This is a genomic window from Lentilactobacillus sp. Marseille-Q4993, assembly GCF_951230165.1.
Lineage (GTDB): Bacteria > Bacillota > Bacilli > Lactobacillales > Lactobacillaceae > Lentilactobacillus.
Genome location: NZ_CATNVB010000019.1, coordinates 1 through 44,425 on the forward strand (window position 1 = coordinate 1; position 44,425 = coordinate 44,425).

General features: G+C 42.7%; 38 protein-coding genes. 7 read left to right on the forward strand and 31 right to left on the reverse strand.

Annotation, left to right across the window (positions count from 1 at the left end):
• The 9 genes from QOW94_RS06985 to QOW94_RS07025 all read right to left on the reverse strand — a co-directional run.
• Positions 1 to 3,436 (reverse strand): hypothetical protein (locus QOW94_RS06985; protein WP_502867255.1); only part of this gene is annotated, 3,436 nt, incomplete at its 3' end.
• On the reverse strand, positions 3,423 to 4,976 hold the full coding sequence (locus tag QOW94_RS06990) for a KxYKxGKxW signal peptide domain-containing protein (protein WP_283679611.1): 1,554 nt from the start codon (positions 4,974 to 4,976) through the stop codon (positions 3,423 to 3,425). The genes QOW94_RS06985 and QOW94_RS06990, both read right to left, overlap by 14 nt.
• A 311-nt stretch (positions 4,977 to 5,287) precedes the next feature.
• Positions 5,288 to 6,229 (reverse strand): LacI family DNA-binding transcriptional regulator, encoded by a 942-nt coding sequence (locus QOW94_RS06995; RefSeq protein ID WP_283679612.1) that lies wholly within the window; start codon positions 6,227 to 6,229, stop codon positions 5,288 to 5,290.
• A gap of 92 nt (positions 6,230 to 6,321) precedes the next feature.
• Positions 6,322 to 7,776, reverse strand: a complete 1,455-nt coding sequence (gene gtfA / locus QOW94_RS07000) for a sucrose phosphorylase (RefSeq protein ID WP_283679613.1) — start codon at positions 7,774 to 7,776, stop codon at positions 6,322 to 6,324.
• 2 nt (positions 7,777 to 7,778) lie between these two features.
• Positions 7,779 to 9,008 (reverse strand): MFS transporter, encoded by a 1,230-nt coding sequence (locus tag QOW94_RS07005; RefSeq protein ID WP_283679614.1) that lies wholly within the window; start codon positions 9,006 to 9,008, stop codon positions 7,779 to 7,781.
• A gap of 175 nt (positions 9,009 to 9,183) precedes the next feature.
• A complete protein-coding gene (locus QOW94_RS07010; protein ID WP_283679615.1) occupies positions 9,184 to 10,437 on the reverse strand; it encodes a Fic family protein in 1,254 nt (417 codons plus the stop codon).
• Between the two features lie 300 nt (positions 10,438 to 10,737).
• A complete protein-coding gene (gene gap / locus QOW94_RS07015; RefSeq protein ID WP_283679616.1) occupies positions 10,738 to 11,748 on the reverse strand; it encodes a type I glyceraldehyde-3-phosphate dehydrogenase in 1,011 nt (336 codons plus the stop codon).
• 44 nt (positions 11,749 to 11,792) lie between these two features.
• A complete protein-coding gene (locus QOW94_RS07020) occupies positions 11,793 to 12,158 on the reverse strand; it encodes a nuclear transport factor 2 family protein (protein WP_283679617.1) in 366 nt (121 codons plus the stop codon).
• Complete coding sequence (locus QOW94_RS07025; protein ID WP_283679618.1) at positions 12,145 to 13,146, reverse strand: acetamidase/formamidase family protein; 1,002 nt, start codon at positions 13,144 to 13,146, stop codon at positions 12,145 to 12,147. Before QOW94_RS07025 ends, QOW94_RS07020 begins: the two co-directional genes overlap by 14 nt.
• A 191-nt stretch (positions 13,147 to 13,337) precedes the next feature.
• On the opposite strand from QOW94_RS07025, the gene QOW94_RS07030 reads away from it, so the two are divergent.
• Positions 13,338 to 14,234: a DMT family transporter gene (locus QOW94_RS07030; protein WP_283679619.1), complete on the forward strand. Its 897-nt coding sequence runs from the start codon at positions 13,338 to 13,340 to the stop codon at positions 14,232 to 14,234.
• Between the two features lie 1,135 nt (positions 14,235 to 15,369).
• On the opposite strand, the gene QOW94_RS07035 is transcribed toward QOW94_RS07030, so the two are convergent.
• From QOW94_RS07035 to pyrF, 3 genes are read right to left on the reverse strand one after another with little or no spacing between them, the layout of a single operon-like run.
• Positions 15,370 to 16,314, reverse strand: coding sequence for a dihydroorotate oxidase (locus QOW94_RS07035; RefSeq protein ID WP_283679620.1), 945 nt, complete (start codon positions 16,312 to 16,314; stop codon positions 15,370 to 15,372).
• Entirely contained in the window at positions 16,304 to 16,951 is a 648-nt protein-coding gene (gene pyrE / locus QOW94_RS07040) for an orotate phosphoribosyltransferase (RefSeq protein ID WP_283679621.1), read from the reverse strand. Before pyrE ends, QOW94_RS07035 begins: the two co-directional genes overlap by 11 nt.
• Positions 16,938 to 17,660: an orotidine-5'-phosphate decarboxylase gene (pyrF, locus tag QOW94_RS07045; protein WP_283679622.1), complete on the reverse strand. Its 723-nt coding sequence runs from the start codon at positions 17,658 to 17,660 to the stop codon at positions 16,938 to 16,940. Before pyrF ends, pyrE begins: the two co-directional genes overlap by 14 nt.
• 353 nt (positions 17,661 to 18,013) lie before the next feature.
• Here pyrF and QOW94_RS07050 point away from each other — a divergent pair, with 353 nt between their 5' ends.
• Positions 18,014 to 19,246, forward strand: coding sequence for an MFS transporter (locus QOW94_RS07050; RefSeq protein ID WP_283679623.1), 1,233 nt, complete (start codon positions 18,014 to 18,016; stop codon positions 19,244 to 19,246).
• 45 nt (positions 19,247 to 19,291) lie between these two features.
• Here QOW94_RS07050 and QOW94_RS07055 read toward each other — a convergent pair whose 3' ends face one another.
• Entirely contained in the window at positions 19,292 to 20,842 is a 1,551-nt protein-coding gene (locus tag QOW94_RS07055; RefSeq protein ID WP_283679624.1) for an ABC transporter ATP-binding protein, read from the reverse strand.
• A gap of 228 nt (positions 20,843 to 21,070) precedes the next feature.
• A complete protein-coding gene (locus tag QOW94_RS07060; RefSeq protein ID WP_283679625.1) occupies positions 21,071 to 21,727 on the reverse strand; it encodes a FecR family protein in 657 nt (218 codons plus the stop codon).
• Positions 21,728 to 21,950: 223 nt separating this feature from the next.
• On the opposite strand from QOW94_RS07060, the gene QOW94_RS07065 reads away from it, so the two are divergent.
• Both QOW94_RS07065 and QOW94_RS07070 read left to right on the forward strand, forming a co-directional pair.
• On the forward strand, positions 21,951 to 22,916 hold the full coding sequence (locus QOW94_RS07065) for an aldo/keto reductase family protein (protein WP_283679626.1): 966 nt from the start codon (positions 21,951 to 21,953) through the stop codon (positions 22,914 to 22,916).
• A gap of 276 nt (positions 22,917 to 23,192) precedes the next feature.
• Complete coding sequence (locus QOW94_RS07070; protein WP_283679628.1) at positions 23,193 to 24,380, forward strand: MFS transporter; 1,188 nt, start codon at positions 23,193 to 23,195, stop codon at positions 24,378 to 24,380.
• A gap of 23 nt (positions 24,381 to 24,403) precedes the next feature.
• Here QOW94_RS07070 and QOW94_RS07075 read toward each other — a convergent pair whose 3' ends face one another.
• The 16 genes from QOW94_RS07075 to QOW94_RS07150 all read right to left on the reverse strand — a co-directional run bounded on the left by QOW94_RS07075 (position 24,404) and on the right by QOW94_RS07150 (position 41,186).
• Positions 24,404 to 25,639 carry a TIGR00341 family protein gene (locus QOW94_RS07075; protein ID WP_283679630.1) on the reverse strand — a complete coding sequence of 412 codons (1,236 nt, stop codon included), beginning with the start codon at positions 25,637 to 25,639 and terminating at the stop codon, positions 24,404 to 24,406.
• A 72-nt stretch (positions 25,640 to 25,711) separates the two neighbouring features.
• Complete coding sequence (locus QOW94_RS07080; protein ID WP_502867256.1) at positions 25,712 to 26,422, reverse strand: sulfite exporter TauE/SafE family protein; 711 nt, start codon at positions 26,420 to 26,422, stop codon at positions 25,712 to 25,714.
• A gap of 153 nt (positions 26,423 to 26,575) precedes the next feature.
• Complete coding sequence (gene purD / locus QOW94_RS07085; RefSeq protein WP_283679632.1) at positions 26,576 to 27,805, reverse strand: phosphoribosylamine--glycine ligase; 1,230 nt, start codon at positions 27,803 to 27,805, stop codon at positions 26,576 to 26,578.
• Between the two features lie 13 nt (positions 27,806 to 27,818).
• On the reverse strand, positions 27,819 to 29,348 hold the full coding sequence (gene purH / locus QOW94_RS07090; RefSeq protein WP_283679633.1) for a bifunctional phosphoribosylaminoimidazolecarboxamide formyltransferase/IMP cyclohydrolase: 1,530 nt from the start codon (positions 29,346 to 29,348) through the stop codon (positions 27,819 to 27,821).
• Positions 29,348 to 29,929: a phosphoribosylglycinamide formyltransferase gene (gene purN, locus QOW94_RS07095; RefSeq protein WP_283679634.1), complete on the reverse strand. Its 582-nt coding sequence runs from the start codon at positions 29,927 to 29,929 to the stop codon at positions 29,348 to 29,350. The genes purH and purN overlap by 1 nt, the downstream gene beginning before the upstream one ends.
• Positions 29,930 to 30,937, reverse strand: coding sequence for a phosphoribosylformylglycinamidine cyclo-ligase (gene purM, locus QOW94_RS07100; protein ID WP_283679636.1), 1,008 nt, complete (start codon positions 30,935 to 30,937; stop codon positions 29,930 to 29,932).
• A 4-nt stretch (positions 30,938 to 30,941) separates the two neighbouring features.
• The gene (gene purF / locus QOW94_RS07105; protein WP_283679638.1) at positions 30,942 to 32,381 is read right to left on the reverse strand and encodes an amidophosphoribosyltransferase; all 1,440 of its coding nucleotides are present in this window, start codon (positions 32,379 to 32,381) and stop codon (positions 30,942 to 30,944) included.
• Positions 32,366 to 34,585, reverse strand: coding sequence for a phosphoribosylformylglycinamidine synthase subunit PurL (gene purL, locus QOW94_RS07110; protein WP_283679639.1), 2,220 nt, complete (start codon positions 34,583 to 34,585; stop codon positions 32,366 to 32,368). The genes purF and purL overlap by 16 nt, the downstream gene beginning before the upstream one ends.
• Complete coding sequence (gene purQ / locus QOW94_RS07115; protein ID WP_283679640.1) at positions 34,578 to 35,261, reverse strand: phosphoribosylformylglycinamidine synthase subunit PurQ; 684 nt, start codon at positions 35,259 to 35,261, stop codon at positions 34,578 to 34,580. Before purQ ends, purL begins: the two co-directional genes overlap by 8 nt.
• Positions 35,258 to 35,509 (reverse strand): phosphoribosylformylglycinamidine synthase subunit PurS, encoded by a 252-nt coding sequence (gene purS / locus QOW94_RS07120; protein WP_283679641.1) that lies wholly within the window; start codon positions 35,507 to 35,509, stop codon positions 35,258 to 35,260. The genes purQ and purS overlap by 4 nt, the downstream gene beginning before the upstream one ends.
• Positions 35,510 to 35,511: 2 nt before the next feature.
• Complete coding sequence (gene purC / locus QOW94_RS07125) at positions 35,512 to 36,240, reverse strand: phosphoribosylaminoimidazolesuccinocarboxamide synthase (protein ID WP_283679643.1); 729 nt, start codon at positions 36,238 to 36,240, stop codon at positions 35,512 to 35,514.
• Between the two features lie 11 nt (positions 36,241 to 36,251).
• Positions 36,252 to 37,385: a 5-(carboxyamino)imidazole ribonucleotide synthase gene (gene purK / locus QOW94_RS07130; RefSeq protein ID WP_283679645.1), complete on the reverse strand. Its 1,134-nt coding sequence runs from the start codon at positions 37,383 to 37,385 to the stop codon at positions 36,252 to 36,254.
• Positions 37,366 to 37,854: a 5-(carboxyamino)imidazole ribonucleotide mutase gene (gene purE / locus QOW94_RS07135; protein ID WP_283679647.1), complete on the reverse strand. Its 489-nt coding sequence runs from the start codon at positions 37,852 to 37,854 to the stop codon at positions 37,366 to 37,368. Before purE ends, purK begins: the two co-directional genes overlap by 20 nt.
• 604 nt (positions 37,855 to 38,458) lie before the next feature.
• Positions 38,459 to 39,001, reverse strand: coding sequence for a ferritin-like domain-containing protein (locus QOW94_RS07140; RefSeq protein WP_283679648.1), 543 nt, complete (start codon positions 38,999 to 39,001; stop codon positions 38,459 to 38,461).
• Between the two features lie 12 nt (positions 39,002 to 39,013).
• A complete protein-coding gene (locus tag QOW94_RS07145; protein ID WP_283679649.1) occupies positions 39,014 to 39,238 on the reverse strand; it encodes a heavy-metal-associated domain-containing protein in 225 nt (74 codons plus the stop codon).
• Positions 39,239 to 39,275: 37 nt separating this feature from the next.
• Entirely contained in the window at positions 39,276 to 41,186 is a 1,911-nt protein-coding gene (locus tag QOW94_RS07150; protein ID WP_283679651.1) for a heavy metal translocating P-type ATPase, read from the reverse strand.
• A gap of 147 nt (positions 41,187 to 41,333) precedes the next feature.
• Between QOW94_RS07150 and QOW94_RS07155 the strand changes: the two genes are divergently transcribed.
• The 3 genes from QOW94_RS07155 to QOW94_RS07165 all read left to right on the forward strand — a co-directional run bounded on the left by QOW94_RS07155 (position 41,334) and on the right by QOW94_RS07165 (position 44,150).
• Entirely contained in the window at positions 41,334 to 41,972 is a 639-nt protein-coding gene (locus tag QOW94_RS07155) for an SDR family oxidoreductase (protein WP_283679653.1), read from the forward strand.
• A 280-nt stretch (positions 41,973 to 42,252) separates the two neighbouring features.
• Positions 42,253 to 43,584: an ammonium transporter gene (locus tag QOW94_RS07160; protein ID WP_283679655.1), complete on the forward strand. Its 1,332-nt coding sequence runs from the start codon at positions 42,253 to 42,255 to the stop codon at positions 43,582 to 43,584.
• Positions 43,585 to 43,652: 68 nt separating this feature from the next.
• Entirely contained in the window at positions 43,653 to 44,150 is a 498-nt protein-coding gene (locus QOW94_RS07165) for an 8-oxo-dGTP diphosphatase (RefSeq protein ID WP_283679657.1), read from the forward strand.
• A gap of 86 nt (positions 44,151 to 44,236) precedes the next feature.
• Here the strand turns inward: QOW94_RS07165 and QOW94_RS07170 are convergent.
• Positions 44,237 to 44,425 (reverse strand): IS3 family transposase (locus tag QOW94_RS07170; RefSeq protein WP_283679658.1); only part of this gene is annotated, 189 nt, incomplete at its 5' end.

Here is a 44,425-nt window from a genome sequence, read left to right on the forward strand (position 1 = left end):
CACTAGTGGCGGCTTCGTTTGCTTTAGCAGCATCCGACTTAGCATTCGTGACTGCAGCTGCTTGATCCTTCTTATTGTTGTAATCAGCTTGAGCTTGGCTTGCAGCTTGCTTACCAGCTTCAGCACTAGCTTGAGCCTTAGTAGCATCACCATGTGCATCAGCAGCAGCGCTTGCAGCATCGTGAGCTACTTTAGCAGCGGAGGTAGCATCTGTTGCATTCTTTGCATCTGATGCATCCTTTGCTGCCTTTGTTGCATCACTGGCAGCTGAAGTTGCTTTACCAGCAGCTGTGGCGGCATCACTAGCAGCACTGGCGGCTGAGGTGGCGGCTGAGGTGGCGGCTGAAGCAGCACTGGCAAGGTCGATGTCCTTTGGATCCTTGGCAGCATCACTATTCAACTTATCAGCAGTTCCTGCGGCACTCTTAGCGGCATCAGCGGCACTAGCTGCAGCATTTGCGGCACTCTTAGCGGCATCGTTTGCCTTTGCGGCATCCGAGTTAGCATTCTTAACTGCATCGATTACATCTTGCTTAGCATGATAATCAGCGTTAATTGTATTTACATTGTTATTAGCAGAAACAGCATTATCTCTACCAGCTGCAGCACTCTTCGCTGCATTATTTGCAGCAGCAGCATTATCAGCAGCGGTCTTCGCATCTTGAGCGGCATTCGATGGGTTCTTTACTGCATCTGATGCAGCAGCTGATGCTTTGTCAGCTGCTGCCTTTGCATCACTCGCTGCACTGGCTGCTGAGTTTGCTGCAGAAGTTGCCTTATCTGCCTCTACTTGAGCAGCGGCAACGGCACTCGCAGCATTCGAATTTGTCTTATCTTTTGCTGCTTCCTTCAAGTCATTTAATGTGCTTGTAGCATTATCAGCAGCAGTCTTCGCGTCGTGAGCAGCATTCGATGCATCCTTATATGCTGAATTTGCTTTATCTGCTGAAACAGCAGCATCACTTGCACTGTTCTTATTATTGAAATCATTTAGCAAACCATTTGCAGTATCAGCAGCTTTTTGAGCTTCACCTGCATGGCTGGTTGCATTTGTTAAAGCTGTATTCGCATCTGTCTTTGCATTTTGAGCTTTCTTGAGATTGTCAATTGACGTTTCAGGCTTAGCCTTTGCATCACTATTGGCATCTGCGGCTGTTTTAGCTGCATCTGATGCATCTTTGTAAGCATCACTAGTGCTTACTCTCTCGGTTTCAGCTGTTTTAGCAGCATCTGAAGCGCTCTTATATGCAGCAAGTGCTCCTGGCTTTTCAGCATCTGCAGCATCTGATAGTGCGTCCCGTGCCGACGCAGCACTTGCAGCAGCAGTACTTGCAGCAGCATATTGATCCGATGCTTTATTGGCAAGATCTTCGGCTGAACTTGCTGCAGCACTTATGTCGGGTGCGGCCTTTGCAGCTGCCTTTTCTTGAGCCTTAGCAGCATCAGAAACAGCATCATTCGCATAACCCGTAGTATCAGTCAAAGCTTTTTGAGCTTTTCCTAAAGCATCCGAAGCTGCACTTGTCTTATCTTGAGCAACAACCGCATCCGAAGCATAGTTATCTTTTGAATCCGATGCAGCACTTGTTGCCTTACCGGCATCACTTGCAGCTGTACTTGCTTCTTTTGCTGCAGCAACTGCACTAGCATACGCATTGCTTGCATTTGTTCTATCAGTACCGGTAGCAGTTACGTCAGAATTTGCATCCGCACCCACATAGTTTTGGGCCTTGACTGCTGTATCATATGCATCACTAGCTCGTTTGTACTGATCGCTAGCTTGATCCGCTGCATCACTAGCTGCCTTATATGAACTTGTAGCTAAAGCAGCATCTGAATTCAACGCATTTACGATGGCGGTGTGAGTATTAGCAGCATACCCATCTTTGAAAGCAGTACCGGAAGGCTGACCATTCGTAACAGGTTGTGATAATGTGGCACTATTTCGATTGTTATAATCAGAAGCTGTTGTATCGTTAGTTGCTGTGTAGGTGACATCTCCGACCTTAGTAGTAACACCAGCTGAATCTGGTAATGTACCCTGCTTTCTGAACGTGTCCGACTTAGTCTGCTCAGTAGCAGCTTTTTCACCGGCAGCGTATGCAGCGTTCAGTAAATCAACTTCATTATTATAAGAATTTACATATGCTTGTTGTAAAGTACCTGAATCTGAAGAACCAGTTGTGATAACACCAACTAACTTCTTAAGTCCACTATATGGATCAGAATCATTTGGGTTAGCTTTAACATTTAAATTGTTTGAGCCAGCTAATATCGAATCCTTACCACCTACAACACCTACTTTAAAGTTATCAGGCTTTTTCGCTAACTTTCCACCGTTCCCTTTTGCTGCTGCATCGTGGGCATCATCATCAGCGTCTGCTTGAGCTTGGATACCAACTGGAGAAGATTGTAGGTAGTTCATGACAACTTGATAGTCGTTAGCAGCAACTGTAAATGGGTTAGTGGCTTCAGTGTTTAGAGACTTAGTATCAGTGTTATAAACGGTTCCTGGTTCAGCAGAGCTACCTTGGTTAACAAAGTTAACTTTTTTCTTTGAATAATCACCTGTAGGATCTTTCAAATAATCACTAAGTGCCGCCTGAATTGCAGTGATTTCAGTGGTATAAAGACTAAGAATGGTATTCTTTGCACCAGTTGCGTCAGCCGTGTAGTCGAGGAATGCAGATCCATCTTTATGGCCATCCTCTGTTAATTGAGCATACTGAGTATCATTAAGATTACCATCGGTGTGTAATACATCAATTATAGCTTTGGCATCGGTTTTTTGCTTACCAGCAACAGCATCGGCAATTGCCATTTTAACGATTGGTTGGCCAATTTGGTATCCATAGTAATAACCAACAGCTTCAACAAAGTTACTTGTATACTTAGCATCTTGTTTTTTATTAATAAAGTCTTGAATTGAATTGTAAGATTTATTTGGATCTTGACCAACACCAACAGTAGCTAATCTAGCACCAAAGCCTGTAGTACTATCAAATTTTCCTCCGTTTAACGCAAGGCCAAACGCTTCATCCATTCCTTGCTGGAAGTTGAATGCAATTTCATTTCTAATACCATTGGCAATTGAAGTATATACGTCATTAATGATACTTGATGTCGCAGTACCTGTTAGTCCAAAAAGTCCAATTAATTTCTTTAAAGAGGCGTTTAACCCAAGGGCATCATTAATATTTGCTGGCAAAGTTATTGAGCCACTTTGAAGTCCACCAATTGATCTGGCATCAGACAAAGCCTGTTTCATAATTCCGTTTTGAATCTGGTTAAGAGCGTAACTAATAAGAGTATTGACAGACGAAATGGAGCTCGTGGCATTATCCTTTAAACCAGTAAATGAAAATTGTCCTTCAACACCTAAATCTGAAGCCCATTTGCTAGAAGGATAGGCAAAGATCTTACTATTTTTCCCCAATCACAGAATTGCCAAGTTGACTGCCAAACCAGTTAGAAACTAAATCACCAACAGTGCCTAAATCTCCCCATATATTACTTGTGTTAGCTAAGTCACTTGGATCATAAGCGATAGTATTAATTAATGCCTTTGCATTATCCGGAACTCTTACCATATTTGCTACTTGATTTAGATATTCATCGATATGGCTTGCATATCCGTTCAAATATGCAACGTATCCCGCATTGTACTCAGCATTTTTTTCAGCGGTAATTGTCTGCGCTGTCAACTTATTTCTGTTAGCGGTAGCAATTCCTGAACTTCTAGTCCATCCACCAACTTTGATTCCATTTTCTGGAAATAACGTGAGTTGATAAATTTTGTTGTTACCTGAGCTTGAAGAATAAATAGCCCCTTGCGCCCAAAGTGGTCCATGGCTATCAGTACCATTATCCAAAGTATCGTTGTTGTTTTGATATAATTCCAAAATTTTAGCAATTGTAGTAATATCAGTTGCAACTTTAGAAACGTCAGCATAAGCATCGTTCAACCCGGCTTTATAGAAATCACTACCTGTATTAAATTGTCCACTTAATACAGAAGCCGCTTTAGTAGTCGATACTAGAACCTGTTGATTAACAGCATTCGTTGTTGCAGTAGTTGGTGTGTCCACCTTCAACAACTGCGATGCATTCAAAAACACGTTAGTAGCATCCGAATTATCCTGAGCTGCAGCACTTGCTACGGCTTGACTTGTCTGGACATACTTAACAGAATCACTTGGTGCGGCTGAAGCGTCACTTGTTGATTGTGAGCTTGCAGCACTTTCTACCAACGGGTTGTTGTCAGTTGCACTTTGTGATCCTGCTTTTGTCTTGTTATCAGCATTTTGAGTTAAAGAATCTGATGACAAGTCAGTTTTGTCTGTCTTGAGATCATTTGTTTTACTATCAGAATTCTTTGTAGCATCTGAGTATGAACTAGATTGGGCGTTACTTTCAGATTTACTACTAGAATTCGTATCAGTACTTGATGAATTGGTGGTTGAAGAACTAGTCTTTGAATCACCGTTTGTACTGTTGCCATTGGTAGTTGATGACACACTTGAGCCTTGTCCATTAGAACTTGAACCAGTGGTGGTTGAACTACCTTGGTTATTACTTACAGAATTAGTCGATGAACTTGAAGTAGTGGTCGACGAACCCTGATTTGAACTGCTAGTCGTAGGTGCCTGTTTAGGCGTTGTAGTAGTTGTAGTAGACGATTGAGTTTGCTGTGCTTGTGGCGCACTAGCTTGAGAACTAGGCGTACTAGTCATCGAGCTACTATCCTCCGGCTTTGATACAGAAACCAATTGTGATGATCTAAGTACGTTATCTCCGAGTTGAGACTGTGTGTCGGCCTTTACGGTCGAGCCTGAGCCCATGAGAAATGCTCCAACAGAGAGCATAAACATGCTGGCAAACACCCATTGCTTACCAGACTTGTACATTTTATAGTGCAAATCAGATTTGTTTGATTTACCCCATAAATTGTTACGGGAAACATTTTTTCCTTTCATTGGCGAAGCCCCCAAATATTTTCTAGATTCAAAAATTCCGTAACACATATGACCGATACACATGTGATACGCCCAAGGTGAAAATTACACTCTTTGCAAGTGTTCGAAAGAATTATAATACACAATTTAAAATAAATCACTAATTACGTCAAACTTTATTCACAATTTCTTCATATTTCTTCAATTGCATGGCTTATGCCATCTTCAGCGTTAATTTATGTATAAATATAATCAACCCCATAACAAATAGATTATTTCAACTAATTGATTTATCCCATTACAAAAGGCCTCGCATTTAGCAAGGCCTCTTGTTATTCACCCTCCACAAACTTCACCGGCAACGGCTCGGTTTCCGAAAGGGTTTCATTATTCATTTGGGCCAACAGCGTTTCAATCAACCGGTCAGCAATTGCCGAAATCGGTTGAACAATTGTTGGTAGGCGTGGCGATAACCGCCGCATTAGCTCACTGCCATCATAACCAGTGATCAAAAAGTCATCGTATGGTTTGCGTCCCGCCGCAAGAACGGTTTCCGCTATTTCGGTAGCTGCCATATCGTTACTGGCAATTACAGCATCAAAGTCACCTGGAAATAGGGACTGAATAGTTTCTCTATGCAAATCCACCGGAGTGTAATCAATTCCAGCCGCGGTGAAAACATCCACCGCTCCTTGCACTCTCATTAGGGTTGGTGACGTTGATGTATCTTCGTCGACCATAACGGCAACCCGTTTCATCCCCCGTTTGACCATAAACTCCGCAGCTAACTTACCACCAGCGTAGTTATCGGCCGACACGATGGGAATATTATCGGCCAGGTAGCGATCAAACGACACAATGGGAGCAGTAATTCGCTGGTACTCGTCAATGCCGAGATTATGAGAACTGGAAATAATTCCGTCAACTTGGTTTGCCTGCAGCATCCCCAGATACTCATGCTCAATCGTCTCGTTCTCAGCGGATGAAGCGATAATCGTTTTATAGCCCTTCTCAAACAGCTTCAACTGAATTGCGTTAACCAGCTCGGCAAAGAACGGATTGGTCAAATTGGGAATAATCAGGCCAACGAATTTCGATGACTTCCCCTGCATCGCCCGGGCAAGCGCATTCGGATGGTAGTTAAGTTCGGCCATCGCATCATGAACCTTTTTAATTGTTTTGTCGCTAAGTGAACCGTAGTTATTGATCACCCGGGAAACGGTGGTAACGGAAACTCCCGCCAGCTTAGCCACATCTTGAAGTTTAACAGCCATACGCGCACCTCAAAGTTCTTTTTCTACTATTATATATGCAACAGGCCGACGAACAAAATTGAATTTGCCATCGGCCTACTGATTATCTGGTTTTAGTTTGCAAAGAATTGCTTACCATTTTCTGAAACGGTGAACTTCTTAGTAGCAGCATCTGCCTCAAGCACAGCCACGTTCTTGCCATCCTTATCCTTCCGGGTAACGGTAATGGTAGTTTCCGTTGGGGTTGCCACTTCGATTGAACCGTCAAGGTCAAACGCAGCAAACTCATTACGCCATGCCAACAGCTTCAATAAGTTTGCAACTACTGGCCGTTTTACTTCTTCAGCTACTTCTTCCTTTGAATAGTAGTGACGATTGATGTTCCGACCTTCCTTGGTGCTTTCTAGCAAGTCGATATCATTAGCGCCGGCTAACAAACCAACGTAGTAAATTTGCGGAATTCCGGGAGCGAAAATTTGAATTGCCCGACTCAACAAGTAAGCATCATCATCGTTACCAAGGGCTGAATAGTAAGTTGAGTTGATTTGGTAAATATCAAGGTTGTTGTAGGCAGCTGAAGAATAAGTCTTCTTCACGTTAGCGCCAACCTTGTACAATTCGTCTGAAGCGTAGTCGATTTCTTCATCAGTCAAGATATCGCGAGCATCCACGACTCCGATTCCATCATGGGTATCAAGGGTGGTAAATTGCTTCATTGGGGTCATTTGTAACCACTTGGCAAGGCGGTTGGTCTTACCTGAGTACATGGTGTAAAGCGTGGTCATTGGTAAGGCAAAGTCGTAAGTATAGTAACCATGATCAGAAATCTTCTTTGGAATTGAGTAGTGTTCGTGGATTTCTGGAAGAATTTCCGCATTCATTGGGGCTAAAATTTCGCGAACTTCGTTTAATAAGTCCCAAATCTCTGGTTCCACGAAGAAATCATTAGTATCGATCTTCTTGATAGCGTAAGCAAAGGCATCCAACCGGATTAAGTCTGCGCCGTGGTCAACCATTCCCTTGAGCGTATCGCGAACAAATTGCATTGCGACCTGTGACTTCACGTTGATGTCGATTTGTTCCTCACCAAACGTGTTCCAGAGGTGTTCTTTACTTCCATCGTCGAATTCAATCTCTTGGATTGGAGCCCGGTCTTTTCGTTTGTAAATCAAGTCAACATCTTCTTGGGTTGGGCGGCCATCACCGGCAGCTTCCCAGAACTTTTCCCACCGAATGAAGAAGTCGTTATACTTAGAATCATCGTGGTTCTTCTTGAAGTCTTGGTACATAACCGAATCACGAGAAATGTGGTTAATCATGAAATCAAACATCATGTAGTAGTCCTCGCCAAGCGCCTCAACATCGTTCCAGTCACCAAAGGCTGAGTCGACAGTGGTGTAATCTGAAGGGGCAAACCCACGGTCACCGGCTGATGGGAAGAATGGAAGTAAATGAACACCACCGATGGCGTCACCAACGTTTTCCTTTAATACTTGGTGGAGTTCCTTGATGTTTTTACCCATTGAGTCTGAGTACGTAATTAACATTGCTTTGTTTTTAATTGGCATAATTATTTTTCCTCACTTGTTTTTTGTTTTGATGAAGCTGCTTTTTGGGAGAAGAAGATTCCAACTGCAATCAGCAGGAGAATCGCACCGTATACGGGGAATGGTACGGCTAGGGATAAACCTTCACTTGGTTTACCAAACACACTGTTGATCAACGCTGCCATACTTGGTGACAAGAACGAGCCGAGATTGAAGCCAATCAAGACCAGCGAAGTTACCAGCGATTGTTGCTTGAGGGGGGCAAACTTGGGTAGCAGATTGAAGATGAACGGTGATACTAACTGGAGGGGGAATCCGATTAATAGCAAACCAACAACCATAACGGTGAAGTTAGTACCAGCGAAGCCAAACATGAAGCTTGAAATCGCCATCAGAACTAATCCAATGTACACTGTGGCGAAACCGAATGCCTTTTGGAACCAACCATAAGTCATTCCGCCAAGGGTTGCCCCTACCAGCATTAGTGACAAGAACATTGAAGCACCGCTGTAGCCATTGCCATTGATTGCGACGGCTAAACTAGAGAACCGGTTTTCCATTCCAACGAAGTCGACAACCAGGAAGAAGGCAAACGCAACGAGGAGCCAGACCGCTGGGTTGATTTTTGAGGGGTAGTTGTCAGTAGCAATTGGTGCATCATCCACATCGGCTGTTTCTTCAACGACCTCCTCTTCATTATCATCCGGAACCCTTAATGAGAAGAACGCTAAAGCTGCAAAGGCCAAGGCGTAAACCAAGAATGGTGTGTGCCAGCCAAACATTAAGAGTGAACCAGCGACTAGCAAGGTACCAGCCTGTCCGAGTTGTTCAGCAGCTGCCCGCCACCCTAACATCTGGGACCTTGTGTTACCGTCGTACCAGATTGAGATCAGGGCAATGGCTTGGGAGTTATAGATACCAAGTCCGACACCAAGAATTAATCGGGAAGCTAAGATAACCCAGTAATTACTGATAAAAAACGGAATTATTCCGGCAATACCAACAATCGTAAGACCGATTTGAATCATTCGTTTATCAGACAATTTGAACGCCTGAGAAATAATTGGGGAGAGAATTACGAAGATCGTAACGGCAAACGATGGAACGGTGGCCAAATATTCAACTTGGGTTTGACTAACACCAAGGGCAGCTTTCAATTGGGGGAGAGCGCCTTGGATGGCATACGCACTGGTCAGTAATAGGGAGACTGACAGGAATGCGGCTTTAGTCAATAAACTGTTTCTACTTTTCATATCGACACCTATGCGGGGAGCATATCCTTTCCTAAAGACAAACACATTCTAAATTGTTAAACGTTTATCAATTCGATTGATGTAAATATAACACCGCTTACATTAATTGTCAAACGTTTAACAATTATAAATAAAAAAGGCTGAACCCCTTGGTGGTTAAGAGGTTCAGCCTATGTTATTCAACTAATCCTTGTTCAATAACATGTTGTAAAGGCCGTCCCTTAACCTTAATTAAGTCGCCAGTCTTTTCCATTTCTTTAATTATCTCTTTAATTTTATTTTTCTTATAAGTGCTAGCATCCTCATTGTTCATAAATTCGATCAAATCATTATCAATGATGCCAGTTTCAACAGACTCAGAAAAAATATATGACTGAGCAAAGATATACATTACGCTTCGTTGAATTTTATCCTCATAACGAATTGTCATTTTGTTATTCACAAAATTAAGTCTCTCAATAAGCTTTGACATATCCTCAATAACCTCTGACTGTCCCTGTTCGATTATTTCCAGGAGCTTTGATACAAACAGAGTTACATCAGCTCTATTTTCAGCAGCATCAGCCTGCTTAAATGCCTTGTAGTAGCTTGAACGTTCAGAATGAATAGATCCTGAAATTGACAAACCGGTAAACGTATCAAGTTTGCTTGCTAAATAAGACGCTAATAGATACCTACCAGTTCGTCCATTACCATCATAAAAAGGGTGAATATTTTCGAACATGAAATGAGTAACAACAGCTTTCAAAATATCCATTACTATATGATCATTCATAAATGAAATAAGCGAAACCAATTTCTCCTGAATTTCATTCTCATTAACAGGCGGGGTATGAACCTTGTTTGTTTCATTCCCTATATAAACTAACCTATTCCTAAACGTTTTTCCATCTGGTAGCTTATCCTTTGCAATCTCACCCTTTAACAACTCATCATAAACTTTCCGTATATCATTCAGTGACTTTATCTGATAAGTTTTACCCAAAATGGTATTACTGTACATTCTAACCGTGGATGATAGGCGGGTATCGGCATCATGGTTCGAGGACATTTCACTGATCACAGTTCCGATTTCTCGCTTAGTTGTTTTTACTCCCTCGATTTCATTAGTAAAATAAATTTCCCTGGTCAGTAACTTTCTTATGTAGCTATTCTTTGCTACCCCTGGAAGATTATTTGCAATTTCTGTAATTCTCTTTGAATTTCTAGTTATTGTATTTAATAGTGCGTTTATTTTAACCGTCTGAACAAAAAACAGGGGGTATTGAGACGTCTGCTTGTATTCATCGATATCAAGAATAGGAAACAGATTTGTAACAACCGTCGAAAAACCTTTGAGCCTTCTCTGATATTCATTATCAACTTCTTCATGACTCCTGGAAGGACCACTTCCATTATACTTATAGGTTTTTAAATCTTGATAATCCATAACTATCACCCCTTACTTCAAAAGTATAATGGATAATAAATTGAAAAACAAACGAAAAACCGGTTTTTGTTGCTCAATCTAACTTTGATTATTAAAAAAACGGCCTTTTTTCAATAATCAGAGCAAAATCCAGTTCTATTTATTTAAAAAACGGCTAGAATTAAAATAACATCTAATTTTTACTGTATGAATTTGCGAAATAAAGGAAAAATAGAGCAATAAAAAATACAGTAATAACTTTAAAAAATAAAATTATCACTGCATACTTTTTAGATAGCTAATTCTACTGAATAACTATTTTTACTTTTCACCATAAACCTTAGCCGTTCTCACCATGTTAGACACAAAGCCATACTCGTTATCGAACCAAGTTGCGGTTTTGATCACTTGGAAGTCACCATTCGTAGTCACTTCCGTCAGAGTTGGGTCAAAGACACCACCGTGGGTATCACCAATAATATCTGATGAAACGATTTCGTCTTCATTCCAACCAAATGATGGATTGGCCTTTGTATAAGGTTTAATTGCTTCATTAACTTGATCTGCCGTTACACCCTTTTGTTTGAAAACGGAAACCAATTCGCAAACTGAGCCATCAACAACGGCTACCCGCTGAGCATGACCCTTTAAATGGCCATCAAGCTCTGGAATTACCAATCCAATTGCGTTGGCAGCCCCGGTTGAGTGCGGAATCGTATTAGCAGAGGCGGTCCGGTTAGGGCGTGCTTTCTTACCCTTCGGACCATCTAGAATCATTTGGGAACTAGTAAATGCGTGAATAACGGTCATTGTTCCAACTTCAACGCCAAATTCCTTGTTAAGGAAGTAGGCCATTGGAGCAAGAGCGTTAGTCGTGCATGAACCAGCCGAGATGATTTGGTCATTGGCATCGATTGAATCGTGGTTAACGTTGTAGACAATCGTTTTCATTGGTCCTGCTGGAGCGGAAATCAGAACCTTTTTCACACCCGCATCAAGATGGGCTTGCGATTTTTCTTTGGAAGTATAGAAGCCAGTACATTCTAACACCAACTCCACACCTTCATTTTTTGCCCACGGAATTTGAGATGCATCCCTTTCCGCATACACCGGAATCTTCTTGCCGTTAACCACCAATTCAGTATCGGTTGAATCAACTTCACCCTTGAAGGTGCCGTGAGTTGAATCATATTTAAATAGGTAAGCCAGCATCGAAGGTGTTGTCAGGTCATTGATTGCCACGACTTCTAATTCCGGATCGTTAACCTCTAAAATTCGGCGTAAAACTAACCGACCAATGCGACCAAATCCATTAATTCCAAGTTTAACCATTAGTAAAATCCCCCTGTGTTTGTCTGTAAAATACGTCGATTTCGCTACATGATCTCTCTACTAGTAAATTGCCAGCGCTCACCCCCTTTAATGAGTTTGTGGCTCACTTGAAACACCTGAAAAGAGTTACTGTGCCGATTGATTAAAACGAGGACTGACCGAGCAGTTGCCTCATCGCCGCTAATTTCATCCACCAACGGATTGGCACAGATGTGAACCGTTCCCTTGGGTTCGTTTTGCCAAGTAGCGTTGATAAACGCCCGCAGGTTTTCGGAATCATCTGAATGACCTACCTCTCCGTAAATCGTCGCATCGTCAGTAAACAGCTCTAAATAACGGTCCACATTCCGGTCCGTAGCCGCACTATCGGCATCAATCATCAATTTAACAATTTGTTCATAGTTCCCCATCGTCTTTCCCCCGAATAAACTCTAAAACTGCTTCCCGTATCTGATTACCTAGTGACTGCTTAGCAATTACCGCTTGCATCACCTTTGGTGGTTTTGTATTGTAGTTGGTTGCCAACTGGCGCGAATACTGCCCAATGTTGAAGTCTACCGCAACGGAAGTAAATGAGTATGCCTCCTCTTCGGTCAGATCACTTGCTTCCCCCAGCATTTGAACGACCCGTTTTGTAGCGATTTCGATTGCTTCGTCCAGCGTGTCACCAGTCCCAAACAGAACCAATTCAGTTTCCGTTTCAATAACCGGAAACCTAACCCCGGAATGGTGACGAAGTGTGTATAAAACATCTAACCGTTTGGCAGCTGTCTCAATTGCCGTCTGGTCAACCACCCCGTTACCCTGTTTGGCATGAATATCTCCCAGCCAAACCCGACCACCTTCCTTGGCGACTGGTAAATAAACCGTAGCCCCGGTGGTGAGGTAGTTACTATTGAGGTTCCCCCCATAGTCACCGACTAGAATCCCACTGATCTTATCAGTACCACTTGGTTCAGTAGCAATCACCCCAACTAACGGCTTGAGCTGATAACGAATTCCCTTTACAAAATCCGCTACCTGATTACCTTCCGCAAACTTGAAATAGTGAATATAAGGCTTATCAAAATAGTCAGGAATCGCGCCTTCTTGAGGTGGAAATGAATTCCAACCCCAGTCAATGAGGTCGAGATTTAGAATCTTCATTGCCAACACATCCCCAGGTTTAGCACCCTTGATTTCGACTGGACCGACTAATGAGTATGGACCATTCGGATATTCCTTTCTGATTTGGCTCCGCTCGTTCGCGTCCATTTCATAAGAGGTCCGATTTGCCCAGTGCGTCCACATGTCAACGTAGGTTAGGACTTCGCCGGAATTGATTGTCGTTGCTGCCGGGGCAGTTGAATCCATGTAGCCGACCCGGACTGTATCATCGTTTGATTTTAAGACTGTCACTTCGAACCCCCCATTCGATATCTAGTCAACTTAATCTGAATATGACAGAATTATACTATGAAAAACCAAGTAAGTCGCAGATAAGAACTCGCCCTTGAAATAGCAACGTTTCAAGCAAGACAGCGGTTTCAAAAAATCGTGATTCTGGCGTGATATAATGGTTATTGTTATTTTTAGAAAGAGATGATCGAATGAAAAAACTCGCCCCAATATTTGTCGCCATTGGTGCAATTAGTTACGGAATCCCCAGGTCACTGTTCAAAATGGCTCACCACGGTGGCGTTACGGATGGTCTGTTACTATGTATGACGTTTACCATCGCCTTCATTGGCTTTAGTATAGTTAGATTTACCATGTCGGCTCCTAATCGTAGGGTTACCAATCGCAAACTAAAATGGTTGGTGATTGCCTCCGGAACGTCAATGGGCTTCACCAACACATTTTATATTCTATCTTTGAATTACGTTCCCGTCGCAATTGCCGCGGTGATGATGATGCAGTCAGTCTGGCTATCAATCGTCATTTCATGTCTGTTCAATCGCAAACTGCCAACCATCACTCAAGCAGTGAGTGTCGTTACGATTCTAATTGGAACTATTCTGGCTACGGGACTGTTTCCACTCCACCAATCCGTGTCCTGGCAAGGAATGGCGTTGAGTTTTCTGTCGGCGTTAGCCTATGCACTAACAATCCAATTTACTGGTAACATCGGTTCGACACTTCATCCGATGACAAAGGCGCAGTTGATGAGCGGTGGTGCTTTGATTGTTGTCCTATTGATCTGGGTACCAACGCTGTTTCCAATTCACAATTTAGCGATGGGCATAAGTTGGGGAGCAATCACGTCGTTCTTTGCGATGCTCTTACCACTGACCTGCTTTTCAATCTTTATGCCAAAATTGGCGATGGGGATTGGACCAATTATTTCATCGCTGGAGTTGCCGTCATCGGTGGTGTTTGCGTTTGCCTTGTTGGGTGAAACGGTGACGGGGAGCCAGGTGATGGGGGTTGGCCTGATTATTGTGGCGGTAATTGTTACCAATGTGCTACCGATGAGGATGGGTAGAAGGTATGGTGGTATGTCATAAAGGATTGATGAGAATATTCATTTGCGACACAATACGTAATCATCTTTTAAGCATTAGTATTAGCTTAGTGAGTCCATTCATTTGCAACACAATACGTAATCATCTTTTAAGCATACTATTGGAACGCCGTGGACATCGGTTTGAACTTCTCAAAGACAGAGAATTTCAAACTCGAGTCTTATTGTAGGGAGTAAACTCCCAACAATAACGACACGGCTGAATAGTATGCTTTTTTGATGATTACTCTGGCCACGTTTGTTCTTACATATATGTATAGTCCAGGATTAAAAATTGATACGTAAACCAACAGTCAATATAAGATAATGACTATCAGCCATGAAATGTAGTAGTAGCATGACTGATCCACCAAAAAAAGCAAAACTCAAACCCAATAATCACAAAAAGATAACACCTATCAGCCATGAAATTATTGTTAGTGGTTTACCACTTACAATAAGGCTAGTATTTGAAACTCTTTCATAGAGGTTCAAATCTATGCCCATGGCGTTCCATAGGTGTTATCAAAAAAGTGATTATTTGGTTGCTAATTTTGGATTCTTAACAATCTCAAACCTTTGTCCACCACGTTCTAATAGCATGTCAAAGAGTGATTACACTACTTACTCATAGGTGTTATCAAAAAGTGAGTATTGATCTGGCTAAACGCATTTTTTATAAGGCAATCAATAGCATGTTAAAAAATGATTATTAGTTTGCATTAATTTATTTTTATTAGATAATTCTATTTTAAGTCACCCTTAAGCTAACCTCCCTATACTACAGTTATTCAATAAGCAAAGGAGGCGCCACCACAATGAAAAGCCAACCACAATTCATTACAGAAAGGATGACCGCCACACCACTAAACAACTAATAACTGGCAATCAATTTCATTAACCAAACAACTCCTAATAATCTAACTACATCTATAAAAATTATAATTAGTAAAAAATGGATCAGCTTCTGTGAGGGCTGGTCCATTTTTAAAACTCTTTTCTCGCTTTTTCTTCATCATATTCGTCGGCATTTGATTCATGACCAAGATTCTTCATTTCTTCCTCAATGGTTGACTTACGAAATACAAAAAAAGATCCAGATTTCACCCTTCGAAATCCAAATCTCTCTTTTCTACCTATTATAGAGTCTTTAGTTTGCCTCTGAATTCATCCAGTGACTTGTAACCCTTTTGGTCCATAATTTCTTCAAGTTCGCGACTGATTCGTTCGAAAATGGCTGGGCCTTCTGGGCCAAACGCAGTTCCGATTTGAACAAGGTCAGCACCACAGAGAACGTGTTCGAATACGTCCATTCCGCTCTTGATACCACCAGTACCGATAATGCCGATTTCTGGGTTCAAACGAAGGCGGAAAGCCCGAACGTTTGCAAGTGCAGTTGGCTTTACGTATTCTCCACCGATTCCACCGAAACCACCCTTAGGCTTGATGATAACTGCTTCGGTCTCTGGATCGATAACCAAGCCGTTTCCGATTGAGTTGATTGAGTTAACGTAAGCAAGTGGGAACTTGTTCAATACGGCTGCAATTTGGTCAAATTGAGTAAGGTCAAAGTAAGGTGGCAACTTGATACCAAGGCGTTTGTTATAGAAACTAAATGCTTCAGTAAGTACTTGGTCAACGGCGTCAAAGTCGTAACCAACTTGAGGCTTACCCTTAACGTTAGGGCATGAGAGGTTAAGTTCTACCAAGCCATCGAAGTCACTGGCTTGCAAACGGTGGAGCATTTCAATGTTTTCATCGATAGAAGTACCGGCGATTGACATGATGATGTTGTTATTGCCAGCTTCTTGTTGTTTCATAACGTAATCTAAATAGTAATCAAAGCCGTGGTTTGGCAAGCCCATTGAGTTAATGCTTCCAAGGGGAAGGCCTTGCATCCGGGGACTTTCGTTTCCTTCACGAGGTTCGATTGTTGCACTCTTGGTGATGGCACCACCAGCAGATGAAACCATGATCTTGTTAAGGTCAACGACTGATGAACAACGAACACCCGCTGCGTTCATCATTAAGTTATCAAAGTGAATTCCAGCTAATTCTGATTGTAAAGATACTTTAGTTTGCATTTGCTTCCTCCTGTTTTGTCCAATCCCAAGGTGCTTTGTGCCAAGTTGATAAGTAATCGAATTGTTCTTTGGTAAACTGACCTTCATCGTAACCCTGTTTGATAACGTCTGAGTAGGTAAGTAGCGGATGAAGTTGCGTACCGGCTTCCTCAAAGTTCTTAGTTGAATCTGGGAACTCATAAGTGTAGATTGAGGCAACCCCATCAACCGTGTAACCAGCGTTGCGAACCGCGTCCACAGCCTTCAAAACACTACCACCGGTTGAAATCAAATCATCGATCAGGACTACGTGGTCCGTGCCCTTAATGCGACCTTCAATTTGCTTTCCAGCCCCGTGATCCTTTGGCTTTGAGCGAACGTAGATGAGCGGCAATCCTAGTTTTTGAGCAACCCATGATGCGTGGGGAATTCCGGCAGTGGCAACCCCACCGATAACCGTTGCGTCTGGGTAGTTAGCCTTGATGACTTCTGCTAATCCCTCGGCAATCATCTCCCGCAGGTCTGGAATTGAAATTGTCAGTCTGTAATCGGTGTAGATTGGAGCCAAGATTCCGCTGGCGTATCTAAATGGTTTGTTAAGGTTGATGCTGATGATTTTGTTATCGATCAATGATTGAATAATCTTATCTTTTTGCATTGTTCCACTCCTCTGACATTGTGTGATAGGCGGCTACTGGGTCGTCTGCTTTGATGATTGGCCGGCCGACTACTAGTGCGGTACTTCCAAACTGCGCCGCTTCAGCAGGGGTTGCGGTTCGCGATTGGTCATCCTTTGGATAGCCAGAAGGTCTAATTCCTGGAGTTACATACCAGAAGTCATCCCCAACTTGTTCGCGTAATGCCTTAACCTCAAGTGGCGACGTGATAACGCCGTCTGCGTTTGACCGCTTAGCTAGTTTGGCAAGGGCGACCACTTGGTCAACCATATCAAGCCGACTGTTCTGCTCATTTTTCAAAACTTCTTCGGTGATTGAAGTCAATTCCGTAACGGCAAGCAACTTAGGGGTTTGCACTCCGGCTTCTTCGCTACCTTCAATCAAGCCTTGTTTGGCAGCCTTTATCATCTCTGAACCACCGAGGGCGTGAACTGTAACAAACGTTACACCGAGGCGGCCGATTTGGCGCATCCCACTTTTAACCGTGTTAGGAATATCGTGAAGTTTTAAATCAAGGAAGATGTCATATCCCCGGTCTAAAATGTCCCGCACGATTTGGGGACCCTCACCGTAAAACAATTCCATGCCGATTTTAACGGTTAGTTTGTCATCCTTTGGAAATTTGTCGATCAGTTCAAACAAATCAGCGCGATCTGCAACGTCTAGCGAAACAATAAGTGGTCCTTGCATTTCATACCTCCGAAAAGTGAGCATAAAAAAAGTCCGAGAATTCAGCGCAGGCTACATTTGTTCAGTTGAACAAACTACCTCCGCATTATCACGGACATTATTATTAACTCGTCCGCTTTTGGCTTCTCTGAACCAAATTAAAGCTTTGTATTTGATAATTACTTTATCACGATGACGGGAGTTGTCAAGATTTTTCGAAGATAACAATTTACGGATTTCTAGTTTTTTCAGTCCCTTTATAGGAAACGACCTGATTTTTATTTTCGACCCCTTGTTTTTTATCGCCATTCGTGGAATAATCTACTTTAGCAAAAATAAAGAGTGCCCGTGAGCACTCATTTGGAGGAACGAAAATGGAAAATACTACTGTAAACACGCACACTCATGGCTTAACGACTAAGCAGAAATGGACGATTGCATCAACGAGTTCAGGCTTTGCTTTGGAAAACATGGATGTGCTTTTTCTTTCGTTTGCAATGAGTTCCATGATCGCTGACCTTCACCTAAGTGGTGGAGCTGCCGGCATGATTGGTTCAATTACAAACCTGGGAATGCTCTTTGGCGGAATCTTATTTGGAATCATCGGTGACAAGTTTGGGCGGGTCAAAACATTTACCTACACCATCTTCATCTTCGCATTCGCAACCGCAATGATGGCTGTTGCCAACAACATCTTCATCGTGTACGCATTACGGTTCCTTGCCGGAATCGGTGCTGGTGGTGAGTACGGCGTTGGAATTTCACTGATTGCCGAATCATTTCCTAAGAAACAAATCGGAAAGATGACTTCAGTTGCTGCAGTTGGTGGTCAAATCGGGGCCATCCTCGCAGCGGTTATCGCAGCCTTCGTTCTCCCAAGATTCGGCTGGCACGGATTGTTCCTATTTGGAATCGTTCCAGTTGCCCTCGCCTTCATCGTTCGTCGCAACTTAACGGAAACTACTGAATACGTTGAAGCCAAGAAAACGGAAACCGAATCTACTGGAAAAGCCGTGTTCGAATACATGTTTAGCACTCCAAAGGTAGCCTACCAAAGTTTAGCATTGATGATCATGACCACCGTTCAAATCGCTGGTTACTTTGGCTTGATGAACTGGTTACCAATCATCGTTCAAAAACAACTTGGTCTTAACGTGTCTGGTTCATCTCTCTGGATGATTGCCACTATCGTTGGTATGAGCCTAGGAATGATGACATTTGGCTCAATCCTCGACTTCTTCGGTCCAAGAAGAGCATTTGGAATCTTCCTAATTGCATCAGCATTGATGGTGTTCACGATTACCCTTGCCCATAACACCGTTACCTTACTTATCATCGGTGCCATCGTCGGATTCTTCTCAAACGGTATGTTTGGTGGTTACGGGGCGGTTATCTCCCGCCTCTACCCAACTGAGATTCGGTCAACCGCAAACAACATCATCGTGAACGTTGGCCGCGCCGTTGGTGGTTTCTCATCAGTAGTAATCGGAATCTTGATGGACCACTACTCACTGACAGTTGTAATGGCATTCCTTTCAATCCTGTACATCATCAGTTTTGTAGTAATGATTACATTGCCAGGAATGAAAAAGTTAGCAAATGAATAGACACAAAAAGAGTTATCGTCGAAAATCAGACGGTAACTCTTTTTTTTACTTATACTCATCCGCTTGAATATTGTAATAATCCCGATAATATTCATTTGATTTCATCAGATTTTCGTGAGTATCAAAACCAACTATTTTGCCATGATCCAACACCAATACCCGATCCGCCAGTTTTACAGCAGCCATTCTGTGAGTGATAAAAAATGTCGTCTTATCTTGCGCCATACTGATAAATCGTTTATAAATATCAGCTTCACTTTTGGGATCCAGCGATGCCGTTGGCTCATCAAGAATCAAAATCTTTGAATCCGCAAAAAACGCCCTTGAAATAGCCAACTTTTGCCATTGACCTCCCGACAAATCAATTCCATTGGTAAATTGTTTTCCCAACTGGGTCTTTAACGTTAATCCCTTCGATTTGAAATCGTCATAGAAGCCCCCATTTTGCATAGCTAATTCTATTCTTTCTGTATCGCCACTCTTTTTAATATCTCCTAATGAAATACTATCTCGAATAGTCAAAAAGAATTTGGAATAATCCTGGAAAACGGTACCTAAATTCGAACGAAAATTATGAATATCATACTCTTTTATATTTTGATTATTAACTGAGATGCTCCCATTGTTTGGATCATAAAATCGCATAAGCAATTTAACTAGGGTCGATTTTCCAGAGCCATTTTCCCCAACAATGGCAATTTTTTCACCACCCCGAACCACAAAATCAACATTTTTAAGAGCTAATTCCTTTGAATTTGGATATGAAAAGTTAATGTCTTTAAAAGCTATCGTTTGAATGCTGTCAGGAAATGTCATCTTCCCAGTGAAGTCAGAATCTTCTTCAATTGAAATGAATGTAAAGTACTTTTTCATATATAAAAGGGTGTCTAATAGTAGGCTTGAGCTTTCAATCAACGAGTAAACACTATTGGCAGTTGCCGTTATGGTAGAAACAAAGACCAGAAAAATTCCGGCGGATAGTTTCCCATCTCTTATGGAAACAACTACCCATACTAAACTCCCGAAACTGATCAACGTGCTGACCAAAAGCAGAATTAAGGACACCCACATCTGTTTAACTCGGGTGTCAGTAACTTTCCGGTGCATACTAAGATATGTACTGTGATACAGATTGATAAAGTAATCAAACATATTGAACAATCTGACTTCTTTTGCATCCCTTGAAGTCAGCAAAACCTCGCTATAATACTGTGCTTTTCTTGCGTCAGGACTTCTGGTAACCATTGTTTCAAACGAATCTTGCTGAATTTTATAACTAACCAAACTCTGTGGAATAATAGCCAAAAGGACTAACAGGCCAATTAGCGGATTATATTTTGATAGTAGAAACACCATCGAAATAACCGTTATCGCTTCCCGAATCACACTTATTCCAAAGACAATCAAATTAACTGGTCGCCATGAAGCCTCTGAACTAATTATCTGCAATTGATCGTAAAAATCCGCATTTTCAAATAGCTCAAGTCCTTGAACTGACTTTGATTTATTCATCAATCTGATATTGACGAAGGCGATTAACTTATCTGTTAAAACCCCTTGCACAGAAGTATTTACAGGGATAGTTGCGGCTGACAAAAAGAATGTTATTCCCCAAAATGTTAGTAGCGTTACCGATAACTGTTTTTTTAGTAACGAGTCAATTATCATTTGGGATATCTGAATTAATACCGCTGGAGACAGAGCTTGTATCGGAATTAAAAAAAGCAGTAAGGTACTACTGCTTCTAGATGATTTCCAAAAGAGGCCAAAGCTTTTAAAGTAAAGCGATATGTATTCACGAAAATTAGTCAAGGCTTTCATAAGCTACCTCCAAAAGACCGGAGAAACCCAATCTGTATATAGTTCCGTGATTTCATCATCAGTCAAATCATGTTTACTTAATGTTGTATACTTTTTTCGCATAGGCATAGAATCGTCGAAGGATAATTCAAGCTTAGTGTATTGGTCAGCATGATCAATAAAGAACTGTCTACCGTTTTCGTCAAACTCAACTATGTTAATGTCATAATTCAACACATAATAACAATCTATCGTATCAGTTACAGGCTTTATTAAGAGATTAGTATGACCCGGAACATAACAGCTAGTTCTATACTTACCACCACCCAGTACTTGTTGCCCTTCATCGTTACTTATAAAAACATTCCCGTAATAAACTGGACATTCGCCAGCAATTGTTTTTTTAATAGAAAAGCTCGAGTGTTTTCCTAATCTAAATACAACTCCGGTACTCGACCGTATTTCAACACGACCATTTCCCGTCCTTATTTCATAGTCCATCCCAATAAGCGTTCCTGATGTCAATTCAGTCATATATCCTAAAGGAGAAATTGAGCAAACATCATCCCCTGACAAATATGTAACCACATAGCTACAGGTTGACGGCAAGCCTTCTTGGCGAATTAGATAACTTTCATTATCATCAAAAAAAGTACCACTTTGTTTAATCATATTATCCATAACTATACGCCTCCTATAACATTAATCTAATTTTAATGTAATTAGATTAACAGTAAGATAGTCCCGTTTAATGCGTTTGTCAACAGAGATTCTAAAAAATAAAATAACATCCTTTTTTAATTTCATTAAAAAATACAGTTTTATACCTCGTTAGCTATTCGTTTTTCACCTGACGAAGAATATAATAAAACCAACCCTATTAAAAAAGGAAGCGGATATCCCGATGAAATATAGACGATTAGGCAAACAAGGCCTTAAAGTCAGCGAACTAGCCCTAGGAAGCTGGATGACTGATGTTAGTAGTGAAGATAAACAAGAACTTGCAGCTCAAAGTATCAAGGAAGCCTACGAAAACGGCATTAATTACTTTGATTGTGCTGATGTATACAGTCGAGGAGCAGCCGAACGTTTTTTGGGCAAAGCCTTGAAACAATTTCCGCGCAAGGAACTGGTAATTTCCAGTAAGGTGTTCTTCCCATCCGACACCGGAGTCAACGACCACGGTTTGTCTAGAAAGCACATCATGGAGTCAGTAGATCAATCACTTGCAAACTTACAAACTGACTACCTTGATTTGTACTTCTGTCATCGATTTGACCCTGACACACCCCTTGAAGAAACATTGACCGCCCTTAGTAACTTGGTAGATCAAGGCAAGATTCTCTATTACGGGGTGAGTGAGTGGCGACCAGTCCAAATTCTAAAGGCTCAGTTAGTGATCGAACGGTTAGGTTTGCACCCAATGAGTGTGGTTCAGCCTGAATACAACATGTTTGACCGTTACATCGAACACGAACTGATGGATGTTTGTGAAGAACTCGGATTGGGTATCGTACCGTTCTCACCACTGGCTCAAGGACTGCTCAGTGGTAAATACCGACTTGGTCAACCAATTCCAGCTGGCTCAAGAGCCACATTCCAAGAGGACCTCAAGGCAATGATTACGGATGACAACCTCAAGAAAGTCGATGAGTTGGATAAGATGGCCAAGGAATTAAACACCGACTTGGCAACCTTTGCCCTCGCTTGGGACATGAGAGATCCCCGAATTTCCAGTTTGATTACCGGGGCATCAAAGCCAGAACAATTGGCTAACAACCTAAAGGCAATCGACTTGGAAATTCCAGCCGAATACTTCGATAGAATTGATAAGTTATTTGGATTTAAGAAGTTTGAAAGAGAAATATAGTCAACTAGTAAAACAGTAGCCAAAAATATTGCTTCGGGCGTGAGACGACAAAAACATCTTCATATGCTTTTTGTCTCACGGCCGAGCTTTTTTAATTTGGTGCAGATTTCAACTTACCAGTGATATTGATACGAAATAGATACCACTACTACACTTTTTAGTAAAACAACCAAAAATTAGCTAAAAAAGCGTTTACAAAGAAGGCAAAACGGGCGAAAATAACAAGATAAAAGCGTTTTCATAAAGCTGTCATCATTCACAGAAAGGCCCTCAATCATGCCCACGCCAACTCAAAAGCTATTCGAACCCAAATCGCTCGGAATTTTGTCACTTTCCTTACTGACAATGGCTACCGGAATCGTCTCCCCAACCATTCCTGCCATCGCCAGAGAATACCCTCACGTGTCAGAAAGTCTGATTGAACAAGTATCGACCATCCCTTCATTCTTGATGGCCATTTTTATCCTGATCAGCGGAATAATGGTAGCGAAAATCGGCACCAAAAAGACCGTCTTAACTGGCCTCTGGCTGGTAGTTATCTCAACGGGTCTATCACTAATAGCTCCCAACATTACCGTTTTGCTGGTTGCCCGAGCACTATTAGGGGCAGGGCTAGGTATGTACAATTCACTTGCGGTCAGCTTAATCACCGTATCGTACTCCGGCAATAAGCAATCAAAATTGCTTGGCTGGCAAAACGCATTTCAGGGAATTGGGGCATTAGTCGGCTCATTGCTAGTATCAGCACTACTGCTAATCAGTTGGCGAGCTAGTTTTGCAATTTATGCGGTCGCAATCGTTATCCTTTATCTGTACCAGCGAAACGTTCCCGAAATATCAATGACCAGTTCAAAAACGAAAACCGCAACATCCACTACGCAAACTAACTGGAAAATCATCGCCGCAGCCGGCATCACCTTATTCTTCTTGATGGTCGCCTACATGATTGCCATCGTAAAGATTCCAACTTATTTACTCGAAAACCATATCTGCTCAACCAGTACCAGTAGCTTACTAATCGGCTTAGTTTCCCTTCTAACGATCGTTGCTGGAATCACGTTTGGCGATATCTATAACCGATTACGTTACTGGCTACTACCAATGGCAGCAGGCCTCATGGCGGTATCGTTTGGCATGCTAACATTTAGCCCCACTATGGTTACGGGGATCATTAGTACGAGTTTAATTGGCCTATCATTTGGACTCTACGTTCCGTTTATTTTTCGAGTCGTTAGCGATGCAGCCGCCCCTTCCCAATCTGACATCGTTGCTAAGTGTATGATGGTAATGTCAAATTTAGCCAACTTTAGCTCACCGTTCTTTGCCAGTGCCCTTAGTGGTGGTAATCATGGGACGATAGCAATTTTTAATGGCGGATTTATCGGCTTAGTGATTGTTTTAATCGCAACTATTGCGGTTGGATTCACATCCCAACTAACTCAAGAAGAAAAAACAGAAATTTAAAGTTATTAGTGGCTGAGACATATCTAGCCACTTTTTTTGGTTGCAAAATATACCCGTAGATTAATATCGTCTTTTTCAGCCATAGCTAATGCCGCGGCTTTTATCCCGTCAGTCTGAGATTTGGTTGGCGTTTTTAATTGAATCAGCAAAGCATTCTTAGCATCACCACTGCCATCCCCTAACTTACCAATCAAACTCAAATCAATGGCTGACTTATATTTTGCTTCAATTTTAGACTGAATATCTTGTAGTTTATCTTCATCACCGTTATTAGTAATAGGGACCTCACTAGCGTTTGTTCCCTTCATAAACTGCTTGAATTCCTTAACGGTGATGTAATTGCCACGACTCATTTGGTCAATATTCAGCTCATAGCCATCTAAATTGTAGTCACTCAGTTTGGCCTTTAGCCTGCTAATGTCCTGCTTATTTAGATGACTACTGATCAATTCCAGATTGACCTTTTTATTTGATACCGATTGGTCAATAACGTACTCATCATCTAATTCCTTATCTATAAATTCACTTAACTGGGCTTCGACAAAGGTCTGCTTAACGATTCGACTAGCGGAAATAAAACTGGGAACTGCGATAATTACTGCCACTACCATGATTGTCACTCGGTGTTTAATGGGAAAATCAACTGACTGACCGCCCCTAGCTCTGAAAAAAAGCGTCCCAATAACTGATGCCACAATAATGAAAAAGATGTTGATCAAAAACAAGTACCCCGCGCCAATGATGTAACGACTATTGAATTGGCTGATTCCAAATCCAATTGTACAAAGCGGTGGTAGCAACGTCGTAGCAATCGCAACTCCTGGGACAACGTTGCCACCATCCTTCTTGGAAGCCCCTATAATTCCAGCGATTCCACCAAAAAAGGCCACAATAACGTCCCATAGCGTTGGTTCCGTTCTCGCAAGGAGCTGGTCGTTCAGTTCTTTGAGCGGAGAGACCCAAAAATATAAACTAGCCGCGACAATAACGATTCCAACCTCTGCTAGAAATAACCTGATAGCAGTCGCAATCAATTTCGAATCACCAATTCCCGTTCCATAACCTATCCCCACGATTGGGCCCATCATTGGTGAAATCAGCATTGCCCCAATCACAATTGGGGTAGAATCCATGTTTAAACCGACACAGGCAACCATAACAGCGCAAACCAAAATAAGCAGGTTTGGCACCTCCAAGTTAAGGTCATCCCTGACGTTCGTATTAAGGTTCCTAATTTCAGCAGCTCTCTTAGAATCCATAATAAAAATCCCCCACTATGCTATAAGTAAAGTATAGCATTGAGGGAGATTCGACATAAAATTTGGAATTTACTAATTGATGAACCCATAAGCATCTAAGAACAACCACGTTGCAAGGCCAATAGCTCCAACAATTACGATGGCCTTCATCACCCGCTCAGGAATCAACCGCACAATTTTTGGCCCCAGAAAACCCCCGATAAAGAATCCAATTCCGAGGGGAATCACCTGTAACCAATAGATATGGGATTTAAACGCGTAAATAATGGCAGCTAATAAGTTAGAGGCTCCAAGTGATACGTTTTTCAGTGCATTATAAGTCGTGAACTTATACTTCCCACTTCGAGATAACAGTGCCAGCAACATGACCCCGCCGGCAGCGCCGAAGTAACCAGTATAGGCACCGACGACAACAATCATCAGGTCGAACCCAAACGAGCGTAGTTTGCTACCCTGTCTGGCTTCGATTGCGGCGTGAGAAGGTGGAAACGCCAATACTAACCCGGCCGCCAACACGAAGAACGGAACGACTTTTTCAAACGCATCAGCGGGTTGAGCCAATAGTAAAATTGCCCCAAGAATACTTCCCAGTAGCGTGAGTGGCATCACCTTCATCAGATCACCATAATGGTGTTTCAGTTCGCGTTGTGATGATATGGTAGCTCCAGCACCCGTGAGAACCAAGGCAGCAGTGTTGGTCACATTGGCAAACACCGGCGGCATCCCAACCGCAAGTAGGGCTGGGTAGGAAACTAAGGAGGCCATTCCAGTTGTCGAACTCATTATTCCAGCCAATATTCCGGCTGGAAAAAGAATGATAATTGATTGGAGCAAGTCGATATGGATAATAATCACTTCATTTCGTTTTGGTTTCTATTCTACTATTAAATTAAAATAGAAAAAACTCCAATCTACCGGAGTATATTGGAGTTTGTTTTATAAATCTCGGTACCCAATATCAGGTCTAAAGTAAAAATCAGATAAATTAATTTGTGAAAGCTCAGCGTATACCTTTTGCTGGGCTTCTTTTAGTGTGGCGGCATGGTCATAAATCGTGAAAATCCGACCACCCTTGCTAAGTAATTGGCCATCCTGCTCATGAACCCCCGCGTAATATACGTTAGCAGGTAAATCTGGCATCGGAATATCTTGCTTAGGGTTTTCAGGATAGCCCGGAGCGGAAACCACCACCCCGAGGTAGAAACTATCCATCTGAAAGTCCACATCAGGACGATGACCATTCATCAGTTCAGTAATAACATGATAGAAATCAGTTTTTAGTTGAGGCAGTAACACTTGGGTTTCAGGATCACCAAACCGCAAGTTGTACTCAATTACCTTTGGTGTGTCACCATCCATGATACAGCCAATGTACATAACCCCATTGAACAGTAACTGTTGCTTTTCTAACCCAGCTATGGTTGGATCAATAATCGTTTTGATGGTCTTCAATACGAGTTTATCATCAACGTGAGGGACTGGGGAATATGCGCCCATACCACCAGTGTTAGGACCTTCGTCGTTAGCAAAAATCTTCTTGTGGTCCTGGGAGACTGGGAAGAGAATGTGGTTCTTACCACCCAGCAACACCATAACTGAGAATTCTTCGCCCTTAATGAATTCCTCAATCAGAACTCTGCCATCACTCGCGATGGCAGCTGTAACGGCAGTTTCCAATTCCGATTGGTCTTGAGCAATGGCAACTCCCTTACCCGCAGCCAAACCAGTCTGTTTGACCACAACTGGAAACGAAAACTTGGCCGCAAACTTGATTGCATCGGATTCGTTAGTAAAGGAACCAAACTGAGCTGTTGGAATACCATTCATCATCATAAAGTGCTTAGCAAAATCCTTATCGCTTTCAAGTTGAGCAGACTGTTTGTTAGGGCCAAAGGCTTTCAAGCCCGCTGATTCAAATTCATCAACGATTCCGGCAGCCAGTGGCACTTCAGGGCCAACAAAGGTTAAATCAACTTGATTTTCCTTCGCAAAATTGATCAAAGCGTCAAAATCCAGTTCTCCAATGGCGACCGTTTCAATGCCATCCCGCTTCATTCCGGGGTTGCCCGGGGCAACAAAGACCGTTTCAACTTGATCACTATCTAAAAAACTCTTAGCAATTGCGTGTTCACGTGCACCAGAACCAATTACGAGTACCTTAGCCATCACTTAACTCCTCCTAGTGTCTGAAGTGGCGTCTGCCAGTCATTACCATGGCGATTCCAAACTTGTTAGCCATATCGATTGAGTCCTGATCCTTGATACTACCACCTGGTTGAACAATTGCCTTAATTCCGTGCTTAGCAGCAAATTCAACACAGTCGTCCATTGGGAAGAAGGCATCAGAAGCCAAAATAGCATCCTCATAGCCATCCTTTGGCATTGCCTTATCGATGGCAATCTTGGTTGAATCGATTCGGTTTTGTTGGCCAGAACCGATTCCAAGGGTCTTGGTATCAGTCGTAACAACAACCGCATTACTCTTAACGTGCTTAACAACGTGTTGCCCAAATTGCAAAGCCTTAAGTTGTTTTTCAGTTGGTTGCGTTTTGGTAACTACCTTGAATTCATCAATTTGATCGACCACGTTATCAGTTTCTTGAATCAGCATCCCGCCAGAAACGGTAATCAGTTCGAAGCGGTCGGCTTTATCCTTATTACTCAAATCAACTTGAATCAAACGAAGGTTCTTCTTCTTTGCCAATACATCATAGGCTTCATCAGTGAATGATGGGGCCAAGATAATTTCAAGGAACAGTTTGTGCATCTTTTCAGCGGTTTCAAGGTCAACTTCGCGGTTAAGGGCAATAATCCCACCGAAGATTGAAATTGGGTCTGATGCGTACGCTTCGTCCCAGGCCTCGCTGAGAGTTGGGGCAACTCCAACTCCACAAGGATTCATGTGTTTCATAGCAATAACGGTTGGTTCGTCGTATTCAGCAACCATATTAAGGGCAGCGTTAGCATCCTTGATGTTGTTGTATGAAAGCTCCTTACCATGTAGTTGGTTTGCGATAATTGAGAGTTTTGACGGAATGGCTTTTCGGTAGAAGGCCGCCTTTTGATGGGAATTTTCACCATAACGGAGTGATTGTTGTTTTTCAAACGTTACGGTCAAGTTCTCAGGAAATTCTTCCTCAGTTAAGTAGTTAGAGATAATAGCATCGTAAGCAGCTGTGTGACGGAAAACTTTAGCCGCAAGGTGCTTTCTGTATTCGTAATCATCAGTGTTATTAGTTAAAGCATCAATGACCCCATTATAGTCAGCCGAATCAACAACGGTCAGAACGTCCTTGAAGTTCTTAGCAGCAGCTCTCAACATTGAAGGACCACCAATATCAATTTGTTCAATCGCTTGCGCCTCAGTGGTTTCTGGCTTTTCAATCGTTTGTTTGAATGGATAAAGGTTAACAACTACCAAGTCGATTGGCGTAATGCCATTTTCCTTAAGAGCAGCCATGTGGGCTGGCACATCGCGCTTTGCAAGAATTCCAGCGTGAACCTTTGGGTGTAAAGTCTTTACCCGACCATCAAGCATTTCAGGAAAACCGGTAACTTCTTCAACGCCAGTAACTGTTAAGCCAGCATCTTCAAGGGCTTTTTTAGTCCCACCAGTAGAAACCAATTCAAAGTCTTGCGCCAATAGTTGCTTAGCAAAATCCACTAAATTACTCTTATCAGAAACACTTAGTAACGCTCTTCTTGCCATTATATTTCTCCTTCTTCAACCAATTGTTTGACTACTTCTGGATATAGTTTGTGCTCGACAGCGTGAATACGGGCTTCAAGCTGGTCGAGATGGTCATCTTTATGCACCGGCACTTCCCGTTGGGCGATAATTTTACCCGAATCGATGCCGGAGTCGACCCAGTGAACCGTAACGCCTGTAACGGGGACTCCCGCTTCAAACGCATCTTCGATTCCGTGACGCCCGGGGAAGTTTGGCAACAGGGCAGGATGGATATTGATCGTCTTGCCCTCATACTTAGACAACAACGTTTTGCCCAAAATTCTCATGTATCCGGCTAAAATAATAAAATCTATGTGTTTGGCTGCTAATTGTTCAAGAATTACTGCTTCAGCCGCAGCTTTGTTTGGATACTCCTTAAAGTTAATTACGAAAGTATCCACGTTAAATTTTGCGGCTCGGTTCAAAACATTTGCATCTTTGTGATCACAAACGAGTAATTCAATTGAAACTGGCAAGTTTTCCCGTTCAAAACTTTCAGCCAGCGCTGTGAAGTTCGTTCCCTCACCTGACGCAAAGATTGCAATTCTTTTTTTATTCATTTAATGATCTCCATTAATAATAACTTTTTGACTACCCTGAGTAATGCTGCCAATGACTTGAGCGTGATTGTCAGTGTTAGCGAGCTTGGCGAGGACTTCATCGACCTTTTCTGGTTTGACAACCAGTACGAACCCAATTCCAAGGTTAAACGTCCGTTCCATATCGGTTGCGGATAACCCACCTAACCGCTTTAATTCGGTCATGATAGCTGGAATCTTCCACTTACTACTGTCGACTTCAGCATTCAAACCAGTTGGTAAGATTCGAGCCACGTTATCGAGCAAGCCACCACCGGTAATATGAGCAGCACTGACCACTAGCTTATCCTGAATCAATGGCAACACGCTGTTGACATAAATCCTAGTTGGCCTGAGAAGTTCCTCACCGTACGAGTGACCATCAATAATATCAGTTAGTTTGACGTCATTTTGATTAAACAAAATATCGCGAACCAAACTGTAACCGTTAGAATGCAATCCATTGGAATCAATTCCAATCAAGACATCCCCTTCAGCCACGTCGTTCTTGTCTAACAGGGCACTCCGATCAGCAATTCCAACCGCAAACCCTGCCAAATCGTAATGGCCATTACCATACATGGCAGGCATTTCAGCCGTTTCACCGCCAATGAGCTTAGCCCCAGCCTGCTTAGTTCCTTCGACCACACCTGCAATCACATCGCTAGCGACAATCGTTTTCAGTGCTCCAGTGCCAAGATAATCGAGAAAGAACAGTGGCTTAGCTCCCTGAGCAAGAACGTCATTCACACACATTGCGACTAAATCGATTCCAATCGTATTGTGTTTGTTAGCCTGATTTGCAACTAACAGCTTAGTTCCCACGCCATCGGTCCCAGAAACTAGGACTGGATCAGGAGTCATAAAGTCTTTGAGAGGTAACATCCCGCCAAAGGCACCTAAGCCCGAATCGTGGGTCATTTCTTTGATGGAATCAACTAACTGTTCACCCGCATCAATGTCGACTCCTGCCTTCTTGTATGCATCCATTTACTTACCTCGTTTCAAGTAATCTTGCCTGTTCAGCATCATATTCAGCTTGATAATCATAAAGTGGGGTTGGGTACTTACCATCGAAGTAAGCAACGCAGAGACCCTGGTTAGGAGCATCTGAATCAAGGTTGACCGCCTTGATCAGCGAATCGGTACTAAGAAAGCCGAGACTGTCGGCCCCAAAGATATCTCGCATTTCTTCAACCGTATGGTTAGCAGCGATTAGTTCCCGAGTTGTTTGGATATCAATCCCATAGAAGCATGGGTATCTCAGTGCTGGTGAAGCAATTCTTAGATGAACTTCAAGGGCACCAGCGTCCTTGAGCAACTTAACGATTCGCTTGCTGGTTGTACCCCGAACGATTGAATCATCAACAAGGACGATTCGTTTGCCAGCAACAACCCCCTTAACGGCTGAGAGTTTCATGTTGACTCCCTGTTCCCGTAACTCCTGGGTTGGTTGGATAAACGTTCTGGCTGAATACTGGTTCTTGATCAAACCCATTTCATAGGGGAGACCCGAAGCCTCGGCATAACCCGTGGCCGCTGATAGTGAGGAGTTTGGTACTCCAATCACCATATCGGCATCGACGGGTTGTTCCTTTGCCAGAAATTCGCCCATTCGTTTACGTGCTGAGTGAACGTTAACGCCGTAGATATCTGAATCTGGGCGGGCAAAGTAGATAAATTCCATTGAGCAGATAGCTAACTGGGTATTGTCCGTATATGAATCCACGGTGATGCCACTATCATCAATTTTAATCAGTTGACCAGGTTGAACGTCGAATCTAAATTCAGCACCAACTGCATCCAATGCACAGGTCTCACTAGTAACAACATAACCGCCATCAGGAAGCTGGCCAACTACAAGTGGTCGGAACCCATTTGGATCAAGAGCTGCATAGATACGGTCATTAGTCATTACCAAGTAAGCAAATCCACCTTTTACGGTGTTGAGGGCCTCTTTGACTTGGTCATCGAGGTTTGGTTTACGACTTAGGCGAATCAAGTGCATCAAGTTTTCAGTATCTGAACTTGAGTGGTAAATAGCACCGTTAGCTTCAAGTTGTTTTCTAATCGTGATTGCGTTAGTTAAATTACCGTTATGGGCAATCGCAAACTGGGAATCGCTAAAATTGAAGGGTAGTGGTTGGATGTTTTCCAACAAGTTACTTCCAGCAGTTGAGTAGCGAACGTGGCCAATTGCGGCATCGCCAGGTAGATCCTTCACATCATTTTGAGAAGTGAAGACATCAGTTAACAGGCCAAAGCCGCGTTTTGTCTTAAGTTCGCCGTTATTATTAGCGGTAATACCAGCTCCTTCTTGGCCTCGATGTTGAAGGGCAAACAGGCCAACGTATGTGAGTTGAGCGGCATCCTTAGAACCCCAGATGCCAAACACACCACATTCTTCATTTAAACTTTTTACTTCAGTTTGCATTCTAAGGCTCCCTTCCATGTTGCAAGAGCATCGCTAACCTTCATATCAACAACATCATCGTTCGTACGAATAAAGAGTTGGTCACTGTCGCAGACCTTACCAATCAGAGTGGCCTTACCGGCTGCTAGTTTTTCAAATTCATCCTTATGTTCAGGTGAAACGGAAACAACGAACCGTGATTGCGTCTCTGAGAATAGCTCAGCGCCAGTCATATCAAGCTTAGCCTCAATTCCCAAACCATTACCGAATGTACTTTCAGCAAGGGTGACAATTAAGCCACCTTCCGAAACATCATGGGCGCTTTGAATCAAGCCATTCTTGATTGCGGTCAAAACTAACTTTTGGTTTTTATATTCAGTGTGGAGGTCGAAGTCAAACAACTGACCGTTGATGGCTCCAGTTTGCATCTTTTGAATTTCTGAACCGTTAAAGTCAACATTAGTGTCACCAATAACGTAAACTAAGTCACCGTCGTGTTTGAAATCTTGGGTGGTAATGTGATCAAGTGATTCAATCAAACCAACCATTCCAACCATTGGCGTTGGGTAAATAGCAACGTCATCGAACTCATTGTTAAGTGATACGTTACCGGAGATAACTGGGGTATCAAAGAGCTCGCAAGCATCAGTCATTCCCATAGCCGCTTGATCCATTTCGTAGAACTGGTCGGTCTTTTCAGGATTACCAAAGTTCAAGCAATCAGTGATTCCTACTGGAACCCCACCTGAAGCAACGACGTTTCTAGCGGCTTCGGCAACCGCAATTTGACCACCAATGCGGGGATTCAAGTAGAGGTAGCGACCATTAACGTCAGTTGTGATTGCAAGCGCCTTGTTGGTACCGCGAACACGAAGAACGGCGGCATCTGAACCAGGGGCAACCACGGTGTTAGTTTGAACTTGAGTATCATATGTTTCGTAAATGCTGTGTTTAGAAGCAATTGTTGGTTGGGAGAGAATTTCGAGAACCGTTTCATTAAGGTTCTTGATTTGAGGAACGTACTGGCGAGAAGTCATTGACTTTAGTCGTTCTGGTTCTTCTGATTCACGATGGTATACGGGAGCATCAGCAGCAAGTGAGTCCACTGGCACATCGGCAACCACTTCACCATGATGGAGAAGTTTGTAGTTGTGGCCCTCAGTAACGTGGCCAATCACAACGGCTTCAACACCATAATCAGCGAATACATCCAATACTTCTTGTTCACTACCAGCCTTAACACAGAGAAGCATTCTTTCTTGGGATTCTGATAGCATCAATTCAAATGCAGTCATCCCTTCTTCACGTTGGGGAACTAAATCAAGATCTAATTCCATTCCGTAACCACCAGCTTTTGAACCCATTTCAGCTGATGAGGATACAAGACCAGCAGCTCCCATATCCTGAATTCCAACCAAAGCATCGGCGTGGTTATTAATAACGTCGAGGCAGGCTTCCATTACAAGTTTTTCAGTGAATGGATCACCAACCTGTACGGCTGACCGTTGACTTTCATGTTCTGAATCGAATTGCGCTGAGGCGAATGATGCCCCGTTGATACCATCCCGACCAGTCTTAGCCCCAACATAGATAATACTGTTGCCGACACCGGCAGCCTTACCAACTTTAATCTTATCGAGGTCCATCAAACCAACGCACATTACGTTGACCAATGGGTTGTGTTCGTAGGCGTCATCAAAGGCGATATCACCACCAACGGTTGGCACCCCGATACAGTTTCCGTATGCTGAAATTCCAGCAACGATTTCTGAAATAAAGTAACTATCGGCTTGAGTCTTAGGTTCACCGAATCGCAAACTATCAAGACAAGCAATTGGCCGAGCTCCCATTGAGAAGATATCCCGAAGAATGCCACCAACTCCAGTGGTTGCCCCTTGAAATGGCTCAACGGCTGAGGGGTGATTATGGCTTTCGGCCTTGAACACGATTCCCTTGCCATCACCAATATCAATAATTCCAGCACCCTCACCAGGTCCCTGAACAACCCGGTCTGAGTTAGAATAGAACTTCTTCAACACTGGTTTGGAATTCTTATAAGAACAATGTTCACTCCACATCCCTGAATAAAGACCAATTTCAGTATAGTTAGGTTCGCGACCCAACACCTTTTCGCTGATCAGTTGGTATTCATAGTCTGAAAGGCCCATGTTTTTATAGATTTTATCGTCTTTAATTGCGGTTGGCGTTACTTCGTTATTATTCATAAACAATTCCTCTGCTTACCATGCTGTTAATAATCGACTCAAACATTCCCTTACCATCGGCTGAACCAAGTAGTTCTTCGACGGCTCTTTCTGGGTGGGGCATCATACCAAGAACGTTACCGGCCTTGTTGATGATCCCGGCAATGTTTTCAACACTCCCATTTGGGTTATCTCGGTATTTAAATACGATTTGGTTATTTGCTTCCAAGTCCTTCAAGGTTTCCTGGTCGCAGAAGTAGTTACCCTCACCGTGGGCGACTGGTAACGTAATTGTTTGACCACTTTCATATTGGTTAGTAAAAACGGTGTCGTTGTTGTTTACGTATAATTCGACTGGTTTGCAAACAAACTTAGCTGAGGTGTTTTTTTGAAGAACGCCTGGTAGTAATCCTGCTTCGGTTAGAATTTGGAAACCGTTACAGATACCAAGAACCGGTTTGCCAGTATCAGCAAACTCACCTAAAGCCTTGATGATTGGTGAGAAACGGGCGATGGCCCCGCCCCGAAGGTAATCACCGTATGAGAACCCGCCGGGAACTAGCGCAGCATCATAATCATCAAGCGAATCCTTTTTGAATGATACTAATTCAGCTGTTTCACCCATCACATCATTGATGGCGTGGTATAGATCCATCTCACAATTTGATCCGGGAAAACTCAAAATTGCAAATTTCACTTGGCTGCCTCCAGTTCTTCAATCTCGTAACGGTAACTTTCCATGTTGACGTTAGCCAACAGTTTGTCACAGATTTCGTCGATTTCATGTTCAACGTTAGTGCCGTCGATTTTGACTTCAAAGTACTTACCAAGGGTCAAGTCCTTAACATCGTCATAACCCATTCGAACGACTGCATCCTTAATGGCTTCCGCCTCTGGATTCAAAATTGATTGTTTGTAAGTTACATAGACCTTTGCTAAATACATAATTAAGCCTCCTCAGCTTTCTCTAAACGAGTCAAAATTTCTTCATATACGGGAACTAATTCGCCAAGCCCTTTACGGAATACGTCCTTATCAAGGGACTTCTTGGTGTCGCGGTCAATCAACCGACAACTGTCTGGTGAGATTTCATCAGCGAGGATAACCTTTCCATCACCATCTACACCAAACTCAACCTTGAAATCAACCAAGTCAATATTCATATCAGCGAAGATTGCCTTTAACCGGTCGTTGACCTTGAGTGCAGTCTGCTTCATGAAGTCCATCTGGGCCGGAGTAGCAACGCCAAGCGCTTCAGCTTGGGAATCGTTGATGAACGGATCATCAAGCTCATCACTCTTATAGAAGAATTCAGTGACTGGTTTTTCAAACTTCATCAGGTGTTCTGCAGCAAATTTCCGTTCAAAACTTCCTGAAGCCATGTTTCTAACAACTGTTTCAAGGGGAATGATTTTAACCCGCTTTACAAGTTGATTGTTTGAATCAAGTTGTTTGATGAAATGGTTTTCGATTCCGTGAGCGGCAAGGTCGCTGAAAATAATGCTTGAAATTCGACAGTTAGTTTCGCCCTTTCCTTTCATCTGAACCTTTTTCTTACCGTTAAATGCAGTAACTTGATCCATGTAGTGAACCCAAACAGTTTCTGGGTCAGTGGTTGCGAACATTTCCTTTGCTTTACCTTGGTACATTAAGTCAGTCTTTGTGATTTCTGTCATGATGAACTCCTTTAGTTTTCGCCGGTTAACATTGCAGTTGATTTAAGTAGTTGGTCGATATCATCACCGAGAACCGTAACGTGCCCCATTTTTCGTTGGGGTCTGATCTCAGCTTTACCATAATCGTGGAAATGCCAGTCTGGAGCTTTTGTTAGCTGTTCACGGGCTAGCGTTAAATCGGTTCCCAGTAGATTTCTCATTACTGCTGGTTGGTTCAAAGTAACGTCAGGGATTGGCAACCCACAGATACTACGAATGTGAGCTTCAAACTGAGAAACGTTGCAGGCCTCAATTGTGTAATGGCCTGAATTATGAGGCCGTGGAGCCAATTCATTTACAACAACGTGTTCGTCATCGATGACGAATAGTTCGACGCCAAGGACTCCGTACAAGTTTAGTTTGTCAGCAATCACATTTCCGATATGGTTTGCGAGTTGATGAACCTTGGCTGAAAATCTGCCTGGAGCAATAGTGGTATGAAGAATGTGGTTCTTGTGGATATTTTCGACTAGGGGAAAGACGATTGTCTTGCCGTTACGGTCGCGGGTGATCATGATTGAAGCTTCCGCCTTAAATTGCTTGCGGGCTTCTAAAATACAAGTTGTCTTGGTGTAAAGTTCAGCAGCAGCGTCAAAGTCGGCTTCGGAATTAACATCAAATTGACCGTGACCATCGTAGCCACCGGTTGAGGTTTTGAGGATTGCGGGCATTCCTACTGCTTTAACTGCCGCTTCAAAGCTGGCTTTATCAGTTACTAAGGCAAAATCCGTTACCGGAATTCCAACATCCTTTAGAAAACTCTTTTCGTTGAACCGATCGCCAGTGATTCGCAGTAATTCAGTTCCTTGAGGAATTTCAACAAACTCACTCGCTTCTTTCAAGGTGTTTTCGTCGACGTTCTCAAACTCATATGTGAGAACATCAGCCTTCTTTGCGAGGTCTAAAACCGCTTCTTCGTCGTCGTACTCAGCTACGATTTGAAAATCAGAAACTTGACCAGCTGGGGCAGAAGGGGTTGGATCCAATACTCCAACTTTGTATCCCATTGCCTTAGCCGAGAGGGCCATCATTTGCCCAAGTTGCCCACCACCAACGATCCCAATGGTTGCTGGTGGTAATATTTGCTTAATTGAGGCGGCTTTCACTTTGCTTTGCCTCCTCACGTTGTTTTTCCTTAAATGCGGAAAGTTCGGATTCTACGTTCTTATCGTTCGTTGCTAAAATTTGAGCTGCTAGTAAAGCGGCGTTCTTTGCACCAGCGTCACCAATGCTAACGGTTGCTACGGGAGCCCCAAACGGCATTTGGACGATTGAAAGTAGTGAGTCCATTCCGTTTAATGTTCGGGTTTTAATTGGTACCCCAATCACTGGTAATGTAGTGTTCGCAGCAAGCATTCCAGGTAAGTGAGCGGCACCACCAGCGCCAGCAATGATGACATTAAGGCCGTTATCACGGGCATTCTTGGAGAATTCGGTGAGTTCATCCGGCATCCGGTGTGCGGAGATAACGCGCTTTTCGTAACCAATCTTTAGACTATCCAAAACTGCGCAGGTTCGCTGCATGGTATCCCAGTCAGATACTGATCCCATCGCAATTCCAACTTGTATTGTCATTGATTTACACCTCAATTTTTATTGGTGATTTAATAATAATTAACATTACAGTGAAAGTCAATACCAATCGTTCGGATTTTTAATATTTTACTGAATAATTACTATGTAAAGTTTATATAGTTCGTGTTTTACTATTGATTATTAGTGATATCGGACATGGGGACACGAGGTAACCATTTATCAGCAACACTAATGGAACGCAGTGGGCACAGCTTTGAACTTTTCAAAAAGCGAAAATTTCAAAGTCAGGCCTTATCGTAATGAGTGAACTCATAACGATAACCTCACTGCTGATTAGTGTTGCTCTATAATGGTTACCGGTTTCCCGCTATACTCCGGTTGATAAATATCCCTTCATCGTCAATGATCATCCATGACTTATACATAATTATCCAGTCGCCGATGGCCATGTGAATTTACGATTAGTTAGGTTGCTTGTGATGAAGGTACCACTTAGTCTGTTAGGGACATCATTTCACCTAACGCCATATTTTCTTAGTTTCAAATCGCTTGTACTAATATTTCTCTACAACACAAAAAAGCCTCGATGCTTATTAACATCGAAGCTTCATTTAACTTAGATCATTACTACAATCTCTCGATTCTAGTCCTCGTCATCCTCATCCGTCGCAATCTTCCAATCGCCAAGCATTGCACTCAACGTCTGGATATTGTGCTGATTAGCAGCGAGTAGATTAGTTAATTCCTGGGCTAACACCAGTTTATCTTCTTTTTGGGCTAACTTGATCGCTCTCGTGACAAACATATTCTCTGTGTTGAAGTCTGCTAGCAATCCTTCCAAAACTACCTTTTCATCTTCATACTTATCCTGACCATTTTCAGTCAGCATGGTATATTCCGTAAATTCCTTGGTAGTCGATGGGGTGATCTCACCTTCATCCAGCAGTGTGGCACCAAGGGTATCAGTTTGGTATCTCGCTTGATCCAGCAACCGACTATAGAACTTCTTTAGTGTTACGGTTTCCGTTCCCTTAACGTACCACTTTGCCATCTGGAGCTTAGTAGCCAAAACAACCAAGTTGCTTACTACGTGTGAGGTCATGGCCCCAGCAGTTGGGGTGTGGTGATCAATATCAGCTTGCTTTACTTCTTCTTCAAATAGCTCTTTCGCTGTTGCAGTTGTCATGTTCGTTCCTCCCTATTCCTTAACCTTGATTGATTGCACTTCGTAACCCAAATCAGTGACAACCTTTGACAGTTGGTCTGATTGAACTTGGTCATTGTTGAATTCAGTTTTAACCTTGGCGGCGTTGAACATCACCTTTACATTTTCTACCCCTGGTTGTTGTTCGAGGGCGCCCTGAATCTTTTGCAAACATGATGGGCATGAAAGTTCGTCTAATTGCATAATTGCTTTACTCATGATGATTTCCTCCTCATTCGTTTTCTATACCTAAATCTTACTTGATTGGTTCGCTGATTGAATTGATATCCGTCAATTTTTCATCAACTTGTTTTGGTTTAGTATTGAATTTAATCAATCTCATAGCATTGAAGATCACGACTAGAATGCTTGCTTCGTGGACAAACATTCCACTAGCCATGTAGATAAAACCGGCAATTAACCCCATCAATAAGAATGCCACCGTTCCAATCGCAATCACGATATTTTCCTTGGTATTGAGAACCGTTTTCTTTGAAACCGCAAACCCGTGATACAGTTCGTCGTAGCTTGAAGTCATTAAAACAATATCCGAGGTGTCGATAGCGACATCAGTCCCAGTTCCCATGGCAATTCCAATGTCCGCTGTCGTCAGCGATGGGCTATCGTTGATACCATCACCAATAAAGGCGACCGTTTTTCCTTCGGCTTGAAGCTTTTTAACTACTTCAACCTTATCTTCTGGGAGCAACTGAGCTTGAACTTCATCAATGCCAACTTGATTAGCAACTGCCCGAGCAGTCTTTTCGTTATCACCAGTCAACATGACCGTTTGCTTGATTCCCAACTGTTTCAGTTTCTTCAAAGTTTCCTTTACGTCAGGACGAATAATGTCGGCAACACCAAGAATGGCTGCTAATCGACCATTAATTGCCATCAAGACTGATGAATTTCCCTTTTCGTGAAGTGAACTAAGGTAATCAGCTTGGTCAGTCGTTAATTCAATTCCGGCATCAGCTAATAAACTCCGACTACCAATCAGCACTTGACGGCCATCAACTTCCGCCTTGATTCCCTTACCTTTAACCGTATCAATATCGTGAAGTGGAAGGTCATGATAATTCACATCACTATCATCGGCATAACTGACAATCGCCATTCCAAGAGGATGGTCAGATTCCGATTCCACTCTAGCTAATAGTGGCAGATATTCGCTCTTTGGCTCTACATCAAGGCTGGCCGCAACGCGCGTTTCACCCTTTGTAATGGTTCCCGTTTTATCAAATAGCAAAGTGTCGACTTTACTGAAGACATTCATCACTTCGCCACCCTTGATCAAAACGCCATTCTTGGCAGCATTCCCAATTCCGGCAACGTTTGAGACTGGAGCTCCGATGACCAAGGCCCCGGGACAACCAAGTACCAAAACGGTGATGGCTAACCGGAAATCTCGCGTTATCAAACCAACAATCAGAGCAATTACCAAAACTCCAGGTGTGTAGTATTTTGCGAACTGGTCAATGAACTTTTCCGCAGTCGATTTTGTATCCTGAGCTTCTTCCACCAGGTCAATAATCTTGCCAAACGTGGTATCCTCACCAACCTTGGTTGCCCTAACTTTAATTGAACCGTTATCCAAAATAGTGCCGGAGAACACTTCATCGTCGATCCCCTTTGAAACTAGTTTGGATTCACCAGTAATACTAGCCTCGTTCAAATTACCGTGACCAGAAACAATTTCACCATCAACTGGAACCTGGGCTCCCGTCTTAACGAGAACCACATCGTCAACATCCACAAAGTCAACGTCTTCTTCCTCAACCGAACCATCTTCACTAACCACCAAAGCCGTGGTGGGTGCCATTTCAGTCAGTGACTTGATCGAGTTTCTGGTTTTCTTAAGCGTCTTATTTTCCAAGTATGAGCCGAATAAGAATAGGAAGGTAACTACCGCCGATTCCTCGAACTCACCGATTGCAAACGCACCGATAACCGCAATCGATACCAGCAACTCAATACTGATAGTTTTGTACTTCAAAGCTGACCACGCTCTTAAAATTATTGGCACCGCAGCGATAACCGAAGCAACCGCAAAGGCAGCAATCTCAACCGGTTCAACTTTAATCAGGCGACCCATAAATCCCAGGACAATCAAGGCCCCCGTAACGCCCGTGATTTGATTAGAATGTTTCGTTATGAATTTCATCATTTTCCCCGCTCCTTTCAACTTTACAAATTTATTGTATTTGATTAGCAGACGTAAATAATTGATTACCGTCAAGAAAAAGTGAGTTAGTTGGTTGTTATCGATCAAGCCGTTATAATGTAGACATTCAATAAATAGGAGGAATATGCCGTGAAAATCACAGTAATTGGAGCAACTGGTAGAGTTGGTCGCACAATTATTTCAAAACTAGCTGATAACTCAGAGGACGAAGTTTTTGCTGGTGCAAGAAAGCCAGAAAAGGTGCCAACCGGAGAAAACATTTCACCGTTTGAATTAGATCTCCATCTTTCCCCAGAAGCAATTACCAACGCCATTCCCGACAGTGACGTAATCATCTTTGTTGCTGGTTCTGGTGGCAAGGACTTGCTTCAAGTCGACCTCAACGGAGCCGTTAAGGTAATGAGGGCAGCTGAACATAAAGGAATTAAACGATTCATCATGCTTAGCTCCCGAGCATCCCTTGACCTCGAAGCCTTCAGCGAACCAGACGCATCACCATTAACCAACTATCTAATCGCCAAACATTACGCCGACAAGTGGCTAATGAACAACACTGACTTAGACTACACAATTCTCCAGCCAACCTCTCTGACCGAAACTAAAGGAAGTGGCAAGGTTACTCTTGGTGAGTTTGCAACGAAAGAAAATAGTATTGAAAACGTAGCGGAAGTACTGATTGAATTGGCAAAAAACAGTTCATCTATCCGCCAAGTAATCGAAATGAGTGACGGGGATACCCCAATTAACAAAGCAATTGATAATCTGTAAACTAATAAAGACGGCAGGGCTTTTCGCCCTGCCGTCTTTTAAAACGTAATTAGAATCGCTCTCAGACCATTTTAATAAAACTCTAAGATGTCATACAAGTTAACACTACATTGTCCACTTGAAAATATTTTTTTGGCAATTGTGTACCCCTTTCATTTGCTATATTAATAGACTCTTAGCGAGGACTAAATTAAATGGTATATGACATGTAGAGATTTCCACTAGACTAATAAAATCGCCAATGTTAGAATTCATAACATTAAATCAAAGGAGCGGTTTTATGAATCTCGCAAATACTTCATTCGTAATTTTTTCTAGTATTTTTGTTTTGTTCATGACCCCAGGTTTGGCATTTTTCTACGGGGGTCTTGTTTCCCGGAGAAACGTTGTCAATACGATGCTCTCCGTGTTTATCATGACCGGAGCTGCTATCCTACTCTGGATCATCTTTGGTTACTCACTTTCTTTCAGTGGTAATCATTTCGGGTTCATTGGGGACTTGAAAAATTTCTTTATGAATGGCGTCAATTTGGAGAGCCTCACCGCTACCAAAATTCCTGAGGGAGTCTTCTCACTCTTCCAGATGATGTTCGCCATCATTACCCCAGCCCTATTTGTTGGAGCTGTCGTTGGTCGGATCAAGTTTAACTTCCTATTAGTATTCTTGGTTCTCTGGTCAATTCTCGTCTACTACCCAATGGTGCATATGGTTTGGAGTCCAAACGGATTCTTAGCCTCACTAGGCACCCTCGACTTTGCCGGTGGTACCGTTGTTCATATTAACGCCGGAATTACTGCGTTTGTTCTATCCTACTTCCTTGGTAAGCGAATCAACTATGGTGATATTCCACACACTCACTATAACTTGCCTTGGGTCCTTATGGGAACCGCTATTCTATGGATTGGCTGGTATGGTTTCAACGCCGGTTCAGCCCTGGCGGTTAACTCAGTTGCTGTTTCAGCAACCATTACCACTACGGTTTCTACCGCAACAGCGATGATCACTTGGATGTTCCTTGATATGCTGATTGATAAGAAGCCTACTCTAGTAGGTGTATGTACCGGTACTCTTTGTGGACTGGTTGCAATCACTCCAGCCGCAGGTTACGTTACCATTGCCGGAGCATTTGTGATTGGAATTCTCGGCACGCTTGCTAGCTACTTCTTCGTTACTCAATTGAAAGATCGAATCGGTGTCGACGATGCTCTTGATGCCTTCGGTTGTCACGGAATTAGTGGAATCATTGGTAGTATCGCTACCGGATTATTCGCCACTAAGGACGTCAACCCAGTAGTTACTCATAACGGCTTGTTCTATGGCGGCGGGTTCCATTTACTCGGGGTTCAACTTCTTGCTACTGGAATCACTATCGTTATGGTTGCCGTTTTCGTTTCCATCATTATAAAAGTCCTCGCAGCAATCATGCCAATGCGAGTTGACCGCCACGAAGAGGAAATTGGTTTGGATAAAGGTGAACATGGTGAAGAAGCTGACTACACCGTTAAATTAGCGAAGGATATCGCTGATTATCGAACCGACATGCAAATGTATTCCAAGGAATTCCGCGGTCAGTTAGGCCACCTTACTGCTACCAAGGATCACGACCTGTGATTTGCTATTCGGTTTTCTAAGCCATGAGAGTATACTGAAATCACAAAATCTAATATGAGGTGATTCGATTGACATACTCACGGTCTGAACATATTGAAATGGTAAACATGTGCATGGTCTATAATCCAGAAACTCAAGAGGTTATCGTTGAGGATAAGACTGACGTTGATTGGAAGTTTGGCCATACTTTTCCCGGTGGTCACGTAGAAAAAGGCGAATCCTTATCAGACGCCATCATTCGTGAAGTGTATGAAGAAACTGGTATTACCGTTTCAAACCTTGAAATGTGCGGAACCGTTGAGTGGAACAGTGATGATCCTGCCTACCGCAGAATTGGTTTTTTGTACCGAACTAGTTCATTCTCCGGTGAAATCACTGAGCACCCCATTGATAAGGAAGGCAAGGTGTTCTGGATGAAACTTGCCGACTTGAATCGCGAGAATACTGCTGATAGTTTTATGGAAATGTTGGAGATTTTCACTAATCCTACGGTAGTTGATGCAACTTCGCCAGTGATGAATGGGTCATTGACTTTACAAAACGCGAAAAATACAAAATTAGTTTAAAGAAGTAAAATAATCAAAAAAGTGCGGCGATAATTTCGATTTCTTGGGAGCTACTCCGTGTCAAGCGGACAGTTAAATAATTAAAATTAGGCAATCTTATTTGAGGCATGATTTCGATATTCTATCGGAGTCATGCCTTTTAGTGTTAATTGGCGGCGATTGAAGTTATACCAATTGATACACTCCTCAATCTCGCTATTCATTTCGTTCTTGGTTATACGGTTGTGAAATTGGAAATATTCTTCTTTTATGTGACTCCAAAAACTTTCTATTGG

Bases quoted from the DNA above. Each gene is read 5' to 3' on its own strand.
- purH (WP_283679633.1), bottom strand. From the start codon at position 29,348: ATGGCAAGAAGAGCGTTACTAAGTGTTTCTGATAAGAGTAATTTAGTG.
- pyrF (WP_283679622.1), bottom strand. From the start codon at position 17,660: ATGCAAGGACCACTTATTGTTTCGCTAGACGTTGCAGATCGCGCTGAT.
- QOW94_RS07005 (WP_283679614.1), bottom strand. From the start codon at position 9,008: ATGAAAAGTAGAAACAGTTTATTGACTAAAGCCGCATTCCTGTCAGTC.
- QOW94_RS07080 (WP_502867256.1), bottom strand. From the start codon at position 26,422: ATGAGTTCGACAACTGGAATGGCCTCCTTAGTTTCCTACCCAGCCCTA.
- QOW94_RS07010 (WP_283679615.1), bottom strand. From the start codon at position 10,437: ATGGATTATCAAGATTTAAAAACCTATAAGTATAATGGAAGTGGTCCT.
- QOW94_RS06995 (WP_283679612.1), bottom strand. From the start codon at position 6,229: ATGGCTGTTAAACTTCAAGATGTGGCTAAGCTGGCGGGAGTTTCCGTT.
- pyrE (WP_283679621.1), bottom strand. From the start codon at position 16,951: ATGCAAAAAGATAAGATTATTCAATCATTGATCGATAACAAAATCATC.
- purL (WP_283679639.1), bottom strand. From the start codon at position 34,585: ATGAATAATAACGAAGTAACGCCAACCGCAATTAAAGACGATAAAATC.
- purS (WP_283679641.1), bottom strand. From the start codon at position 35,509: ATGTATTTAGCAAAGGTCTATGTAACTTACAAACAATCAATTTTGAAT.
- purD (WP_283679632.1), bottom strand. From the start codon at position 27,805: ATGGCTAAGGTACTCGTAATTGGTTCTGGTGCACGTGAACACGCAATT.
- purN (WP_283679634.1), bottom strand. From the start codon at position 29,929: ATGAATAAAAAAAGAATTGCAATCTTTGCGTCAGGTGAGGGAACGAAC.
- purE (WP_283679647.1), bottom strand. From the start codon at position 37,854: ATGACAATACAAGTTGGAATTGCGATGGGATCAGTATCTGACTGGGAT.
- purM (WP_283679636.1), bottom strand. From the start codon at position 30,937: ATGGATGCATACAAGAAGGCAGGAGTCGACATTGATGCGGGTGAACAG.
- purF (WP_283679638.1), bottom strand. From the start codon at position 32,381: ATGCAAACTGAAGTAAAAAGTTTAAATGAAGAATGTGGTGTGTTTGGC.
- QOW94_RS07150 (WP_283679651.1), bottom strand. From the start codon at position 41,186: ATGATGAAATTCATAACGAAACATTCTAATCAAATCACGGGCGTTACG.
- QOW94_RS07035 (WP_283679620.1), bottom strand. From the start codon at position 16,314: ATGCAAACTAAAGTATCTTTACAATCAGAATTAGCTGGAATTCACTTT.
- QOW94_RS07065 (WP_283679626.1), top strand. From the start codon at position 21,951: ATGAAATATAGACGATTAGGCAAACAAGGCCTTAAAGTCAGCGAACTA.
- QOW94_RS06990 (WP_283679611.1), bottom strand. From the start codon at position 4,976: ATGAAAGGAAAAAATGTTTCCCGTAACAATTTATGGGGTAAATCAAAC.
- QOW94_RS07140 (WP_283679648.1), bottom strand. From the start codon at position 39,001: ATGACAACTGCAACAGCGAAAGAGCTATTTGAAGAAGAAGTAAAGCAA.
- gap (WP_283679616.1), bottom strand. From the start codon at position 11,748: ATGGTTAAACTTGGAATTAATGGATTTGGTCGCATTGGTCGGTTAGTT.
- QOW94_RS07145 (WP_283679649.1), bottom strand. From the start codon at position 39,238: ATGAGTAAAGCAATTATGCAATTAGACGAACTTTCATGCCCATCATGT.
- purC (WP_283679643.1), bottom strand. From the start codon at position 36,240: ATGACAGAAATCACAAAGACTGACTTAATGTACCAAGGTAAAGCAAAG.
- QOW94_RS07060 (WP_283679625.1), bottom strand. From the start codon at position 21,727: ATGGATAATATGATTAAACAAAGTGGTACTTTTTTTGATGATAATGAA.
- QOW94_RS07050 (WP_283679623.1), top strand. From the start codon at position 18,014: ATGGAAAATACTACTGTAAACACGCACACTCATGGCTTAACGACTAAG.
- QOW94_RS07160 (WP_283679655.1), top strand. From the start codon at position 42,253: ATGAATCTCGCAAATACTTCATTCGTAATTTTTTCTAGTATTTTTGTT.
- QOW94_RS07030 (WP_283679619.1), top strand. From the start codon at position 13,338: ATGAAAAAACTCGCCCCAATATTTGTCGCCATTGGTGCAATTAGTTAC.
- QOW94_RS07075 (WP_283679630.1), bottom strand. From the start codon at position 25,639: ATGGATTCTAAGAGAGCTGCTGAAATTAGGAACCTTAATACGAACGTC.
- QOW94_RS07070 (WP_283679628.1), top strand. From the start codon at position 23,193: ATGCCCACGCCAACTCAAAAGCTATTCGAACCCAAATCGCTCGGAATT.
- QOW94_RS07020 (WP_283679617.1), bottom strand. From the start codon at position 12,158: ATGGGGAACTATGAACAAATTGTTAAATTGATGATTGATGCCGATAGT.
- gtfA (WP_283679613.1), bottom strand. From the start codon at position 7,776: ATGCCAATTAAAAACAAAGCAATGTTAATTACGTACTCAGACTCAATG.